Source organism: Streptomyces sp. NPDC031049 (assembly GCF_055571015.1).
In genome coordinates, this window is record NZ_JBVIGC010000022.1 from 1 (window position 1) to 56,000 (window position 56,000).

Consider the following 56,000-nt stretch of genomic DNA (forward strand, 5'->3'; position numbering starts at 1 on the left):
AGCCCCAGCCCCTCGATGCCATAGCGCTCGATCGACTCCACATCACCGAGCCGCTCGATGACCGCGCCCTGCACGTCCGCCTCGAAGGAGGGCGGGTTCTCCGCCAGGCAGACCCACACGTAGCCCAGCCATTCGCGCACGTGCACGTTGACCAGGCCGTACTCGGTGCGTCCGATGTCCGGCATCTTGGTGAGGTTGGGCGCGGCGACGAGCTTGCCGTTCAGGTCGTACGTCCAGGCGTGGTACGGGCACTGGAAGGCCCGCTTCACCTCGCCGGACTCCTCGGTGCACAGCTTGGCCCCCCGGTGCCGGCAGACGTTGAAGTAGGCACGGACGCTGTGGTCGCGGGCCCGGGTGACGAGGATGCTCTCGCGGCCCACGTCCACGGTGCGGAAGGAACCGGGGGTCGCCAGGTCGGCGGCGCGCACCGCGCAGAACCACATGGTCTCGAAGATGTGCTCCTGCTCCTGGGCGAAGACGCCCGGGTCGGTGTAGGAGGACCCGGGAAGGGTGGCGATCAGGCTGTCGGGCAGGCTGGTCGAGGTCACGGTGCACTCCTCGGAAGAACGTGTCAGGACACGGGCGATGTCAGGAGGCGGTGGCGGCGAGGTGCTTGCGCCAGCGCATGAAGAGTCTCGGCTGGTTCATCCCGAGCACGGCGACCGGGTCTCCGGCCCGCCGGTAGACGGCGAGGACGTCTCGGTCGTCCGCGGAGCCCGCCTCGATGGTCACGCTGTCGGCCGCCGACGCGTGACCGGCGAACTGGATCTTCACGCCGTACTGGTCGGACCAGAAGTACGGCGGCCGGGGCACACTCGGCTCCACCGCACCGCGTGCCAGCAGCGTGGCGACCGCGGCGTCGGGGCGCTCACGCGCGCCGGTCCAGTGCTCGACCCGGTGATGCCGGCCGGTGCGCGGGTCGTACCAGTTGGCGCAGTCGCCGACCGCGACCACGTCGGCCAGGCTGGTGCGGCCGTCGGCGCCGCACGTGACGCCGTCGTCGAGAGCCAGGCCGGAGCCTTCCAGCCACTCGACGTTCGGGCGGGCGCCCACGCCGACCACCACGATGTCGGCGGGGATGCTGCGCCCGTCCTCCAGCAGCACGGCGTCGACCCGGCTCTCTCCACTCAGCCCCTTGACGCCCACGCCGCACTCCAGTCGTACGCCGTGGTCGGCGTGAAGGGCGGAGACGATGGCGCCCATGGGCCGGCCGAGCGGGCCGGCGAGCGGGGTGGGCGCCGCCTCCACGACGGTCGCCTCGAGCCCGAGGGCGTAGGCGGTGGCGGCGACCTCGGCTCCGATGAAGCCGCCGCCGATCACCACCAGCCGTCCGCCGAGGGCCAGTTCGTCGCGCAGGGCCCGGGCGTCGTCCAGGGTGCGCAGGGTGTGCACGCCGGCCAGCCCCGCGGAGCCGGGCAGCGTCCGTGCCGCGGCGCCCGTCGCGATGACGACGCCGTCGGCCTGCACCTCCCGCCCGTCGCCGAGCCGTACGGCACGCCGTGCGTGGTCGAGTCCGGTGGCGCGGACGCCGAGCAGCCACTCCGCCCCCAGGTCCTCGTCGTCGGTCTCGAGGGCGAGGTCCTGCTCGCCGAGGGTGCCGGCGAGGAACTCCTTCGAGAGCGGGGGCCGGTCGTAGGGGCGGTGGAGTTCGTCGCCGACGACGATCAGCCGGCCGTCGTAGCCCTGCCCCCGAAGTGAGCGCGCCGCCGACAGTCCGGCCAACGACGCGCCGACGACGGCGACCGTCCTCACGCGGGACCTCCGGCGAGCCGGGCCGCGATGCAGGGCGGCAGGTTGGGCGCCTCGGTGGACAGGCGGACGTAGATCATGCCGTCCTCGACGACGACCTCGTGGGTCCGGACCGGGAGCTTGGCCGGCGGGGCGTCGACCGCTCCCGTACGAAGGTCGAACTTCGAGGCGTGCAGCGGGCATTCGACCTCGCGGCCCTCCAGCCAGCCGTCGGCGAGCGACGCGTCCTGGTGGGTGCAGGTGTCGTCGATGGCGAAGAGTTCGCCATCGTCGGTGTGGAACACCGAGACCGGCGGGTCGACGTCGAGCCGGTGGGCCTCACCTCGCGGGAGATCCACGAGACGGCACGCGGGAATCATCATGACACCTCGGTGCGTATAGCGAAACGGATTGCGGTAAGCGCAACATCAGTCTGGGGTTGCCCAGAACCCTTGTCAAGGCGTTCAAAGGCCGCTTCAGACCGCATTTTCGTTGCGCTCTCCACAACGCGAAGAGTCATCCAAAACAACAACGCCCGTCGTACCGGCTCACGATGATCGCGAGCCGGTACGACGGGCGCAGGGGCCCCTACGGGCGTCAGAAGCCTCGGTCGATCCACTCCCGAAGGTGTGGCGCCTCGGCGCCGATGGTCGTCGTGTCCCCGTGCCCGGTGTGCACGACGGTCTCCGCGGGCAGCGTCAGCAGCCGGTCGCGGATCGAGTCGATGATGGTCGGGAAGTGGCTGTACGACCGTCCGGTGGCCCCCGGCCCCCCGGCGAACAGCGTGTCGCCGCTGAAGAGCGCCGTGAGGGCCGGTGCGTAGAGGCAGACCGCCCCGGGGGCGTGGCCGGGCGTGTGCAGCACGGTCAGCTCGACACCGGCCACCGAGAGGCTCTGGCCGTCGGTCAGTTCGGCGTCCGGCGCCCGGTCGGGATGGGTCTGCTTCCACAGCGGCAGATCGTCCGGATGGAGGAGGACCGGGGCGCCCGTGCGCGCCGCGAGCTCGGGTGCGGCGTCGATGTGGTCGTTGTGGGCGTGCGTGCACACGATCGCCGTCAGGCGCCGGTCGCCGATCGCCCGGGCGATGGCGTCGGCGTCATGGGCGGCGTCGACGACGATCGCCTCGGTGTCGTCGCCGACGATCCACACGTTGTTGTCGACGTCCCAGGTCCCGCCGTCCAGCGAGAACGTCCCCGAGGTGACCAGGTGTTCGATGCGGGCGGCCGTCACAGGACCACCACCGAGCGCAGGACGTCACCGTGGTGCATCCGCTCGAAGGCCTTCTCGACCTCGTCCAGCGCGATGGTCTCCGTCACGAACGCGTCCAGGTCCAGCCGGCCCTGGAGGTAGAGGTCGATGAGCATCGGGAAGTCGCGGCTCGGCAGGCAGTCGCCGTACCACGAGGACTTCAGCGCCCCGCCGCGGCCGAAGACGTCCAGCAGGGGCAGTTCGAGCCGCATCTCCGGAGTGGGAACACCGACCAGGACCACGGTGCCGGCCAGGTCGCGGGCGTAGAAGGCCTGCTGGTACGTCTCCGGCCGCCCGACCGCGTCGATGACGACGTCGGCGCCGAAACCGCCGGTCAGCTCCCTGATCGCCGCGACCGCGTCGGACTCCTTGGAGTTGACCGTGTGGGTCGCGCCCAGCTTCGAGGCCGTCGCCAGTTTGCGGTCGTCGATGTCGACCGCGATGACCTTGGCGGCACCGGCCAGGTTCGCCCCGGCGATCGCCGCGGCGCCGACGCCGCCGCACCCGATGACGGCGACCGAGTCGCCCCGGCCGACGTTCCCGGTGTTGATGGCCGCGCCGATGCCCGCCATCACGCCGCATCCCAGCAGCCCGGCGGCGGGCGCCGATGCGGCGCGGTCGACCTTGGTGCACTGCCCGGCCGCGACGAGCGTCTTCTCCGCGAAGGCGCCGATGCCCAGCGCCGGCGACAGCTCGGTGCCGTCCAGCAGGGTCATCTTCTGCTCGGCGTTGTGGGTGGCGAAGCAGTACCACGCGTCCCCCCGCCGGCAGGCACGGCAGGTGCCGCACACCGCACGCCAGTTGAGGATCACGAAGTCGCCGGGTGCCACATCGGTGACCCCCTCCCCCACGGACTCCACGACGCCCGCGGCCTCGTGGCCCAGCAGGAAGGGGAAGTCGTCGTTGATGCCGCCCTCGCGGTAGTGCAGATCGGTGTGGCAGACGCCGCAGGCCTCGACCTTCACCAGCGCCTCACCCGGACCCGGGTCGGGCACGATGATCGTCTCCAGGCTGACGGGGGCGCCCTTGCCCCGCGCGACGACAGCACGGACCTGGTGCGTCATGGCCACTCCTCGGCTGGTCGAGATGTGAGTTTTCGTTTCTCATTACGGCACGCATCGCGTGTTCCGCAACACAGCATGATTGAGTGCGGACCGGGGGTCAAGGACACGGCATCCGCCGAGCGAGGCGACCGGGGCACCCGGCGCCGACGGCCGGCGCGGGAGGTCTTGACGGTGAGACGCAAGGCGTGTTCCCTGTTGCGCCAACAGCGAACTATTTCTCATAACGCAACAACAGTCGGTCCTGTGCCTTCGCAGCACACGGCAGTCCCACACCGACCGAGCCCGAGCCCGACGAACAGAAGGAAACAGAGCATGGCTGCTCCCCAGACGGTGAAACCGCCAGGTGACACCCCGGGTCGAAAGAAATCCCGGACCCGCTCCCCCTCGGCCTCGATCGCACCGCGTGTCTTCTGGCCGTCCGCGATCGTCATCGTCGCGTTCGTGCTCTACGCCACGGTCTTCAAGAACTCCGCACAGAGCGTCATCAGCACGGTGCAGGAGGAGATCGTCAGTGGCCTCGGCTGGTACTACACCGCGCTGGTGTCACTCTTTGTGATCTTTGCCCTCTGGGTCGGCATCGGCCGCTTCGGAGACATCAGGCTCGGCAAGGACGACGAGCAGCCCGAGTTCAGCATGGCGTCCTGGCTGGCGATGCTGTTCGCCGCGGGCATGGGCATCGGCCTCGTCTTCTGGGGCGTCGCCGAACCGCTGAACCACTTCGCCTCCCCCCGGCCGGGCGTCGGCGAGGCCGAGGCCACGCGGAGCGAGTTCGCCATGGTCCAGACGTTCCTGCACTGGGGAATCCATCCCTGGGCCGTCTACGTCGTGGTCGGTCTCGCCGTTGCCTACGCCGTGCACCGCAAGAGCCGTCCCATCTCGATCCGCTGGGCCCTGGAGCCGCTCTTCGGCGACCGGATCAAGGGCGCCTGGGGCGACGCCATCGACACCGTCGCCATCGTCGGCACCGTCTTCGGCGTGGCCACCTCGCTCGGCTTCGGCGTCCTTCAGATCTCGTCGGGGCTCGGCTTCCAGGGCTGGGTGACCGACCCCGGCACACCGCTGCGGATCGTCCTCATCGTCGGCATCACCCTGCTCGCCACCGTCTCCGTGGTCACGGGCGTCGGCAAGGGCATCAAGTGGCTGTCCAACATCAACATGGGCCTGGCCGGCGCCCTGATGCTGTTCGTGCTCGTCGCGGGCCCGACGCTGTTCATCCTCAACGGCTTCGTGGAGAACATCGGCGCGTATCTGCAGAACCTCCTCGCGATGAGCTTCGACACCGGCGCCAGCCAGGGCACCGACGGCACCGCTTGGGTCAGCGGCTGGACGGTCTTCTACTGGGGCTGGTGGATCTCCTGGGCCCCGTTCGTCGGCGTCTTCATCGCCCGTATCTCCCGCGGCCGGACCGTTCGTGAGTTCGTCACCGGCGTGCTGCTGGTGCCCACCCTGCTGACCTTCCTCTGGTTCGCCATCTTCGGCGGCTCGGCCATCCACCGCGAGACGGCCGGCAGCGGCGGACTGGTGGGCGAGGACGGCGCGGTCGGCACGGACAGCGCGCTCTTCCAGCTGCTCGACACCCTGCCGGGCGGCGCGTTCGTCGCCGGGGCGGCGCTCCTGCTGATCGTGCTGTTCTTCGTCACGTCCTCCGACTCGGGCAGCTACGTCGTCGACGTGCTGGCCTCCGGCGGCAACCCCGATCCGCCGGCCTGGAGCCGTGTGTTCTGGTGCGCCGCCGAGGGGGCCGTGGCCATCGCCCTGCTGATCGCCAGCGGCACGGGCACGTCGTCGCTGTCCGCACTTCAGACGGCGGCGATCATCACGGCCCTGCCGTTCAGCCTGGTGATGATCGGGATGTGCATCTCCACGGCGAAGTCCTTCCGCCGGGAACACCACGCCTGTCTGGTGGCCCAGCGGAAGAAGCAGGAGGAACGGCTCATCGGCCAGGCGGTCACGGCGTTCGAGGAGGGCCTGGAGAACGGCAGCTCGCCGAACGGGTCCGGCAAGAGCCCGGTGGACGCGAGCACCCCCTAGCCGGTCGACCGACTCGGTGGGCCTCCCGGAGCGGTGCTCCCGGAGGCTCACCGCCGAGAGGGGGAACGGTGCCGGGTCCCTCGTTCCCGAGAGGGCATGCGCATGTCCCGTTCCCCCGTTTCCGAAAGGGGAAGCGCGTGTCCGTTCCCCCGTTTCCGAAAGGGGAAGCGCGTGTCCGTTCCCCCGTTTCCGAAAGGGGAAGCGCGTGTCCGGTTCCCGCTCCGCCCGGCACGCAGCCGCCCACCCCGGCGTGCCTGCGGCGCGTGACCTCCCCCGCTCGCCCGCTTCGGCGAACTCCTCGCCACCGACCCGCGGGAGGTCACCCGCGACCCCGCGGCGCTGGACTCCGCCGGGTTCTGGGCGGTCGTCGCGGACTTCGAGGGGCGGCTGGTCTGCGCCCGTTTCGGCACCGTGCGGCGCGCCCGTCCCCGCCCCGCGACCCGGCGCCTGGCACGGCCCCGCCGCCGTGGACGCACTGACCGCGCTGCCGGCCCGCGGCAACCCGGCCCCGTACGCGGGTACGGTCCGGCTGCCGGCCCACGGCGTGGAGGTGGCCACCGCCTCCCCCGAGCTGTTCCTGCGTCGCACCGGCCGGGTCGTGGAATCCGGGCCGATCAAGGGAACCGGGCGGACGGCCGCGGATCTGCTGGAGAAGGACCGGGCCGAGAACGTGATGATCGTGGACCTGGTCCGCAACGACCTGAGCCGTACCTGCGCCGGCGGCTCGGTGACCGTCCCCGCGCTGTGCGCGGTCGAACGACACCCCGGCCTGGTGCACCTGGTCTCCACCGTGCGCGGGGAACTCGCCGAGGGCACGGGCTGGCCGGAGCTGCTCGCGGCGGCCTTCCCGCCCGGCTCCGTCACCGGCGCGCCCAAGTCCAGCGCGCTGCGGATCATCGAGTCGCTGGAAACCGTGCCCCGCGGCCCGTACCGCGGCGCCATCGGCTGGGTCGACGCCGACCGTGGCACCGGTGAACTGGCCGTCGGCATCCGCACCTTCTGGATCGACCGGACGACGGCCGGCCGCCCCGTCTGCGCTTCGGCACCGGCGCGGGCATCACCTGGGGCTCGGACCCCGAGCGCGAGTGGGACGAGACCGAGCTGAAGGCGTCCCGGCTGCTGACGGTGGCGTACGGCGCCGGCGCGGCCGGCCGGTGAACTCTTCACCGACGGTGGCGGCCCAGGGCGTTCGGGGGGACGACCACGGGAGCCCGGGGTGAGCGGCGTTCGCCTGCCGACCACCCCGGCCCCTGTCTTTCACCCCCCCCGCCGCTCTTTCACATCCCGGCCGCCGGCTCCAGCCGGACCACGATGGACTTGGACGTGGGGGTGTTGCTGGTCGCCGCCGTCGAGTCCAGCGGCACCAGGACGTTGGTCTCCGGGAAGTACGCCGCGCAGCAGCCCCGGGGGGTCGAGAAGGCGACGGTGCGAAAGCGCGGAGCCCTGCGCTCCACGCCGTCCTCGTACTCACCGACGATGTCGACGAGGTCGCCGTCGGCCAGACCGTGGACGGCGAGGTCGTCCCGGTGGACGAACAGCACCCGGCGTCCCTGGTGGATGCCTCGGTAGCGGTCGTCCAGGCCGTAGATGGTCGTGTTGTACTGGTCGTGCGAACGCAGCGTCTGGAGCAGCAGGCGGCCTTCCGGAATGCGCGGGAACTCCACCGGATTCACGGTGAAGTTGGCGCGGCCGGTGTCGGTCGTGAACCGGCGCTCGTCGCGCGGCGGATGGGGCAGGGCGAATCCGCCCGGCTGCCGCACCCGGGCGTTGAAGTCCTCGAAACCGGGGATCACGCGCTCGATGCGGTCACGGATCCGGTCGTAGTCCGCCTCGAACTCCTCCCATGGCGCCTGCGGACCGGCTTCCCCGAGGACGGCGCGTGCCATCCGGCAGATGATGGCGACCTCGCTCAGCAGGTGCTCGGACGCGGGCGCCAGCCGCCCCCGCGAGAGGTGCACCATGCCCATGGAGTCCTCCACCGTGACGAGCTGGGGCCCGCTCGGCCGCAGGTCGGCCTCGGTCCGGCCGAGGCACGGAAGGATGAGGGCCTGCTCGCCGGCGACGACATGCGAGCGGTTCAGCTTGGTGGAGATCTGGACGGTGAGACGGCACCTGGCCAGGGCCTGCCCGGTGAGGTCGGTGTCGGGGGCCGCCGCGACGAAGTTGCCGCCGAGGGCGACGAACACCTTCACGTCCCCGTCGCGCATGGCGCGGATGGTGTCGACCGCGTCGTGGCCGTGGCGGCGCGGGGGTGTGAAGGCGAACTCGGTGCCGAGCCGCTCCAGGAAGGCCTCGTCCGGCTTCTCGTAGATGCCCATGGTCCGGTCGCCCTGCACGTTGGAGTGGCCACGCACCGGGCACAGGCCGGCGCCCGGACGGCCGATGTTGCCGCGCAGCAGCAGGAAGTTGACGACGTCCCGGATGGTGGCCACGGAGTGCTTGTGCTGGGTGAGCCCCATCGCCCAGCAGACGACGATCTTCCGGGCGCCCAGCACCTGGTCGAAGGCGGTCCGGATCTCCTCCTCGGGCAGACCGGTGGCCTGGAGGATCTCGTCCCACGACACCTTGCGGGCGTGCTCGGCGAACTCCTCGAAGCCATGGGTGTGCCGCTCGATGAAGGCGGTGTCCAGGCAGCTGCCGGGCGCCTCGTCCTCGGCCTCCAGCAGCATGCGGTTGAAGGCCTGGAAGAGGGCCTGGTCGCCGCCCAGCCTGATCTGGAGGAACTGGTCCGCCAGCTTGGTGCCGTCCCCGATGACGCCCGAGGGCTTCTGGGGGTTCTTGAACCGGAGCAGCCCGGCCTCGGGCAGGGGGTTGACCGCGATCACGCGAGCGCCCCGCCGCTTGGCCTCCTCCAGTGCGGAGAGCATCCGGGGGTGGTTGGTGCCGGGGTTCTGGCCGACCACGAGAAGGAGGTCGGCCTCGTAGAGGTCCTCCAGGCTGACGCTGCCCTTCCCGATGCCGATGGTCTCCACCAGGGCCGAACCGCTGGACTCGTGACACATGTTGGAGCAGTCCGGCAGGTTGTTGGTGCCCAGGCCCCGGACGAAGAGCTGATAGAGGAACGCCGCCTCGTTGCTCGCCCGCCCGGAGGTGTAGAAGGCGGCCTGACCGGGGTGGTCGAGAGCGGTGAGCTCCCGGGCGATCACGGCGAACGCGTCGTCCCAGGAGATCGGCCGGTAGCGGTCGGCGCCCGCCGGGCGGTACATCGGATGGGTGAGGCGTCCTTGCTGACCGAGCCAGTAGTCGCTGCGCGGCAGCAGGTCCTTCAGGGTGTGCTCGGCGAAGAAGTCCGGTGTGACCCGGCGTACGGTGGCCTCCTCCGCCACGGCCTTGGCCCCGTTCTCGCAGAACTCCGCCTTGTGCCGGTCCTCCGGTTCCGGCCAGGCGCAGCCGGGACAGTCGAAGCCCTCCTTCTGATTGACGCGCAGAAGGGTGAGCAGACTGCGGCGGGCTCCCATCTGCGCCCCGGCATGCCGCAGCGAGGAAGTGACGGCGGGGATGCCGGCGGCGTACTCCTTCGGAGGACCGACCCGCAGGCGGGCGTCGCCGGGGTCCTCGGCTGGTGGCTTGCGAGTCATCGGTAGCGCTACTCCGCTGTGTAGGGGAATCCGAGCCATACTATGACCGACAGTTGCGCATCACACAACGGTATCGCGCTGCGCAACATGTAGAGGGAAGCTCCACAGCAGCCTCCTGTCAAGACCGCGCCACCCCCTACTGCGTATCACCCCGCATCGGCTCCCTGGTACGACGCCCGCTCCGGCGCCGACCCCGCACTCTCCATCCGTCAGCACGAGGAGATCGCGAGAGGGCGGAAGATGAGGTTCCACGGCCACAAGAGGGCAGGGCGGACCGCCGGGAGACGGCCGGCGGCGGGCCGGACGCCCCCGGCGTGGCGGCCGGCCCTGCGACCGACCCTGTCACCGGTGCTTCCGGATGCGCCGTCGAGCTGCGCGGTGTGCGGCGGCGGTACGGCCGCGGCAGCGGCGCCGTGCATGCTCTGGCGGGCGTCGACCTCGCCCTTCCGCGCGGGACGTTCACCGCGGTCATGGGGCCCTCCGGCTCCGGGAAGTCCACGTTCCTCCAGTGCGCCGCCGGGGTACTGCGGATGCTGGGCCGGGAGAGCCTTGATGGTGTCGCTCTCCGGGGTGCTGCTCGGCACGGCGATCGAGGTGGCCACGCTGATTCCGATGATGCGGGGTACGACCGGCGAGGCGCCGTACGCACCCCCGCTGGTGTACGGGTCCTTCGCGGCGGCCGCCTGCGGGCTGACGCTGCTCGCTTCTCGTGCTGCCGGCACGGGGAGCACTTCGCCGCTGGCCGTAGCGCACCGGTGCGGCTCGAGCGCCTCGCAGTCCTCCCGGGCGGCGACGGCAGCCCGCCCTTCCTCGGGGGCCCTGTCAGGGCCGGTGGACCACGGCGGCGGTGAAACGTGCCGCGAGTGCCACGACCGCGGCACGCAGCTCTTCCCCGCCTTCGACGCGGAAGGCGAACGGCAGCCTCGCCAGCCATTCCTGCGCGTACATGGCCGGGTTGCGGGTGCTGCCGACCAGCAGGCAGCCGTCCCCCGAAGGTTCGAGCCGTCCCATGGGCGGCCGGACCCAGGGGGCCACCTCGGTGAGGGGGAGATCGAACACCACCCGGGTGGAGAACTCCCATCCGAGGCCCAGGTTCTCCTCCAGGACCGACACCGGATCGAGGCCTTCGGGTGGCTCGAACCCGTGTCCGGTCTGCCGGACCGCGCGGACCCGGTCGACCCGGTAGGTGCGGATCGCGTCCGCGCGATGGGAGTGGCACAGCAGGTACCAGCGCCCGTAGCGGACGACGAGGGACCAGGGGTCCACGGCCGCCTCCCACTCGTCGCCGGCCTCGCCGCGGTACGTCACCGACACGCGACGCCGGGCCGCGACGGCGCCGATGAGCTCGCTGGTGACGGCCGGGTCGGGGCGGGCCGAGTACGGGTCCGGCGCGGCGGACGCGTACTCCCGCAGCAGCGCCGCATGACGGCCGACGCTCTCCGGCAAAGCCTTGACGACCTTGCCCAGGGCGGTGCCGACCGGGTCGTCGGCGTCGGCCGCGCTCGGCTGGCCGCTGAGTACGGCCATCACCAGGCCGAGGGCCTCGTCCTGCGTGAAATGCACCGGGGGCAGCCTCGTCCCGCGCCCCAGCCGGTAACCGCCGTGCGGGCCCCGGGCCGACTCCACGGGGATGCCCGCCTCTCGGAGGATCCCGACGTACCGGCGCGCGGCTCGCTCCGTGACGCCCAGCCGCGCGGCGAGTTCACCGGCGGTCGTACCGGGACGGGCCTGGAGGATCTCCAGGGCGCGCAGTGCCCGCGCGGTGGGGCTGAGATCGTTCGGCATGCGAGCAGGCTAATCCGGCAGTGGATCGTCCGGATCTCCTTCTACGGTGACGCCCGTGAAGCAGAGGAAAGGGGAATCGGTCATGAACATCCTGCTCATCGGCGGCCTGTGGCTGGACGCGTCCGTGTGGGGCCGGGTCGCCTCGGCGCTGGAGGCGCTCGGCCATCGCCCTGTGCCGCTCGCCCTCCCGGGCCAGGGGGACGGCTCCGCGTCCGCCACACTCGACGACCAACTGGAGGCAGTGCTCGCGGCTGTCGACGCGGCGCCCGGCAAGGTCATGGTGGTGGGGCACTCCGCCGCCTGCTCGCTGGCCTGGCTGGCCGCAGACCGGCGGCCGGAGCGGCTGGCCAAGGTCGCCCTCGTCGGCGGTTTCCCGACCCCCCACGGTCAGCCCTACGCCGACTTCTTCGAGATCAGGGACGGTGTCATGCCCTTCCCGGGCTGGAGCCCGTTCGAAGGGCCGGACGCCGCCGACCTCGACGACCGGGCCCGGCGAGAGTTCGCGGCTGCCGCGATCCCCGTGCCCCAGGGCGTGGCCAGGGGCCTGGTGCGGCTGGCGGACGAGCGGCGGTTCGACGTCCCGGTCGTGGTCGTGTGCCCGGAGTTCACGCCCGCGCAGGCGCGGGAGTGGATCGGCGCCGGGGACGTCCCGGAACTCGCCCGGGCCGGGCACATCGACTTCGCCGACCTCGACTCCGGCCATTGGCCCATGGTCAGCAAGCCTGCCGAGCTGGCTCGGATCCTGGCTGCGGCCGCCAACTGACCTGCGGGCGACGAACGGTGCCGGAACGGCCGTCCGTCGTCCGGCACGCACGACGCTCAGCTGGGGAAGGGGACCGCGTCGGAGGCCGACGTGTGCCAGTTGGTGACGATCGGCCGGTCGACGGTGATCGTGCCGACCTCCAGGCTGACCGGGTCGGGGTCCTCGTTGCCGACGGAGACGATGATGCTGGTCAGCTCCTTGCCGGCGTTGCCGTCGGTCGTCTTGGGGTTCACGCCCGCGTAGGCGGTGACACCGGACTTCAGCGTGATGGCCGGGCCCGTCGACTGCTCGGCGGGCCCGGCCTGCGTACCGTCCGAACCGAAGGAGACGGTGGGCAGAGCAGCGGGCAGCACACAGGTGATGCCGGTCTTGGGCGTTGCGGCGATGAGGAGGTAACCGCCCGCCTGGGTCTGGGACGTGGCACGCCAGTCGATGTCGTTGGCACCGCAGACCTGTCCGTAGCCGCTCTTGCCGCCGTCCGCACCATCGGTCCTGGCACCACCGGCCGCGGAGCCGCCCTTCCCGGTCTCCGGGCCGGAACCGGTGGCGGGCGTCTCTTTCACGGATACGGACGGCGATCCGGAAGCGGAAGACGCGGACGCGGAGGACGCAGGCTTTGCGTCGTCCGAGGCCGTGCCGGTCTGGCAAGCGGTCGTCAGCCCCGTAGCGACGGCGGTGGCGGCGGCCAGAGCGAGGCGCGAGCGACGGTTCATCATCGTGGTCCCTTCGAAGGTCGACGGCGAAGCCGGGCCGGTCGGCCACGACCAACCTGGATGAGGGCCGTTCCTTGGTGCGGGTTCTGCTCGGTCACACACCCATGACGTCCGTCGATCCCCTGTGACAGTTCTGACAGACCCACCCCTGTGACAGTTCTGACAGACCCACCACCAGGCGTCGCCGGTGAGCGCGCCCGGCTCCTGCGCCCGTGCGTCGGTTCCGCCCCCGCCATGTCGCGCCGCCGACTCGCCGAAGCACGTCGTCGACCTGCGGAAACCTTCAGCGGACTGCGACGTGAAATCGCGGAGGGCGGGCATGAGGAAATTCCGCGACCAGGAGGATGCCATGACCATGATGGACCAGTCGGCCACGCACACGCCGCAGCCGGACTGCCCCCCCCCCGTGCGGCGAGGCGGTGCACCTGCGAGGTGATGAGCCGCAGGAGTCCGCACGAGAACGCGTCAACCGCAGGTGGAACGAGATCCTGCAAGAGACACGCGTGGCACAGACCGGGGTCCAGATCCTCTTCGGCTTCCTGCTCAGCGTCGCTTTCACGCCCTACTTCCACAAGCTGGAGACCTTCGACCACGTCGTCTACGTGATCACCGTGATACTCGGGGCCTCCGGCACCGGAGCTCTGATCGCGCCGGTGTCCATCCACCGGTTTCTCTCCGGTCAGCGCATGAAGGACCACATCGTCGATGTCGCAGGCCGGCTGATGGTGTGCGGCATGGTGCTGCTCGCCCTGACGATCGGCGGCACCCTGCTCCTGCTGCTGCACGTCGTCGTACCCGGCCTCCTCGCCGAGTTGCTGGTCGGCGGGGTCATGCTGTGGTTCGGCCTGTGCTGGTACGCACTGCCCGTCTGGCTCCGGCGGCGCTCGGCCCGCCGGGACGGGGCATAGGACCGCCCTCACGGCTCGACACCGAGGCGTTCACCGGCCGGGACCGGACGCGGCATCACACCTTAGGGGCCCGGGTCGCGGCCGGCGGCCCGGCCGGGCCCGCACCTACAGGAAGCGGCGGACGGGCTGGACCGCGACCTCGCGAGCCCACCGCAACACCGAGCGCCTCTTCCAACGGCCGGCCCGTATCAGCCGGCTCGCCGCGACATCGGCGTCGAAATGGGCGTCGAGAGTGGCGGTGAACTCCTCGTCCAGCACGGCGAGCATGACCTCCTCGTCATGGTCGAGGGAGCGACGGTTGACGTTGGTCGACCCCACGAGGGCCGCCGTGCGGTCCACGGTGACGACCTTGGCGTGCATCATCGTCGGCTGGTACTGGTGGATTCTCACGCCGCAGGCCAGCAGTTCCTCGTAGTGGTGCTGACCGGCCAGCTGGCACACCCGCTTGTCGGTGTGCGGCCCGGGCAGCAGGATCTCCACCGTCACGCCGCGCCGTGCCGCAGCACACAGCAGTTCGACGAAGAAGGCGTCGGGTGCGAAGTAGGCGGTGGCCAGCCGGAAGCGCTCCTCCGCGGATTCGATCATCACCCTGAGCAGGGTCTGCATGTCCTGCCAGCCGAAGCCGGCCGAGCCGCGCACCACCTGCGCCACCGCATCGCCGTGCGGGCGGTGGCCGGTGAACCGGTCCCGCTCGTCGAAGAGTTCGTCACGGCACTCGGCCCAGTTCTGCGCGAACGCCGCCGCGATGCCGTCGACGGCAGGCCCGCGCACCTGCACGTGCGTGTCACGCCATTCCTGCGGGTTGCGGGCGTCGCCGCAACCCGCACGGTTTCCTGCCGCGCGCTGCCGGCGCCGTGTCATTCCATCGGCGTACCGACGCGGAGCCGGTTGCCGTCGGGGTCGCGCAGCTCGATCTCGCGCGCCCAGGGAACGTCCTGCACCTGCACCCCGAACTCGGAGGCGATGGCCTCGACGTCACGGACGCGGAGGTAGACCAACGTGTCGGGGCGGGCGTCTCCCTCGTGCTCCGACAGGAACAACCGCACCTCGCCCCGAGCGACCTCGACGAACGCGGGAAGTCCCGGTTCGAAGCGGTGTTCCCACTGCTTGGCGAAGCCCAGTCGCTCGTACCAGGCGATCGACGCCGCAGCGTCCTCGACGCGGAGAATGGGAATGGCTTCCTCGTCCATGGCGCCATCGTCGCAGACCGCCCGGGACGGACGTCGCCCGATGCGGTACTGAACGGTGTGACCGGGGTGGTCGTCGCGGCTGCCGCCGGGCGATCGCGGCCGGCATGACGGTCACCCGGTGCAGCGGGCGCGCAGTCGGCACCGGCGCTCGGCTGGTACGGGCGCTCAGTCGGTGCGGGACCGCAGAATCCCCTCGACGCCCCGCAGGAAGGTCTCGCAGACCAGCTCCGGGTCGAAGAGGCAGCCGGCGGCCATGGCCCCGTCGCGGAGCATCACCAGGTGGCGGCCGTCCTCCTCGGCGGGCGCCTCACCGACCTCGGCCAGCAGCTCCGTGACGGTCTCGAGGAACCACTGACGGTGTGCCAGCACGGCCCGGTGGACCGGGTGGGCGGGATCGGGGTATTCGGCCACCGCGTTGAGGAAGGCGCACCCGCGGAATCCCGGGGACCGGATGCCCTCGGCGATGGACCGGCTGACGGCGCGGACCCGGTCGGGGGCCGATTCCTCGCTCGCCCGAGCGGCTTCGACCTGGGCCCGGATTCCCCGGTCCGCCTGGTCCAGGTAGGCGAGGACGAGCTCTTCCTTGCCGGTGAAGTGCCGGTACAGCGTGGCGCGGGTGACCTGCGCCTCCGCGATGATCCGGTCGACGCCGACCGAGTGGATCCCCTCCGCGTAGAAGATCTTGGTCGCCGTGCCCAGCAGTCTGGCCCGCGCTTCGGAGGTCTTGCCCTCTCGTGTGCCTCGCCCCATGCGATCAGCGTAGCAAAGCCGTGAGGGAGAACGTTCGGTCTTGACAACGGCCGCCGTTCACCGTTGGATCCACACAGCGAGACCGAACGTTCTCCCTCACTGAGAGGCACTCACGTGGACACCCTCATCGACACCACCCGCACCGCCGCTCCCCTGACCCTGCGCAAGCTGTACTTCGCCCGTTCCGCCTTCGCCGCCGCGTGGGCGGCCCTGCTGTTCGCGACCCCCGGCACACTGGGACCGCTGAGCGTGACGCTGCTGGTGGTCTACCCCCTGTTCGACGTGGCGTGTGCCGTCGTCGACGTCCGCTCGACCCGGGCCGGCGGCGGCCCGGTCCGGGGTCTGTACGCGAACATCGCGCTCAGCACCCTCACCGCCGTCGGCCTGGCGGTCGCCGCCGCCTCCGGCATCCCGGCCGTCCTGCGCGTCTGGGGTGCCTGGGCCGTCACGGCGGGCCTCGCCCAGCTCGTCGTCGGCGCCGCGCGGCTTCGGCTGGGCGGCCAGTGGGCGATGATCGCCAGCGGCGCCCTCTCGACCGTCGCCGGCGCGTCGTTCTTCGTCCAGGCGGGCAAGGACGACGCGTCCCTGGCCGGTCTCGCCGGCTACGCCTTCCTCGGCGGTGTCTTCTTCCTCGCCTCCGCCCTCCGGCTCGGGCGCGCCGACGAGCAGGTGTGATCCGACCTCTGCCTGCACCGGCGACGATCGGGGCCCGGCGCGGCTGCCCCACCGCCAGGGCAGCCGCCGTCACCGCCCGCGCTCGGGGGGGCGTGGCGCGGGCCGGGATGAGCCCGGGTCCGCGCACCTCCAGCGGTGAGCCGCCGGCCCGCGGCCCGTGTCAGATCCATGGTGAAACCGCACACCGCTCGCGAAGATCGCGGTCCGCTTTCGTGTACCTGATCACGACACCGCTGCAAAGCAGCGAAGTCGAGCTGCGGCGATATGACCCCTCCATGTATTGATTTGTCATCCCCGCACACTTCGGGAGAGGGATGGCATGCCCCTGGCAGGTGGCAAGTCGGCCACACAGAGAAGGTCGTATGATCTTCAACGAACTGCCGGCTCTGCCCCGCTCCCGCGCCAGAGACGATCATTGGCGACCGCGAAGACAGGCGGCTGGGCGGGCCAAGCGGCAGCGACGCGCACGACGTACACGACGCCCGTGAGGAAAGGTGAAGTCCATGGCCCTCGGCCTGCTCCGACGCCGGCGCTCCCGCAGCGCCTCCGGTGCCGGACCGAGCATCTCGGTCCCCCTGCCGCCCGACGCCGGGGCGTTCGGACTCGAGGTCGTCGACCCCTTGGGGCAGCCCATGGGCGGAGCCGAGGTCACCGTCACGGCCCTGCACAGCCACCGGGTCGCGATGCGGGGCACCACGGACCCCAACGGCTATTTCATCGCGACGCTGCCGCCGGGTTCCTACAGCGTGATCACCGTGGCCGAGGGCCTGTCCCCCGCCCGTGAGAACCTCGACATCGCCGCCGGGGTGGCTCGCCCCCCGCTGCGCGTCGCGCTCGAGCCCGCCCGTCAGCTGGAACTCCCGACGGCCGGCACCTGGCTGTTCGACCCCCCGCACACGGCGATCCGGTTCATCGCCAAGCACGTCGGCATGGCGCATGTGCACGGCCGCTTCACCCGCTTCGAGGGCGGCATCCGCGTCGCGCCGAACATGGCCGACTCGCACGTCTCGGTGCGCATCGACGCCTCCAGCATCTCCACGGGCAACAAGACCCGTGACAACCACCTGCGCTCCGCCGATTTCCTGGATGTCGACACCTACCCGTACATCGACTTCGCCAGTACGCGTTTCACCTACCGCGGCGGCACCAAGTGGACCCTGCACGGCACGCTCACCATGCACGGCGTCAGCCGATCCGTCGGTCTCGACACCACGTATCTGGGGACGGTCAACGGCGGTTACGGGCAGGAACTGCGCTGCGCCGCCCTCGCCAAGACGGAGCTGCACCGCGAGGACTTCACGCTCAACTGGCGCTCGATGCTGGCCCGCGGCATCGCGGTCGTCGGTCCGACGGTCCAGCTGGAGCTGGACGTCCAGGCGATGTACCGCACCCACGACACACCCACGCCGCCCGAATAGGGCGTCGCGGGTGTCGAGGCCGCGGGCGACGAGGTCGCGGGCGTCGAGTGGGACGGCCGACGCCCGGACGCGTCATGTTGATCTTGTGTAGCTTTGCAGCCGACCACATGGAACCCGGACGAGACCGCCCATCTCGCCGGGCCGCGCCCGGCGGGGCCGTGATAGCACGGAGCGACCAGAGGGGAAAGGGCTCACGATCATGGGTATCTTCAGCCGCCGCCAGGGCGCCGTCATGGAGCCGCACCCGGCCTCCGGCACCTCCGCGGACGCCGCGCCCCAGGGCGTCGCGCTCGACCCGGCACTCCGGGCACTGACCGGGCCGTGGACCATCGACGGCCCGCACAGCCGCATCGGGTTCTCCGTGCGGCACGCCATGGTCACGACCGTGCGGGGAGCCTTCACCGACTACGACAGCAGGCTCTACTTCGACGGGGCCCGGCCCTCCCGGTCGCGGGCCGAACTCGTCATCCGCGTGGCCAGCGTCGACACGGGCGTGGAGCAACGTGACGCCCACCTCGTGGGCCGCGACTTCTTCGATGCGCGCCGCTACCCGGAGATGACCTTCCGCAGCACCTCCACCGTCCACGAGGGCGGCGAGAGGTTCCGGATGACCGGCGACCTGACCATCCGCGACGTCACCCGCCCCGTCGACCTGCAACTCGAGTACCTCGGGTCGGTGCTGGATCCGTTCGGGTACGAGCGGGCCGGCTTCGACGGCACCACCACGATCGACCGCACCGAGTGGGGCCTGGTCTACAACCAGCGCCTCAAGGCCGGCGGCACCATGGTGAGCGAGCGGGTCCGGCTCCAGTTCGACATCTCCGCGATCCGCTCGGCGCCGTAGGGCCGGCCTGGCAGGATCGGGGCATGGCGGACTCACCGATGCAGATCAACGCCCTCATCGTCGATGCCACGGACCCCGACCGGCTCGCCGCGTTCTGGTCCGAGCTGCTCGGCAGGCCGGTCGTGGGCCGCACGGGCCCCTATGTCTGGCTGCGACGGGAAGGCGGCCTGGGCCTGGGCTTCCAGCGGACCGCCGAGCCGAAGTCGGGCAAGAACCGGATGCACGTCGACATCACCTCCGCCGATCCCGCGTCCGAGCAGCGACGGGTCGAGCGGCTCGGCGGGCGCAGACTGGAGCAGTACGCCGACGGCGGCTTCCTGGTGATGGCGGACCCCGAGGGCAACGAGTTCTGCATCATCCCCGAGGGTTCCTTCGACCTGGACGACGAAGGCCGCGCGCACTACCTCGGCTGAGCGGCGGCAGCGGCCGCACAGCGCCGTCGTCCTGCGCGCCCCGGGCATGCCGAAGGGGCCGGCACGAGAAGTGCCGGCCCCTTCGTGTCACGTCAGCGGCTGTGCGCGCGTGCCCGGTGTGCGGACACCGTCACAGAGCGCGAACCCGGGAGGCCTGCGGGCCCTTCGGACCCTGCACGACCTCGAACTCCACACGCTGGTTCTCCTCCAGGCTGCGGAAGCCGGAGGCGTCGATCTCCGAGTAGTGCACGAAGACGTCCGCGCCGCCGTCGGCCTGGGCGATGAAGCCGAAACCCTTCTCGGCGTTGAACCACTTGACGGTTCCCTGAGTCATTGCTGCTCCTCACAGGGGGGCTGGGTGAGGGCCCCGCACCGTGCGGGGCTCCTGGCCGGTTCACGACGCGGCTGCTCCAGCGACCTGGAAGGCAAGCTTCGCGCCCGCAACATCGTTCTCCGCGAGCATGCGACTGGGCACAAACACACAAACAAAACTGCGACCGCCCTGTACAACCGAGGGCCTCTCCGATTCATTCCCCGCCACGGCCTCACCTCCGGTCGGCGTTTGCGCGCGGGCCGACGCGGAAGCGTCCGGCGGGCTCAGCGGGTCCGGTAGCGGGCGTAGATCACGCCGCAGCCGAAAGCACGCTCCTCCACCAGCTGGAGATCGAGACGTACGCCGTCGGGGAAGAACCGCTTGCCGCCACCGACCACGCTCGTCGTGACGAAGAGGCGGTACTCGTCCACCAGGCCGGCCGCGATGGCCTGGGACGCGAGGTTCGGGCCGTCGACGGTGAGGTCGTGATCCGCCTCGGCCTTGAGCTTGCGCACCGCGTCCGGGTCGAAGGTCCGCTCGATCCTGGTCCTCGCGCTGGACACCGACTCCAGCGTCGTGGAGTACACGATCTTCTCCGCGGCCCGCCAGTCGCGGGCGTAGTCGAGGATGTGCGGCGGCTGGTCGGGCTCGGTGTGCGCGGTCTGCCAGTAGACCATCGTCTCGTACATCCGCCGGCCGTAGAGGTACGTGCCGACGGGGCGGAAGAGGTCGCCGATGAAAGTGTGCAGCTCCTCGTCCTCGGCGCCGGTGCCGAGGTCGCCCTCGGCTGCCTCGGCGTAGCCGTCGAGCGAGGTGATCATGGAGTAGATGAGCTGTCCCACGTGTCTCCCTGGGGTACGGGCGCGTCGGCCCTGCCGGTGGTCCTGGAGGCTATGACCTCCGCACGGCCCGCAACTCATCGGTTGCCGAGGTATCACCGGAGGCACTGATCACCGGAGCCCTCACGCATCCGTTCGACGCGTCGACCGTTCTGTTGACTCAAAACGACCTCTCCGGGCCGGTCATCGTGGTCGATCCGCCGCGTCTCGGCGGTCCGACGACCGCCCGACACGTCAACTCCGGGCGTCAACGCCGCAGTTGCCATGCACTCTCGCGAGCCGAATACCACACGACGACGCCGGGGTGGTCGTTTCCCGACGAAGTGAAATGGCTGCACAGGTGCGCCCTTTGCCGCGCACCTGACGCCATGCGCGTGACTAGCATGAGTCCCGCGCTCGCACCGGAAGGTGGCCTACCGCCTCCTGGGTTGACGGTGCTGCGCCCATCGTGACGTACCGAAGCTCTTACGGACCGAGGACCGCTGAATGTCAGTGCCTGCTCGCCCCCGCCAGCGCCGATCCGCGCCGGGAGAGCGCTCGTCACCGGCCGTGGTCCCCGCCCTCGTGGCCGGTACGGCAGCGGGGGCCGCGGCCGTCGTCGTCATCGCCCCCGACGGCGCCCGCTCGTGGGTCGCCGGCACGGCGATCGTGGCCTGGCTGTGCGTCACGGCCGTCACCGTCACCTTCTCCGGCCGGCTGCGCCAGGCCCGTCGCGCGGCCGACTCGCGCGGCAGCGAACTGGAGACGACCAAGGCCCACTGGATGCGACACGGCGCCGAGACGGACCAGTTGGTCAGCACGACCCTGCCGGCGATCGCACGGCAGCTGAAGGCCGGCGTGAGCCCCGACGACGCCCTGGCCGCGTCGCCGGCGCCCTCCGATCCGTATCTGCGGCGGCTGCTCCACGCGTTCACCACCGAGGTCTCCGCGTCGGTGCTGGAGACCACCAAGGCCCGCTCGGAACTGGACGAGGCCCGAGGCCGACGCGACCGCTGGACCACGGAACTCGAACACCTCACCCGCGACACCCTGCCCGCGGCGGTCGCACTGCTGCGCGAGGGCGGTTCCGCCGAGACCGTCCTCGCCAAGCTGGAATGGCCGGCCGACCCCCTGCTGCGCACGCCCGCGGAGCTGTTCGTCCGGGAACTCGCCTACAGCGAGCGCCGCTCGGCCGCCGCCCAGGCCGCCTCCGCCAAGGCGCTCAGCCGGGTGCAGGCCAAGACCGTCGCCATGCTCGCCGACCTCCGTGACATGCAGGACCGGCACGGCCCCGAGGTCTTCGGCGACCTGCTGCGCCTGGACCACAGCACCTCGCAGCTCGGCCTGATGACCGACCGGCTGGCGCTGCTGATGGGTGGACGCTCCAGCCGGGTCTGGAACAAGCCGATCGTCATGGAGAGCATCCTGCGCGGTGCGGTCGGCCGGATCGCCGCCTACCGGCGGGTGCGGCTGCACAACTCCAGCAAGGCCGCCATCGCCGGTTTCGCGGCCGAGGGCGTGATGCACCTGCTGGCCGAACTCATGGACAACGCTGCCAACTTCTCGCCGCCCATCGACGAGGTCCACGTGTACGTGGAGGAGCGCAGCGCCGGCATCGTCGTCACCGTCGAGGACAGCGGACTGAAGATGTCCGACGCCGCCATGCGCCGCGCCGAGGAGTCGGTGTCGGGGCGGGTCACCGACCTCGCCTCCCTCCAGGGCACCCGCCTCGGCCTGGGTGTCGTAGGACGCCTGGCGACCAAGTACGGCATCAGTGTCAACTACCGGCCGTCCTCGCGCGGCGGCACCGGTGTCGTCGTCCTGCTGCCGCCCCAGCTGGTGGCGCAGCAACGCGAGCCGGTCACCGGTGGGCGCCCGCGCACGGCGGCACAGTCCCCGGCCGCCGTACCGGCCCAGGCGTCGCAGGCCACCGCCGAGGCGGCACCCGCCGCCCGGCCCGACGTGGTCGCGCCCGCCGACGTGGCCCCGCGGACCGACGCTCCGCGGGCCGACACCGCGCGGGCCGAGACCCCGCCCCGCGAGCGCGGCTCCGCCACCCCCAACGGGCTGCCGGTCCGCACCCCCGGACGGACCATGGCCGCCGCGGAGCGGGGACGGGCGCAGCAGGCGGCCGCACCCGCCGACTCCGAGGCCGGGCCGGCCCGCGACGCGGGCAGCCGGTTCGGTGCCTTCCACCGCGGACGTCAGGCGGGCGGCGCCGCCGGCCCGGCAGCGGACGCCGCGGGGTCCGGGACGGCCTCCGGGACCGACGCCTAGCCCGCCCGGTCTGCCGCGCCGCCGGCGCCGCAGCCGCCACTGCCCGCATCGATTCGCCGCACCACCTTGGATTGGAGGAACGGGCCGGGTGACCGCCGAGCGGTCGCATCCCGCCCCGACCGTCATGGAGACCACTGACAACAGCCTCACCTGGCTCTTGATGAACCTCTTGGAGCGCACCCCGGGGACCCGTCACGCCCTCGTCCTGTCCCGGGACGGCCTGAAGCTGTGCTGGACGGACCACCTCACCCTGGACCAGGCCGACCAGCTGGCGGCCATCTGCTCCGGCATCCAGGCCCTCGCGCAGGGGGCCTCCGTGGAGTTCGGCGACGGCTCGGGCGGTGTCCGGCACTCCATGACCGAGTTCCACGGCGGGCTGCTGTTCATCGTGGAGGCCGGCCAGGGAGCGCACCTCGCCGTGGTCGCCCAGGAGAGCGCCGACCCGGGCGTGGTGGGGCACCAGATGACGGAACTCGTCGAGCAGATCGGCGAGCACCTGCGGGCCGAGCCTCGCGCGTCCGTCGGTCCGGGTGCCTCCGCGTGATGGACAAACCGGTGGACGTCGGTGACCCGGACCGGCTCTACACGGTCACGGGCGGGCGCAGCGAGGCCGACGACTCGTTCGACCTGGTGACGCTGATCGTCAGCGAGAGCGAGCCCACCGCGGGGATGCAGTCCGAGCACGTGCGGATCCTCGAACTGTGCCGGCATCCCACGGCGTTGGTGGAGGTCTCGGCCGAGCTGAAGCTGCCCATCACGGTCGTCCGGATCCTGCTGGGCGACCTGCACGCCATGGGCCGCATCAGCGCCCGCCACCCCCGCGCCGCACGATCCGTCGCGGCCCTCCCCGAAACCGCCCTGCTCCAGGAGGTGCTCCATGGGCTCCGCAACCTCTGAGGTGCCCTCCCAGCGCACGCCGCTGACCGATGCCGCCGAGACCGGCCTGAAGATCGTGGTCGTGGGCGGCTTCGGCGTGGGCAAGACGACGCTGGTCCGCTCGGTGAGCGAGATACGGCCGCTGAACACCGAAGAGGTGATGACACAGGCCGGTCAGGGCGTCGACGAGACCACGGGCGTGGAGCGCAAGACGACGACGACCGTCGCCTTCGACTTCGGGCGCATCAGCCTCAACCAGCGCATGGTGCTGTACCTGTTCGGCGCGCCGGGCCAGGAGCGTTTCTGGTTCCTGTGGGACCGGCTGTTCTCCGGCACCCTCGGGGCGGTGGTGCTCGTGGACACGCGGCGCATGGAGGACTCCTGGTACGCCATCGACCGGCTCGAACACCACAAGACGCCGTTCGTGGTGGCCGTCAACCGGTTCGACGACGACGAGAGCCGTTTCTCGCTCGACGAGATCCGTCAGGCACTGGCGCTCGCCGACCACGTGCCCATGGTCGACTGCGACGCACGGGTCAGGGCCTCCGGCAAGCACGTCCTGATCACCCTCGTGGACCACCTCTACGCACTGGCACTCTCCCGGGAAGGGGCAACGTGAGCGACCACAGCGGCGTCCCGTCGCCGGGCACGCCCCCGGCGGGCTGCCCCGCGCACGCATCGGCCGTCCGTCTGGGCGGCCTGGAATACCAGCAGTCGCCGTCCCAGCTGTACCGCACCCTGCGGCGCGAGCACGGAGCGGTCGCACCGGTGCTGCTCGACGACGACATCCCCGCCTGGCTGGTGCTCGGCTACTCCGAGGTCTGCTATGTGACCAGTCACGACGAGCTGTTCGCGCGGGACTCCCGGCGCTGGAACCAGTGGCCGAACATCCCCGCCGACTGGCCGCTGCTGCCGTTCGTCGGCTACCAGCCCTCCGTGCTGTTCACCGAGGGCGCGGAGCACCAGCGCCGGGCCGGTGTCATCACCCAGGCACTGGAGGGTGTCGACCAGTTCGAACTGGCGCGGGAGTGCCAGGCGATCGCCGAGCAGCTGATCATGTCCTTCGCCGGCCGCGGCGAGACCGAGCTGATGAGCACCTACGCCCATGCCCTGCCGGCCCGCGCGGTGCTGTGGATGTGCGGCATGCCCCAGGGCAGCGAGGACACCGAGAGGCTCGTCGACGACCTGCGCATCTCGCTGGACGCCGGTGAGGGCGACGATCCGGTGGCGGCCTACATGCGCGTCGGGGCGCGCCTGACGCAGCTGGTGAAGGAGAAGCGGGAGCGCCCCGGCCCCGACGTCACCTCGCGGATGCTGCTCGATCCGGCGGGACTCGGGGACGAGGAGATCGTCCAGGACCTGATCTCCGTCATCGCGGCGGCCCAGCAGCCGACGGCCAACTGGATCTGCAACACGCTGCGCCTGCTGCTCACCGACGAACGCTTCGCGGTCAATGTCTCCGGCGGCCGGGTCAGCGTGGGTGAGGCCCTCAACGAGGTGCTCTGGCTGGACACGCCGACGCAGAACTTCATCGGCCGCTGGGCGGTGCGGGACACGCAGCTCGGCGGCCGGCACATCCGCGAAGGGGACTGCCTGGTCCTCGGTCTCGCCGCGGCCAACACCGATCCGCAGCTCTGGCCGGAGTCGCACGTCGGCGCCGAGAACTCCGCGCATCTGTCCTTCAGCAACGGCGAACACCGCTGCCCGTACCCGGCCCCGCTGCTGGCCGACGTGATGGCGCGTACGGCGGTGGAGACACTGACGGAACACCTGCCGGACCTGGTGCTGGCGGTGCCGCCGGCCGAGCTGAGGTGGCGTCCGTCGATCTGGATGCGCGGACTGACCTCGCTGCCGGTGCGGTTCACCCCCTTGGTGCGCTGAACCGTCCTCCGTGTGCCGGGACCGGGGAGCGGTCCCGGCACACGTGTGCTCGCGGCCCGGCCGCGGGGTTCAGCCGGCGACGGGAGTGAAGCGCACGGGGAGCGACTGGGGTCCGCGGGTGAACACACCCTGCTCCACGAGGTCGAAGCCGTCGGCGATGCGGAGGTCGGGCATGGCGTCGAGCAACTGACCGATGCCGATCTCGACCTCCGCCTTGGCCAGCAGCGCCCCCACGCAGAAGTGGCGGCCGAGTGCGAAGGCGAGGTGGTCGGCTGCGGCCGAGAACGCCGACGCCGTGGTGAGGTCGTCACGGAAGATGTCGAACCGGTCGGGGTCGCGGTAGCGGCGCTCGTCGCGGTTGGCGGCTCCGATGAGGCAGGTCACGGTGGCGCCCTCGGGGATGACGCCGCCGGCGACCTCGACGTCGGTGGCCGCCTGCCGCATGATCATGTGAACCGGCGGGGTGTAGCGCAGGGTCTCCGCGAAGGCGGCGGGGATCAGGCTCCGGTCCTCGCGGACCGCCGCCAGTTGTTCGGGGTGTCGCAGCAGATTGGCCATGATGCCGGCGATGGCCTTGTCGGTGGTCTCACCGCCCGCGGCCAGCAGCAGGCTGCAGAACGCCTTGATGTCCTCGTCGCTCATGCGGACGCCGTCGACCTCGGCGGCGCAGAGCGTGGACAGCAGGTCGTCCCCGAGGTTCTCGCGCCGGTCGCGGATGATCGGGATCATGTACTCGGCGAACTCCACCCGGGTCCGCTCGCCGGCGGCGGTCACCTCCGGGTCGCCGGACAGGTTGCCGAGGAACGCGATGACCGCCGTGTACCAGCGGTGGAAGCGGTCGTGATCGGCCTTGTCCAGGCCCAGCATGTCCGCGATGACGTTGACCGGGAAACGGGTCGCGTAGTCGCTGACGATGTCCGCCGAGCCGGTGTGCCGGAAGCGGTCGATGAGTTCGCGCGAGTTGCGTTCGATGACCGGCAGGAACTTCTCCTGGAGGTCGCTGCCCCGGAACGCGGGGGCGACCAGGGCCCGGCGCACCGCGTGTTCCCGGCCACTGAGCTGGAGGATCGTCTTGCCGTGGACCGGCTCCACCTGCCAGTCGTAGTTGTCCGTGGTGAACTCGGACTTCTTGTCCTTGAAGACGCGTTCGACGTCCTCGTAGCGGGAGATGACGTAACTCTTGGTGGCCTCGTGCCAGATCAGCGGCTCCTTCTCCCGCATCACCGCGTACGCGGAGTAGGGGTCCGCCGCGAACTCGGGCGAGAGGATGTCGGGCACCTGCGGGGCAGTGGACACACGGAACTCCTCGAACTAGACGCGTGCCGTCGACAGCAGGCTATTGATCTTCCGGTGGCTCAAACAGCCCACTCCTGGCCGAAGTTGAGGATGAAAACATGTACTCGGGCGGCGTCCGCGCTGCGCTGGACGCGCGAACGCGGAGTTCGGGGAGGAGGGACACCTGGCGCCGGGGGCGGTCCGGGGCGGTGAGTCGGGCGGTGAGGAGTTCGACCGCGGAGACGCCCACCTCGTGTTTCGAGGGGGCGACCGCGCTGAGGGGCAGGTCGGCGAGGCCGGCGACCTCGTCGTCGTAGGACACGAGGGCCACGTCGCCGGGGACGGTGAGCGAGCGGGCGCCGAGCCGTTGGAGGAGGACGAGCGCGTCGCCGTCGGGGTGGACGACGGCCGCGTCGACGTGACCGGCCGCCACGGCGTCCAGGAAGCGTTCCATCGTGCCGTCGTACCGCGGGGTGCCGGGATGGTCCGTGCCGAGGTCCAGGTGGCCGGCGTCCTCGGGTGCTCGCAGGCCCGCCAGGCGCAGGCCCGTGCGGAAGCCCTCCTCCAGCAGCGGGGCGGTGGGGGTGCCCCGGCGGGTCAGGAGCGCGATGCGGCGGCGGCCCTGGGCGGCGAGGTGGTGGACGGCGAGGCGGGCGCCGTAGGCGTGGTCGGTCACGACGTGCTCGACGGCCGGGCCGACCGGGCGGGGGCGCCGCTCCACCAGGACGAGCGGGATGCCGAGGTCCTCGTACCAGGCCGGTTCGGTGTGGTGCGTCGTGGCGGTGGTGGGCGCCAGCAGCAGGCCGTCCACGCCCGCCTCGACCATCGACCGGGCCTGTGCGCGCTCCCCGTCGACGTCGTACTCGGAGATGCGCAGCAGGAGGCGGGCGCCCCGGGCCGCCGCGGCCTCCCGCACGGCCTTGATGACCTCGGGGTAGTAGTAGGTGGCGGACGGCACGACCATGCCGAACGTCAGGTCGCCCCGGGCCTGCGGGGGTACGGCGCCGGTGCCCGCGGTGGTGGGCGTCGCCCAGTCCTCGGGGAGGCGGGCGCCGCCGTGGACCCGGACCACGAGGCCGCGTTCCGCGAGGGCTTCGACGTCCTTGCGGACGGTGACGGGTGAGACGCGCAGTTCCGCCGCGACCTCGGTGACCCGCACCGATCCGTGCCGGCGCACCTTGCCCAGGATCGTCTGAAGCCTGTCCTCGGCGTGCATGTGGACTCCCCCCTCGTCGTGGTTCCCCGTCGCCGTGCGGCCGGATGGTCCCGCCGTCCGGTTCGCCGTGCCGTCCGGCCGCCGTGCTGTCCCGTCCTGCGGCGTGCCGCACCCTACTCGCGCAACTGTCGTTTGCGCACGCTCACTTTCGAAAAGCGAAGAAGTGAGCGTTTGAACGATGAAAGCGTTGCTGATCGATGAAAGCGCGTGCTACAAACCGCGCACCGCACCACTCCCCACTGCCGGAAACACCGTCGCGCCGTACCTCCGGAGGTTCCCCCGTGCCATCGCCCTGGTCCCGCCGCGCCTTCGTCCGGACCGCCGCTGCCGCTCCCCTCGCCGCCGCCGTCGGCGGTCTCACCGCACCCGCCGGTCACGCGGCTGAAGCCGCCGGCGGTGAAGCCGACGCCGGTGCAGCGGAGTTCGCGGCCCTGCGCGCCAAGTGGCGCGAGCTGATCCTGGGGACCGCGTTCAACCCCGCGGCCGAGCCCTTCCGCACCCTGCTCGCCCGCCTCGGCACCGACGCGAGGGCCCATCTCGGCACCCTGGCCCCCGCGTCCGGTTCGCTCTGGCCCGACCTGGTCTGGGCCGACCCCGATCCCGACACGGACGCCGAGTCCTACGCCCACTCGGCGCGGATCGTCACCAGCTGCAACCGCCTGAACACCATGGCCCAGGCCTACTGCCAGCCGGGCACGGGCCTGACCGGCAGCGCCGAGCTGCGCGAGGCCGTCCTCGCCGGCCTCGACCACCTCCACTCCGAGGTGTACAACGACGGCACCGCGCCGTACGGCAACTGGTGGAGCTGGCAGATCGGCGCCGCGCAGTCGCTCATGGACACCTGTGTGCTGCTCCACGGCCACCTGACCGAGGCCCGGATCGACGCCTTCTGCCGGGCGGTGGACCACTTCGTGCCGGACCGGGTCTTCGACAGCTACACCGGCACCAGCACCGGCGCCAACCGCGTCGACCTGTGCCGCGGCGTCGTGCTCCGCGGCATCGTCGGGGAGCACCCGGACAAGGTCGCCCTCGCCTCGCGCGCCCTGGCCCCCGTGTTCCCGTACGTCACCTCGGGCGACGGGTTCTACGCCGACGGCTCGTTCATCCAGCACCGCAACGTGCCCTACATCGGCGGCTACGGGGCGGTGCTGCACGACGGCGTCGGCCGCCTCATGGCGCTGCTGCGGGGGTCGTCCTGGGAGATCGGCGGCCCGGACGCCCAGCTGTTCCTCGACACCGTCGACCGTGCCGTCGCCCCGTTCATCTACAACGGCCTGATGATGGACAACGTCTCCTCCCGCGGCATCAGCCGGGCGGGCACCTCCGACCACACCCGCGCCCACCCGCTGATGGCCGGCATCCTCCTGGTCGGTCAGGGCGCGACGGCCGAGGAGAACGCCCGGTGGCGGGCCATGGTCAAGGGATGGCTGCGCCGGGACTACCACCAGCCGGCCCTGAGCAACCCCGGCCTCTCCCTCACCCGGGCCTCCCTGTTGCAGGCGCTTCAGGACGACGACTCCGTCAAGGCCGCCCCCGAGCCGGTCGAGCACCGCCTCTTCCACCACATGGCCAGGGTCACGCACCGCCGACCCGGCTGGGCCGCGTCCCTGTCCATGGCCGCCAGGCACATCGCCCACTACGAGTACGGCAACGGTGAGCACGCCCGCGGCTACCACACCGGCGCCGGCTGGCTGTCCTGGTGGGGGGACGACTTCGGGCTGGAGCACTACTCGGACGAGTTCTGGCCGACCGTCGACCCCTACCGGCTCCCCGGCATCACCGCTTCCCGCAAACCGCTCCCGGACGGTGCGGGCGGCAACTGGGGCCAGCCCTGCCCGGACGCCACCTGGGTCGGCGGCACCACCGACGGACGGTTCGGGGCGACCGGGCAGCACCTCAAGGGGCTCCTGAGCACGATGAGCGCCCACAAGTCCTGGTTCTGGCTGGACGACTGCGTCGTCTGCCTCGGCGCCGGCATCACCTCACGCGACGGGTTCGCCGTCGAGACGACCGTCGACAACCGGAACCTGGGGGCGAAGGGCACTGCCGCCCTGACCGTCGACGGCACCGTCCAGCCGTCCGACCAGGGCTGGACGGCCGGCTTCGCGGGCGCACGGTGGGCCCACGTCGCCGGACAGGCGGGGTACGTCTTCCCCGAGGGGACCGACCTCACCGCCGTGCGCGAGGAACGGACCGGTGCCTGGCGGGACATCAACGTCAACGGTCCCGGCACCCCGGTCACCCGCCGCTACCTGACGCTGTTCACCGACCACGGCACCGACCCCTCCGACGCCTCGTACGCCTACGTCCTGCTGCCGGGCGCGAGCGCCGCCGCCACCGCCCGGCGGGCGGCCGGGAAGGGGTGGCTGAAGATCCTGGCCAACAGCCGCGAGCAGCAGGGCGTCCGGGTCCCGGCGCTCGGCTTCACGGCCGTCAACTTCTGGGCGCCGGGGCGCGTCGGCGCGGTCACCGCCGACGCCCCCGCCTCCGTGCTGATCCAGGAGAACCGGAACGGCACCGCCACCGTCGTCGTCTCGGACCCCGCGCGCCGGGCCGGCGGCCTCGAGGTCGTCTGGAACCGCTCCGTGTCCGCCGTGCTGTCCAAGCCGCCCACGGTGAAGTCGGCCCGTACCGGTTCCGCGCTGCGGCTCACCTTCGGCGACCTCACCGGCCAGGCGGGCGCGCCGCAGAAGGTGACGGTCCGCCTGACCTGACCGTCCGACCCCTCCCCCGGGCCGCGACCCCGCCCGCGCACCGACCGACCGGCCGCCCGCCCGGCACCGGCACCGGCACCGGCACCGGCACCACCGAACGGAGAGAAGATGCCCTTCACCCGCACGCACACCCTCCGCCGGTCCCGCGCCGGCCTGGGCCTGGCCGCCGGGAGCGCCGCGATGGCACTCGTCATGGCGACGGACGCGCACGCCGCCGTCCTCTGGGACGGCGACGCCTCCCGGGGGACGGGGGTGTTCGAGACCGTCCTGTGCCCCTCCCCGGGCGGTGCCACCGTCAAGAACTGGGACGACGCGCACGGCGACTTCTTCGAGTTCCTCAAGCCCGCCGGCTCCGAGCGCTGCGAGGGCCACGGCATCGACAGACCCGAGCTGCTGCGGAACGGGACGACCCTGTGGTTCGGCTGGGACTCCATGACGAAGACCGGCAACGCCCAGACCGTCTTCCAGTGGAAGTCCAACGGCACCAATGACCAGAACCAGCAGAACTATCCCGTGATCATGAAGGCCGAGGACAGCCGGCTCAAGGTCTGGTACGTCGCGCCGGGTGAGCGGTGGACGTCCCTGGGCAGCGCCCCCTGGGCCCCGGAGGCCTGGCACTCCGTCCAGCTCCGCGTCACCACCGCTTCCGGCACCGGCGGCTCGGCCGAGGTCTGGCTGGACGGCACCCGCATCGCGCTCGGCACGGGGATCCGGACCTGGGACGACCTGGGCAACAAGCCCCGCTGGGGCACCTACGGATCGACCATCTCCGACGTGTCCTCCACCAACTGGGTCGACGACCCGGTGATGGGCGACACCCGCGGGGACGTCGACTGAGGCGGCTTTCCGCGAGGCGCCCCCGGTGAGTTCCCCGCCTCCGGCCCTCGCTCGGGTGACCGCGGTCCGCGACCCGCACGATCGTTTGATTGTTCGCACAGAAACGTTCACAACCGATCGTGCGGCCGCTACACTGCGGATCACAGACCACGGACGACAAGGGGACCGGACACGTGCACGCCGAGGAACGGCATCAGGAGATCTTGCGGCGGCTGCGTGAGCGCGGTTCGGTCCGGGTCACGGAAGTGGCCGCGGAGCTGGGCGTCTCCCCCATCACCGTGCGCCGCGACGTGGAACTGCTCGCCGAACGCGGGCTCGTCGAGCGGGTGCACGGCGGCGCGATCCTGCCCGAGGCAGCCGTTCCCGCGGCCACGGAGCCGACCGCCCGGGGCGGGAGCGAGCAGGTGTTCGGCCTGATCGTTCCGGCCGCCGACTACTACTACCCCGAGGTGATCAAGGGAGCGCGGGACGCCGCCGCCGAGCGGGGCGTCCGCCTGGTGCTCGGCATCTCGCAGTACAGCCCCGACGAGGAGCGGGCCCAGGCCCGGCAGATGCTCGCCGACGGCATCGACGGCCTGCTCATCACCCCGTGCGGCCCGGCACGGGCGCGCGGCTGGCCCGCCGAACTGGACGTGCCGTACGTGCTGGTGGAGCGGCGCCCCGAGGACGACGCCACGGGCGCCGAACGGGTGGTGACCGATCACGTCCACGGCGCCCGGATCGCCGTACGGCATCTCGTCGAGGCGGACCGGGAGCTGATCGGGCTGCTGCTGCGCGACGACAGCCCGCACGGCGCGCTCGTGCTGGAGGGCTACCGCGGCGGCCTCACCGCGGCCGGGCTGCGGCCCACCGACGAGGCGCTGTTCCGGCTGCCGCCGCCGGGGAGCGACACCGCCGAGCGGGAGCGGGTGCTCGCCGCGTTCACCGACGCGGTGGCCGAGGGCCGGCTCGACGCGGCGGTCGTGCACAACGACCACGACGCCATCGTCGTCCTGCAACGGCTGCGGGCCCGCGGCGTGGAGGTCCCCGACGACGTCGCGATCGTCGCCTACGACGACGAGGTCGCCGCCCTCGCCGACATCCCGCTGACCGCGATCGCCCCGCCGAAACAGGCGGTGGGCGCCGCCGCCGTCGACCTGCTCGCCCAGCGGATCGCCGATCCCTCCCGGCCCCGGCACCGCATCGCCATCCTGCCGGAACTGCACGTGCGCTCCTCGAGCGCGTAGCCCGACCCCGCACATCTGGAGAGCCCCTCATGTTCGCGATCACACCCGAGGGGTTCTCCCTCGACGGCCGCCCGCTGCGCCTGCTCTCGGGCGCGCTGCACTACTTCCGGGTCCTGCCCGAGCAGTGGCCGCACCGGCTGCGGATGCTGCGCGCCATGGGCCTGAACACGGTCGAGACGTACGTGCCGTGGAACCTGCACGAGCCGCGCCCCGGCGAGTACGACTTCGCCGGCATCGCCGACCTGGACCGCTTTCTCCACGCCACGCGGGAGGCGGGGCTGCACGCGATCGTGCGCCCGTCGCCGTACATCTGCGCCGAGTGGGACAACGGCGGGCTGCCCTGGTGGCTCCTGGCCGATCCCCGGGTGCGGGCGCTGCGCTGCCGGGACGCGGGGTACCTGGCGCACGTGGAGCGCTGGTACGACCGGCTCGTGCCCGTGCTCGCCCCGCACCAGGTCACCCGCGGCGGCAACGTGCTGATGGTGCAGGTGGAGAACGAGTACGGTTCGTTCGGCACCGACACCGGCCACCTGGAGCGTCTGGCTGCTGCGCTGCGCTCGCGCGGGATCGACGTGCCGCTGTTCACCTCGGACGGTCCCGACGACTTCTTCCTCACCGGCGGGACGCTGCCGGGGACCCTGGCGACCGTGAACTTCGGCAGCCGCGCCGACGAGGCGTTCGCCTCGCTCGCCCGGCTGCGGCCCGGTGATCCCCCGATGTGCATGGAGTTCTGGTGCGGCTGGTTCGACCACTGGGGCACCGAGCACGTCGTCCGCGATCCCGGGGACGCGGCGGACGCGCTGGCCGGGGTGCTGGAGGCGGGCGCGTCCGTCAACGTCTACATGGCGCACGGCGGCACCAACTTCTCCACGTGGGCGGGGGCCAACACCGCCGACCCGGCGACCGGCGAGGGATATCTGCCGACGGTCACCTCCTACGGCTACGACGCACCGATCGACGAACGCGGCGGCGCCACCGAGAAGTTCCGCGCCTTCCGCGCGGTGCTGGAACGGTACGCGGACGGCCCGCTGCCGGAACCGGAGCCGCCCGCGCCGCTGCTGCCGGCCGCACGGGCCGAACTGACGGAGACCCTGCGGCTGTTCGACGCGCTGGACGACGTGGCGGGCCCCGAGGCCGAGGCGCCGCTGCCGCCGTCCTTCGAGGACCTGGGCATCGGGCACGGGCTGGTGCTGTACACCGGGCGCGTCCCGGGCCCGCGGCAGCCGTACCCGCTGTCGGTGCAGGGCCTCGCCGACCGGGCCCACGTCTACCTGGACGGGGCGCCGGCCGGCGTCCTGGAACGGGAGGCGACGGAGGTGGTCCCGGACGTCGCCGTGCCCGCGGCGGGGGCGCGGGTGGAGCTGCTCGTGGAGTCCATGGGGCGGATCAACTACGGGGCCGGGCTCGGCGAGCGCAAGGGCGTCCGGCGGGTCCTGCACACACAGCAGCTACTGCACGGCTGGCGGGCGCGGGCGGTGGAGCTGGGCCACGGAACACCCGGGAAGCTGCGCTGGGGCGCCGGCGGCTCCGGCCGGGGCCCGCTGTTCCTGCGCGGGTACCTCGAGGCGGCCGAGCCCGCTGACGCCTATCTGGCGCTGCCCGGCGGCGGCAAGGGGTACGTCTGGGTCAACGGCTTCTGCCTGGGCCGCTACTGGGTCTCCCGCGGCCCGCAGCGCACGCTCCACCTGCCGTGGCCGCTGCTGCGCGCGGGCCGCAACGAGGTCGTGGTGCTGGAGCTGGACGCGGACGCGGGAACCGTCCCCGCGGCCGTGGAGACCCGGGACACGCCCGAGCTGAGCTGACGCTTGATCGTTCGCTGGCACGCAACCCACAAACGAACATCTTCAGGATCGAAATTCGCTCATCAATGATTCGTTGTTCGTTTCCTATTGACTCTGATCGGCTGTGGCCGAAAGATGTGCGTCACCACACCGAGCTCCCTGCTCCCCTGGAGTCAGCAATGAAGCCGTCCTCCCCTGTTCTCGCCGCCGCCGCGGTCTGCCTCGCCCTCCTCGCCACCGCCTGCGGCGGCCAGGAGAAGAGCGAGGCGGGCACCGCCGACGAGCCCGTCGAGATCACCTACTGGTCCTGGATGCCGGGCACCAAGGAGATGACCGCCGAGTTCAACCGCACCCACGAGAACATCAAGGTCAACTTCTCCGAGATACCCGCGGGCCTCAACGGCGGCTACGACAAGGTCGCCAAGGCGGTCAAGGCCGGCAACGCGCCGGACGTCGTCAACGTCGAGTACCAGGCCCTGCCCGACCTGGTCACCCAGGGCCTGCTGCGCGACTCCTCGGCGGAGCTGGCGGACACCGTCGAGGACTACGCCCCCGAGTCCGTGCGCTCCCTGGTCACCCTCGGCGGCAGGACCTGGGCCGCGCCCTACGACGTCGGCCCGCAGACCCTGTACTACCGCAAGGACCTGTTCGCCGAGTACGGCGTGGACGTCCCCAGGACCTGGGACGAGTTCGAGGCCGCAGCGAAGAAGGTGAAGACCGCCTCCCAGGGCAAGGCCCGCATCCTGGACTTCTGGGGTGACGACGTCGCCACCTGGGCCGGACTCGCCCAGCAGGCCGGAGCCCGGTGGTACGGCTCCTCCGGGGACGCCTGGACGGTGACCATGGACGACGGCGCCACCAAGAAGGTCGCCGACTACTGGAAGAACCTGGTCCAGGACGACCTGGTGCTCAACCACAAGGCGTGGAGCCCGGAGGCCACCAAGGCCGTCACCGACTCCCGGGCCATCGCCCTGATCGGCGCGTCCTGGAGCGCCGGCAGCATCAAGACCACCTACCCCGGGCAGGCCGGCACGTGGGCCGAGGCCCCGCTGCCCACCTGGGGCACGCCCGCCACCGGCGCCGTCGGCGGCTCGGCGTTCGCCCTGACCAAGGACACGGACAAGGCGAAGGCCGCCGCCGAGTTCGCCCTCTGGGCGACCACCGACGAGGCCGCCGTCAAGTCCCGGCTCGCCGCGGGCACCTCCAGCGGCCTGCCCGCCGCCGAGGACCTGCGCGCCACCGCCAAGGAGTCCTTCGACGCCTCCTTCTTCGGCGGCCAGGACATCTACGAGGTCGCCGGCTCCCAGGTGCCGCTGATCACCTCCGACTGGGTGTGGAGCCCGGTGCACAACTCGACGTCGCTGACTCTTCAGAACGAACTCGGCAAGGCCCAGGAGAGCGGCGAGTTCTGGCCGGCGTTCCAGGCGGGACAGCGAGCGGCCGAGAAGGCGATCACCGACCGCGGGCTCAAGCTCGCCCCGTGACCTGCCGCCCCGTGAGCCCGGCTCCCCCGCGGAGCCGGGCCCGGCCCCCAAGGAGCTCCACCCATGGCATCGACCCGGCTCGGCCGAGGACGGCACGCCGCGCCCGCCCTCTTCCTCGCCCCGTTCCTCCTGCTGTTCACCGCCACCCTGCTCGCCCCGATCGGCTACGCGGTCTGGATGAGCCTGTACCGCGAGCAGGCGGCCTCCGGACTCGGCTTCGGCGGCACCGAGACCCTGTTCGTCGGCATCGACAACTACCTGCGGGCACTCGGCGACGCCGGGTTCCGCCGCGGCTTCGTGCACATCGCCCTGTACTGCCTGGTCTACATCCCGGTGATGGTGGGCGGCGCCCTGGCCCTGGCCCTGCTGGTGGACTCCACGCTGGCCCGCGCCAAGCGGTTCTTCCAGCTGGCCTACTTCCTCCCGCACGCGGTGCCGGGGCTGATCGCCGCGATCGTGTGGGGCTTCCTCTACACCCCCGGGCTCAGCCCCGTGCTCGACTTCCTGTCCGTCTTCGGCGCGGACTGGGACCTGCTCGGGTCCGACGCCGTCGTGTTCTCCATGGCCAACGCCGCCACCTGGCAGTGGATCGGCTACAACATGGTGATCTTCTATGCGGCGCTCCAGGCCGTGCCCCGCGAAACGCTCGAGGCCGCCGTGGTCGACGGAGCGGGCGAGCTGCGCACCGCCTGGTCGGTGAAGCTGCCGATGATCCGCTCCTCGGTCGTCCTGACCACCCTGTTCACCGCCGTCGGCGCGATCCAGCTGTTCAACGAGCCCGAGGTGCTGCGCAGCAGGTCGTCCGCGATCTCCCCCGAGTGGAGCCCGGTGATGTTCATCTACCAGGCCGCCTTCGCCAAGCACGACTACGGTCTGGCCGCCGCGGCCTCGCTGCTGCTCGCCGTCCTCGGCGCCGTGCTCTCCTTCGTCATCACCAAGTTCGGCAACCGCTGGAAGGAGGCGTGAGCATGGCCGTCGACACGCTCCCCGCGACGCCGCCCGCCCCCGCGTCCTCCCCGGACGCGGCACCCCGGCCCCGGCCCGTGAGCAGGTCGTCCTGGTCGTCCCGGGCCGTGGTCAACACCGTGCTGGCGATCGTCGCCGTGTACACCCTGATGCCGCTCAGCTGGCTCCTGGTCAACGCCACCAAGGACAACGGCGATCTGTTCGGCAGCCCCGGCTTCCGGCTCGGCGACTTCAACCTGTTCACCAACATCGCCGGCCTCTTCGCCCACCAGGACGGCGTCTTCGGCCGCTGGCTCCTCAACAGCCTGCTGTACTCGGTGGCCGGCTCCCTCGCCGCCACCCTGATCTCCCTGCTGGCCGGATTCGCCTTCGCGACGTACGTCTTCCCCGGCCGGGAGAAGGTGTACGGCCTGGTCCTGCTCGGCATCCTGGTGCCGCCCACCGTCGTCTCCCTGCCGATGTACCTGCTCGCCTCCGAGGCCGGCCTCGTCAACACCTACTGGGCGGTGCTGATCCCGGGCCTGGTCAACCCCTTCGGCGTGTACCTGGCCAGGGTGTTCGCGGAGGCGTACGTACCGCACGAGACGCTGGAGGCCGCCCGCATGGACGGCGCCGGGGAGTTCCGCGCGTTCCGGTCGGTGGCCCTGCCGATGCTGACCCCGGCCTTCGTGACCATCTTCCTGTTCACCTTCACCGCCAGCTGGAACAACTTCTTCCTGCCCCTGGTGATGCTCAACGACTCGTCCCTCTACCCGGTGGGGCTCGGCCTGTTCAGCTGGAACGCCGTCCTGCCGCAGGAACCCCAGCTGTACGCGCTCGTCGTGACGGGCTCGCTGCTGTCCGTCGTTCCGCTCGCCGTCGCCTTCCTCACGCTGCAACGCCACTGGCGTTCCGGCCTGACCGCGGGAGCCGTCAAGTGACCCCCACGCCCCTCCGCCGCCCCCGCACCGTCCTGGCGATGGACCCGCCCGTCCACGCCGCCCTCTTCGACCGGGCGGCACTCGACCGGCTCACGGCACTCGCCGACACCGATCCCTCGCTCGTCGTCCGCGACTTCGCCGACCCGGCGGTCGCCGGCGCTCTCGCGGAGGCCGAGGCCCTGCTGACCGGCTGGGGCTGTCCGCGCCTGACCGCCGAGGTCCTGGCCCGGATGCCCCGGCTGCGCACCGTCGTCCACGCGGCGGGCTCGGTCAAGCACCATGTCACGGACGCCTGCTGGGAGCGCGGCCTCACCGTCGCCTCGGCGGCCGGGGCCAACGCCGTGCCGGTGGCCGAGTACACGGTCGCCGCGATTCTCTTCTCCGGCAAACGGGTCCTGCACGCCGCGCACGCCTACCGTGAGAAGCGGACCTGGGTGAACGCCCTCGACGTCATCGGCGGCGGCGGCAACCACCGGCACACGGTCGGCGTCGTCGGCGCCTCCCGCATCGGCCGCCGGGTCGTCGAACTGCTGCGCCCGTACGACATGCGCGTCCTGCTCCACGACCCGTACGTCGACGAGGACCGGGTGCGGGAGCTGGGCGCGCGTCCGGTCCCGCTGGACGTGCTCGCGGCGCGCAGCGACACCGTGACGATCCACGCCCCCGAACTGCCGGAGACACGGCGCCTGTTCGACCGGCGCCGGCTGGCCCTTCTGCGGGACGGCGCGACGCTGATCAACACCGCCCGCGGCTCGCTCGTCGACACCGCCGCGCTCACGGAGGAACTGGTCTGCGGGCGGCTCAACGCCGTGCTGGACGTCACCGACCCCGAGATCCTCCCGCCCGACTCCCCCCTGTACGACCTGCCGAACGTGCTGCTCACCCCGCACATCGCGGGCTCCCTCGGCAACGAGCTCGGCCGCATGGCCCATGCCGCGCTGGACGAGCTGGAGCGCTACGTCAGCGGGGTGCCGTACGCGGATCCGGTCCACCCGGAGCAGCTCACGCGCTCGGCGTGACCCCGAACAGGGGCGGGGGGACGGCGTCATAGTGGCCGAGTGGGCGCGTGACGTCCACGGCCTGTGACCGGCCATCCGATCCCCTCCCCCTGTACAGGAGAGCGAAGACAGTATGAGTACGAGCCAGCCGACCGTCACCGCGTTCGCCGTCTACCCCGTGGCGGGCCGCGACTGCATGGAGCTGAACCTCTCCGGCGCCCATGGCCCCTACTTCACCCGCAACGTCGTCGTCCTGACGGACTCCGAGGGGCGCACGGGCCTCGGCGAGGTGCCCGGCGGGGAGAAGATCACGCAGACCCTGCGGGACGCCGAGCCGCTGGTGGTCGGCGCGACGGTGGGGGACCACAAGCGTGTGCTGCGCGCGATCGCGGACCGCTTCGCCGACCGCGACGCGGGCGGACGCGGTGCGCAGACCTTCGATCTGCGCACCACCGTCCACGCGGTCACCGCCGTCGAGTCGGCCCTGCTGGACCTGCTGGGCCAGCACCTGGACGTGCCGGTCGCGGCGCTCCTCGGGGACGGTCAGCAGCGCGACTCGGTACGGGTGCTGGGCTACCTCTTCTACGTCGGCGACCCCGACCGCACCGACCTGGAGTACGTCCGCGAACCGGACGCGGACACCGACTGGTACCGGATCCGGCACGAGGAGGCCCTCACACCCGAGGCGATCGTCCGTCAGGCCGAGGCCACCCACGAGCTGTACGGGTTCCGCGACTTCAAACTGAAGGGCGGCGTCCTGGACGGGGCGGAGGAGGTCGAGGCCGTGCGCGCGCTGAAGGGCCGCTTCCCCGAGGCGCGGGTCACCCTCGATCCGAACGGCGCCTGGTCGCTGCGCGAGGCCGTCGAGCTGTGCGAGCCGCTGGTCGGCACGCTGGCCTACGCCGAGGACCCCTGCGGGGCCGAGGGCGGCTACTCCGGGCGGGAGGTCCTCGCCGAGTTCCGCCGCGCGACCGGTCTGCCGACGGCGACCAACATGGTGGCCACCGACTGGCGGCAGCTGACCCACGCGCTCGCCCTTCAGTCGGTCTCCATCCCGCTGGCCGACCCGCACTTCTGGACGATGCAGGGCTCGGTGCGCGTGGCGCAGCTGTGCAACGCGACGGGACTGACCTGGGGCTGCCACTCCAACAACCACTTCGACATCTCGCTGGCCATGGTCACGCACTGCGGGGCCGCGGCGCCCGGCGCGTACAACGCGCTGGACACCCACTGGATATGGCAGGAGGGTCTGGAGCGGCTCACCCTCGCGCCGCCCCGCATCGCCGACGGTGAGATCGCCGTCCCCGACGCCCCCGGCCTCGGCGTACGCCTCGACAGGGACCGCCTCCTCGCCGCCCACGAGCTGTACCTGGCCAAGGCCCTGGGGGCCCGGGACGACGCGGCCGGCATGCAGTATCTGATCCCCGGCTGGCGGTTCGACGCGAAGCGGCCCTGCCTGGTGCGGTAGCGCGGAAACTCGACGGGCGGGCGCTGCGTGGCTGAGCGTGCGGTGCCGCGCAGCCGAGCGGGCTCGGCGTCACGGTGTCGTGCGCCGGTGGCCGGGACGGGGCGGCCGTGCCCGGCGACGCCGGGCGAGGTCCCCGGCCGCCTCCGGCCAGGTCGGGTGGGTGAAGGCGAAGCCCGCGTCGAGCAGCCGGCCGGGGACGACTCGTCGGCTCTTGAGCAGCAGTTCCGTGTCCGATCGCAGCGCGAGGGCGCCCACCTCGGCCATCCAGCGGGTCGCGGGCAGCCCCACCGGTACGCGCCAGGCCGAGCGCAGGGCGCGCATGAACGCGCGCTGCGGGAGCGGCTCGGGGGCGGCGAGGTTCACCGGGCCGGTGAGATCGTCCCGGTCGATCAGGAACTCCACCGCGCGGACGAAGTCGTGGTCGTGGATCCATGACACGAACTGCGCTCCGCCCGCGACCGGGCCGCCGAGCCCGAGGCGGGCCAGCCACGACAGGACGTCGAAGACACCGCCCCGGTCGGGACTCATCACCATGGCGGAGCGCAGGGCGACCTTGCGGGTGTACGGCGTGAGGGCCTGCTCCTGCTCGCGCTCCCAGGCCGTGGCGATGTCCACGCTGCGGGACCAGTAGCCCGGCACGTCGGGCTCCGCTCCGCCGATCACGCCGGTGCGCTCGTCGTGGGGCGCGTCGAAGCGGTGGGCGTAGACGGTGGCGGTGCTCATCTGGAGCCAGACCTTCGGAGGGCGGGCCGCCGCGCCGATCGCCTCCCCCACCGCCCGGGTGGAGAGCACCCGCGAGTCCATCATCTCCCGGAGGTTCTCCGCGGTGTAGCGGCAGCTGACGCTGCGGCCGGCCAGGTTGACGACGACGTCGCTGCCGTCGATCGCCTGCGTCCACGGCCCCGGGTTCCTGCCGTCCCACCGCATCTGCCCCGGCCCGGCCGGCCGCCGCGTCAGCACCACGACCTCGTGCCCGGCCGCGGTCAGCGCGCGGTTCAGCACGGCCCCCACCTGCCCGGTGCCGCCCGGTATCACGATCTTCATGTGCCCCTCCCCCTCTGTTCGGGGCACACCCTACAGGAAATTGAACATGTTCAAACGCGGGGACGGCCCCGGCGCGCCCGGGCGGCTTGACCTTGACACCGTGGCAACCTCTTCACTGGGGCCTCGGAGGTGGTCCCCGATGGTCCCCGTGAACACATCGAACGAGGGCGCGCACACGGTGCCCGTCCAGCGGCTCGCGCACGGCAGCGCGTCCGTGCGGCTGCGGGCGGCGCTGGCGGTCGGCACGGCGCCGGATCCCCGGTTCGTCGAGGCACTCGTCGGTCGGTGCGCGGTGGAGCCGGACTTCCAGGTGCGCGAGATGCTGACGTGGGCGCTCGTCCGCCACCCGTCGTCGGTCACGGTCCCGAGACTCGTCGACGAACTCGGCGTGCCCGGCGCACAGGCGCGGAGCCAGGCCCTGCACACGCTGTCCAAGATCGGTGACCGGCGGGCATGGCCGGCGATCACCCGGGAGTTGCTGACCGACGCCGACGACGAGGTGGCACGCAGCGCGTGGCGGGCCGCGACCGCCCTCGTGCCCGAGGACGAGAAGGCACGGCTGGCCGGCGTCCTGGCGACGCAGTTCGGCCGCGGCGGGCGGGAGACGCAGCTCAGTCTCAGCCGGGCGCTGATCGCGCTCGGCGAGCGGGCGACCGGGCCGGTCCTGCGGGCCGCGGCGACGGATCCGCTGCCTGGCGTGCGCCGGCACGCGCTCGCGACGGAACACCTGCTGCGCGACCCGGACGCCGGGTTCGAGTTCGCCGTCGAGGAGGCGAAGCGCATCGTGGCCCTAGGCTGAGCGGCCGGAAGGGGTGACACGGGGTGTTGATCGGTGAGGTGGCACGGCGGTCCGGGGTCAGCGCCCGCATGCTCCGGCACTACGAGACGCTCGGCCTGCTGCGGCCGACGGGTCGCACCGGGACCGGCTACCGGGAGTACTCCGAGGCCGACGTCCAGCGGATCTTCCACATCGAGAGCCTGCGGTCGCTGGGCCTGTCGCTGCGTGACGTCGGACGCGCCCTGGACGATCCCGCCTTCACGCCGTCGCAACTCGTCGGCGACCTCATCCGCCGCACGCGTGAACGCATCGCGGCGCAGACGGAACTGCTCACGCGGCTGCGCCGGATCGGTGCCGCGGAACCCGCCGACTGGGCGGACGTCCTGCACACCGTCGCCCTCCTCCAGGCCCTCGGTTCGGACAGCGCCGGGAGGCGGCAGCGTGCGGCGCTGACCGCGGCGGAGGAGGTGCCGGTGGAGGCTTGGTGGAGGCGGCGCTGAGGGAGACGGACCCGAACGTCGCGGGCGCGCTGCGGTGGGCACTGGCGCAGTCGGGGGATGCCGCGCTGCCGCTGCTCGCGGACGGGCTGGGGTCGGCGCGTGCGGCGGTGCGCGAGCGTGCCGTGCGGGCCGTCGCGGAGTCGCCGCACGCGCGGGCGACCGCCCTGCTGCGGGACGCCCTCTCGAGCCCCGACGCCGTCGTGCGCAGATGGGCGGCCCTGGCGCTCGGGGCGCGCGGGGTGGAGGACGCGATCCCGACGCTCATCGACATGGTCGCCGAGGCGGCCAACGACGTCGACGCGGCCGATGCGCTCAGCGCGCTGGCGGCCGATCCGCCCCGGGCCGACCGGATCGCCGCCGGTCTCGTCGACCGCTTGGCCCGCGACGGCTCGGACGCCACCGTGCGCGGACGGCTCGCCCAGGCGCTGGCGGGTGTTCCCGGCCCGGTGGCGTCCCGTGCGCTCACGGACCTGGCCGACGACGAGGACCGGGCCGTCGCCCTGACCGCGACGTACGTCCTCACACTGCGGGACGAACGGTGACCGGCGCCCCGGACGCCGTGACGACCGCGTTCGCCTGAGCGGCCCGCGGGTCTCCGGCCGGACTCGTCAGACGGCGTCCCGGACCTGGGTGCGCCGGTCGCCCGGCGCCTTGGCGCGGTCCGCCTCGTCGCGCACGAGCCAGGACAGCAACGAGGCCACGGTCAGCCCGGCCTCGGCGGGATGGCGCAGCACCTTGCCGGGGTCGATCCGGTAGGTGTTGGTGCGTCCCTCACGGGTGTGCGACAGGTAGCCGTCCCGCTCCAGGTCCGCGATGATCTTCTGGACGGCGCGTTCGGTGAGCCGGCAGTGCGCGGCGATCTCCCGGATGCGAACGCTGTGATTGTCGGCGATAGCTGCCAGCACCCGGGCGTGGTTGGTCAGGAACGTCCATCCGGTGTGTGGCTCGGGCACTCCATCCATGGTCCAACTCTACCGACCCGCCATTCATGCATCCAAAAACACGTACTACATTTCATGTATCGGTTGACGTGTGTAGTGCGGGGAGGCGAGTCTGGGATGGAGTCGGACCGTCGGGCGAAGGAGATCACGGCCATGCCGCAGCCGACGCACTCTGCGCGGCCGCACAGTGGGGTGGCCCCCGGATGCGCGGAGGGTGGCGGTGAGCCGTCGGACGTGCCGCCCTGCCTGGTGAGCTTCGACGCCGCACCGCACGGCGACCGAGTGCTCTTGACGCTGCGGGGCGAACTCGACCTCGGGGTCCAGCGGATCGCGGACGAGCTGCACGAGGCGCTGCGGAGTTCGGGCAGCGGACTCGACCTGGACCTCGCCGCGGTCGGGTTCTGCGACTGCTCCGGCCTGAACCTCCTGCTCGATCTCCGCCGGCAGGCCCTGCGGCAGGGCAAGACCGTCGCCCTGCGCGCCTGCGGCTCCGCCGTCGAGCGTCTGCTGCACCTGACCGGCGCCCAGGACCTGTTCGCGCGCCCCGCTTCGGAGGCTTCCGGCGACGACCACGAACCGGGGCCGCCCGGCGACGACGGCCCCGACCTGCGCAGCGAAGTCGCCCAGCTGCGGCAGGCGATGCGCTCGCGTCCGACCATCGACCTGGCCCGCGGCATCCTGATGGCGTCGTTCAACCTCAGCCCCGAGGCGGCCTGGAGCGTGCTCGTGACGACCTCCCAGAACACCAACACCAAGCTGCACCGGCTGGCGGACATCCTGGTGGGCACGGTTCAGGGCACCACCGTGCCGCAGACGGTCCAGCGGCAACTGCGGGCCGCCGTCGCCCGTACGGACACGGCTCGGCCGTCCCCGGAGGCCGGCCGACCGGAACCGCCGGCCGCTTGCTCACCACTCCCGACGGCGGCCGGCGCACCCGAGCACGTACTCGCCGGCCTGCGCTGACCGGCTCGTCACCGACAGGCTCGGCGCGGCGCCCTCCGGACCCGGACCCCGGAGCGCCGAGGGCGGCGGTCAGTACTCCGGTTTGATCTTCGAGGACAGGAAGAACAGCCCTGCCGTCGCCGCGATGAGGACTCCGGCCAGTTCCTCGTAGCCCTGGAAGTAGGCGACGGGGACGGCGACGGCGCAGGCCGTGCCGATCAGGTCGACGACACGCCCGAGGAGCCGCCGGAGCGTGCCCGGCGGCTCCGGGTCGTGGGGGCCGGCCGGATTCACCCAGTAGGGGAACGGGCCCGGCCGGGGTTTCCATCCCTCCTCCCTGAGCCGCAGGAACTCCGGGTGCCGGCGGGCGTGGCTCGAGCGGCGGGGTGCCAGACGGCTCCAGGGCAGCCGGCCGGATCCGATGGCGAGCCAGGCGACGGCCGGCAGGCAGGCGACGGCCGCCCAGACGGCCGCGGCCGTGCGCTCCCCGGCGGAGGCCGGCAGGATACCGAGCAGCCGGTCCAGGAGACCGCTCGCGGCGTAGGCGATCAGCGCGGCCACGGCGAGCACCGCACCGGTCCGCTCGATCCGGTGTCCGGTGTGGCAGCGGGCGCAGCGGGGCACATGGACGACTTCCTCGCGCCATGTGGTGCGCAGGACGACGATCCAGGGGGTCATGGACGTCTCGGCGTCGCGGTGCAGCCCGAGAACGCGGTCGTGCCACGACGCCGGGGCCGCCTCCCCGCAGAACCAGCACTCCCGCACCACGAGTCCTCCTCCACCACGGCCGGTTCGCTCGGCATGTCCGGCGGGCCGCACGGCGGGCCGTTGGGTTCCCGTCCGCGTCGGCCCCGCCCTGGGATGGTGCCCGGTTTCCGGGCGGCAGCCTAGCGGCTGGAGCCGTCCTGCTCGCCCGGGACCACCAGGCCCGATTCGTAGGCGAAGACGACCGCCTGGGCGCGGTCGCGCAGGTCGAGCTTGGTCAGGACGCGGCTCACATGCGTCTTCACCGTCTGCTCGGCCAGCACCAGGGTCCCGGCGATCTCCGCGTTGGACCGGCCGCGGGCCACCAGGGTGAGGACCTCCGTCTCGCGTTCGGTCAGGGCCTTCAGCCGCAGCGCGGGCTTGCCGCGGACGGGACGCTGCCGGGCGAAGTCCGCGATGAGGCGGCGCGTCACGGAGGGTGCGAGCAGCGCGTCGCCCGAGGCCACGACGCGTACCGCGGCGATGAGGTCGGCCGGCGGCGCGTCCTTCAGCAGGAACCCGCTGGCGCCCGCCCGCAGCGCTTCGTAGACGTAGTCGTCGACGTCGAAGGTGGTGAGCATCAGCACCCGCGGCAGATGGGTCACGCCCGGCGGGGGCGCGAGGAGGCGGCGTGCGGCCTCCAGCCCGTCCATCTCGGGCATGCGGACGTCCATCAGCACCACGTCGGGGCGGGTGCGCCGGCTCAGCTCGACGCCCTGCGCGCCGTCGGGGGCCTCCCCCACCACGTCGATGTCGCTCTGGGCGGCCAGCAGCGCGGCGAAGCCCGCCCGCACCATGGCCTGGTCGTCGACGATGATGACGCGCGTCGTCACGTGAAGTCCCTTTCGGTCAGGGGGAGTCGGGCGGCAACCCGGTAGCCGCCGTCCGGCAGCGGTCCCGCGTCGAGGGTGCCGCCGGCGAGCCGCACCCGCTCGCGCATGCCGACCAGGCCGTGTCCGGTGCCGTCCGGTTCGAGCGGTGCGACGGGCGGCTCGGGCGGCGCGCCGTTGACGACGAGGACGGTGAGCCATTCGCCGGCCGGCTCGCCCTCCCGCGCGGCGGACTTCGCGACCGAGACCTGTGCCGGAGCGCCCGGCGCGTGCCGTACGACGTTCGCGAGGGCCTCCTGGACGATGCGGTACGCCGACAGGCCCACCGCCTCGGGCACCTCGGCGTCGCAGGGGGCGAACTCCACCGGCACGCCCGCCCTGGCCGTCGCGTCGACCAGCTGCCCGATCCGCGTCAGGCCGGGCTGGGGGGCGAGTTCGCCGTGCGGTGCCTCCTCGTTGCGCAGCACGCCGAGCAGGCGGCGCATCTCGCCGAGCGACTCGCGGGCGGTCGCCGCGATGGACGTGAACTCGGCCTGCGCGTCCGGCGGCAGCCCGTCGAGGCGGTACACCGCGGTGTCGGCCTGCACCGTGATGACGGACATGTGGTGCGCCACCACGTCGTGCAGTTCGCGTGCGATGCGGGCGCGTTCCTCCAGCAGGGTCCGCCGTCCGCGTTCGGCCTCGCTGATCGTCTCCTGTTCGGCCAGCCTGCGCTGGACCTCGTACCGCTCGCGGAGCGCACCGCCGAGGAGGAGGACGACGCCGCCGAGAATGGTGAGCAGCGCGCTGGTGCCGCCCGTGCCGTCCGGCGCGACGAACGCCAGGCCGACCTCGGCCGCCGCCGTCGCCAGCCACACCAGCAGCAGCGTCCGGCGCGACTCGCGCAGGCCGAGGGCGAGGCAGAGGCCGGTGTACCCGACGATCTCCATGGGCGGGAACGGCCAGGTGCGGCCCGCCTCGAGGTCGACGGTGAGCAGGGCGAGCGCCCCGGCCACGTCCGCCGCGAAGATCACGTACCAGGCCTGCAACGGGCGGACGACGGCGAGCAGGAGCGGTGCCGTCTGCGCGACGGCCAGGGCGCTCGCGACGCCGCCGCCGAGGCCGTAGTCGGTGCTGAGCACGTGGAGGGTGGTGGGCAGCAGGGCGACGCACAGCACGAACGCCACGCACCACGGCAGCAGCCGCACCCACCGGCGGGACGCCCCCGCGAGCAGGGCGCGCGGGGGCGGCTCGTCCAGTGACGTCATGGGCTCCAGCTTAGGTGTGACCGAGACCGGGTCAGGGGACGTGCGACCGCGGGGCGGCCCACAGCGTCCGTGGTGCCGGGGCCGGGGGCCCGGTTCGCTCATGTCGCCAGCGCGAACCAGGCGAAGCCCGCCGCCAGTACGCCGGCCGCCACGCGCCGGGCCGTGCCGGTGCGGTTCCACGGGGTCTCCAGGGGCCGGGCGGCCTTCGCGAGCGCCAGGAGCAGTCCCGCGAGCAGCGGCATCCAGGCCATGCGCGCCAGGATCCATCCGGCTGTGTCCGGCGCCGTGGTCAGTCCCGGGATCTCGCCGAGGTGGGCGGCGGGTACGGCGGCGGCGAGCATCGCCGTCTGGTGCCAGCACAGGATCGTCATCGCCGACAGGTTGACGGCCACCACCGGCGCCCACAGGGCGGGGCGGCCGAGCAGCCGGGCCAGCCGGTCGCGCAGCAGGATCGCCGCACCGGACTGGGCCGCCGCGAGCGCCAGGACCAGCAGGGACGGCGGGTGCGAGTTGGTACGGGACGCGCCGGGCACGCCCACGATCGACACCGGGTAGTGGAAGGCGAGCAGCAGGGTGGCGAACAGGGCCGCGCCGCCCGACAGCAGCAGCCACGCCTCGCGGCGGCCCAGCCGCCCGTCCGCCCAGGACACCCCCAGTTGGTAGGCGAACATCCAGCCCGGGAGCAGATTGAGCACACTCACCCAGGGCGGCACCGCGTCCGCGTACGGCCCGTAGCGCAGGAAGTCGACCACCGCCACCGACCCGAGCAGCGGGGCCGCGGCCCAGCGGCCGAGGCGCCGCGAGGCGCGGACGCAGTACGGCGTGAGGGCGGTGATCACGGCGTAGACGCCGACGAACCACAGGGGCTGGACGACCAGGGTCGAGGCGGTGTGCAGGGTGGCGGTCGGGACGCCGAGGCCGTGGTGGAGGGCGGGCAGCAGCGCCCATACGGCGCTGACGCCGACGACCGGGCGGCCGAGGCGGGCGAGCCGGCCGGCGGTCCACGCGCGGGCCGAGCCCGTGCGGCGCCGGTAGGAGAGGTACGAGGAGTAGCCGCCGACCAGGAAGAAGATGCCCAGCATCTGGAGGATCCAGCCGGCCGGGGCGAGTGCGCCGAAGGTGGCCAGCGGGCTGGCGTTGTGCAGGCCGCCACCGGCGTCGAGGGTGAAGCCGCCGAGCAGCCAGTGGCCGGTGGGAACGGACAGCAGCGCAAGCGCGCGCAAGCCGTCGACGGCGCGGTCGCGGTGGGCGGGGGTGCGGGCGTCGATCTCGGCGGTGCGTTGCCTCAGCTTCCTGAACTTCGTGGACTTCATGGGCTTCGTGGAGGTCATGGACTTCACGGACTTCGTGGAGTCCGTGAAGTCCGTGGAGTTCGTGGAGTTCGTGGAGTTCGCGAGCTGAGGAAGCTTCCTCCGTGTCGGCGTCGTGGGGGCGCTCATCGGTGCCCTCCCCCGGCGATCGCCGCGAACGCGGTCAGGGTGGAGGTGCCCGGGGTGAAGTACGCGCCGTGGGACGGGACGTCGGCGGCGGGCAGGACCGTCGCGCCGAAGCCGGGCGAGGTGGGGTCCGCGCCGTGGCCCAGGCCCAGGAACTCGACGTGCGGGACGCGGTCGACCCAGTCGTCCGGGGACTTGGCGGCCCAGACGCGGGCGTCGGTGCCGAGTGCGGTGACGTCGTCGGCGCGCATGCCGGGCGAACCCAGGGCGACGATGTCGCTCGCGTCGGTGTCCGAGGCGGCGAGGCCGCAGACCACCGAGCCGTAGCTGTGGCAGAAGAGCGCGGGGGCGGGGAGGCCGGCCGCGTCCAGTCCGTCGGTGAACCGGGTGAGACGCTCGGCGCCGGCTTCGGCGAGCCCGCCGGTCGCCGCGTCGAGGCCGATGCCGGAGGGGGTGGTGTAGCCGGCCCAGGCGATGACGGCCGTGTCGTCGCCCGCCTCCGCCTGGAGGTCGGCGGCCCACTGTGCCGTACGGTCGGACGTCGCGAGGTCGATGTCCGAGCCGGGGACGATCACCGAGACGTGCCGGGCGTTCTCCAGGTCGCCCACGACCCGGGCGATCAGGCCGCGGCCGCGCGGGTCGTACGCCAGGACCTGGTGGCCCGCGGAGGCGTTGGCCGCGTAGCGCAGGCGCACGGGGGCGCCGTCGAGGTTGCCGACCACGGTGGGGTGGTCCTCGGCCAGTCGCTGCCGCTGGGTCTCGGTCAGGCCGGCGAAGAAGGCGGCCACCTCGGACGGGGTGGCCGTGGCGGGGTCCGGCGGCCGCCGGCCCGGGGAGTCGTCCGCCAGCCAGGCGGCGGTGCCGGGAAGCGGACCGCGCGGCGTGACCCCGGCTCCCGCCGAGGTCCAGCCCGCCGTGCTGCCCGCCAGCAGTGTGGCCAGTACGGCGGCGGCCAGCGTCTTCCTGAAGCGGCGCATCCGTGCGCCTCCCTCCGTCGCGTCCGTGATGACGGCGAGGAAGGTAGGAAGGCGCTGGACGTCGGGGCGTCACACCGGGGAGCCAAGTCGGAATTGATACCCCGGTAGGGGGTGGCTCAGGGGCCACCCCCCTGGGGCGCGGAGGGTTTTCCGCCGGTCCGGTGCGCGCGGCCCGCGGCCGGGTCAGGGCGTGGCGGGGACTCCGGCGTGCCGGGCGACCAGTTCGTAGGACCGCAGCCGCTCTTCGAGGGCGTACACGGGGGTGACGAGCATCAGTTCCTGCGCGCCCGTGGTCGCGACGAGGTCCGAGAGCCGCCGCACGACCGTCTCGGGAGTGCCGTGGGCCTGCTGGGCGCGGAAGTGGGCCAGGCCCTGGCGTTCCTCGTCGGTGAAGGAGTGCCCGGCCGCCTGCTCGGGTGAGGGGAACGGGATGTCTCCTCGTCCCTTCAGGAGTCCGGCCTTGACGACGTTCATCGGGCCGGCCAGCCAGGACGCCTCGTCGTCGGTGGGCGCGCACACCGTCTCCACGCAGAGCAAGACGCGTGGGCCGGCGCACCAGCGGGAGGCGGTGAAGCGGGCGCGGTAGTGGTCGATCACGGCGGCGGTGTTGTCGGGGCGGATGTGGTGGGCGACGGCGACCGGCAGACCGAGCCGCGCCGCGAGGCCGGCGCCCGCCGTGCTCGAGGCCAGCAGCCAGGGCTCGGGCAGCGCGCCGAGGCCCGTCACGTCCTCGTGCAGGAACCGCAGGGTCGCCGCCACGTCCTGCCCGTACTCCTCGTCCGTGGTCGGTGCCGCGCCACGGCGCAGCGCCCGTGCCGTCGGCTCGTCGAGTGTGCCCGGGCCGCGGCCGATTCCGAGGTCGACGCGGTCGGGATGCAGTGCCGCGAGGGTGGCGAACTGTTCGGCCAGCATGATCGGTGAGTGGTTGGGGGCGAGCACGCCCCCGGAACCCAGCCGGATGCGGGAGGTGGACGCGGCGGCGTGGGCGATCAGCACGACGGGAGGGAAGGCGCCGATGGCGGGTGAGCGGTGGTGCTCGGCGTACCAGAGTCTGCGGTAGCCCAGCCCCTCGACTCGGCGGGCGAACTCGGTCGTGTCGCGCAGGGTGTCGGCGGCGTGGGTGCCGGACTGAACCATCGCGACTTCCAGCACGGAGAGCGGCACGGCGATCATGTGACCAGTATGGCCGGACAGGCGCGCGGGGAACGGCCGCGGCCGGGCCCGTCCGCGCTCACCGGCCGGAAACCGACCGTCATCGACCCGATCACCGCCTCCGCGACGGGGTTCACGCGCTGGAGCCGGTTCCGGGCCGGTCGGTTCGCGGCGGTGATCGCCCGAAGGCGACCAAGATCGATTGTCAGTGGTGGGTGAGAGGCTGTGAGCAACGAATCGGAAAGAGGGGGAGCCGTCTTGTCCCGGAGCCAGAACTACATCAACCACGTCGCCCTCGTGCTGGACGCCAGTTCGTCCATGTCCCACCTGAGCGGCAAGGTCGTCGATGTCGCCGACCAGCAGATCGAGTATCTCGCCCGTCGCTCCCGGGAGTTGGACCAGGAGACCCGCGTCACGGTGTACGTCTTCGCCAACGAGGTGGAGTGCGTCATCTACGACAAGGACGTGCTGCGGATGCCGTCGCTGAAGCAGCTGTACCGGACCGGCGGGATGACGGCCCTGCTGGCGGCCGCGCTGAAGTCCCAGCATGAACTGGCGCAGACCGCCCAGCTCTACGGCGACCACAGCTTCCTCACCTTCATCCTGACCGACGGTCAGGAGAACGCCAGTCACCGCAGCCGCAGCAAGGACGCCCCCACCCGCAATCAGCGTCAGCTGGTCGACGCCGTGGCCGAGATGATCGAGACCCAGCAGGACAACTGGACGCTGGCCGTCCTCGTGCCGGACCAGATGGGCAAGCGCGAGGCGATGCAGTGCGGTTTCCCGAAGGACAACATCGCCATCTGGGACGCCACCAGCACGCAGGGCCTGCACGAGGCCGGGCAGGTCATCCAGCAGGCCACCGAGAAGTTCATGATCGGCCGCACCAAGGGCATCCGGGGATCGCGGGCGGTGTTCTCCACGGGCGCGGACGCCGTCAACAGCAGCACCATCAAGGCGGCCGGCCTGACTCCTTTGGACCCGTCGGCGTATCAGCTGATCCCGGTGGCCCGTGACGCGGGGATCCGGGAGTGGGTCGTCGAGAGTGGTCACACCTACCGCACGGGCGCGGCGTACTACCAGCTGAGCAAGTCGGAGAAGATCCAGGCCCACAAGCAGATCGCGGTGCTGGAGAAGAAGTCGGACCAGGTGTACACGGGTCCCGAGGCCCGGGCCCTGCTCGGCCTGCCCGACGTGGAGGTCCGCGTCAAGCCCGACCACAACGACGACTTCACGATCTTCGTGCAGAGCACCAGCGTGAACCGGAAGCTCATACCGAACACGCGTCTGCTGCTCATGAGCTGACGCCCCGGCCCCGCCGGCCGCCGACCGGGGCTCCGCCGGTGCCGGCTCCGCGTTACGGTGCGGAGCGACGGTCCCCGCGCCGCACCGGCGCTCGGGGCCGTCGCGCCCCGAGGCCGCCCGCAACGAGGAGACCGACCGTTGGACACCGCCGCGCCGCAGACCACCGGAGACGCCACGTTCTGGCAGGAGCGCCGGACGTGCTTCTTGACCACGCTCCGTCCCGACGGCAGCCCGCACCTCACCCCGGTCGGTGTCACGTACGACCCCGAGACCCGCATCGCCCGCGTCATCACCGACGGTGCCAGCAGGAAGGTGCGCAACATCCGCGCCGCCCTGGCGGCGGGAGCCGAAGCCCGGGTGGCCGTGGCGCAGGTGGACGGCCGGCGCTGGTGCACTCTCGAGGGCCGTGCCGTCATCAGGGACGACGCCGCCTCCGTGGCCGACGCCGAGCGCCGCTACCGCGAGCGGTACCGGACACCGCGGGTGAATCCCCGCCGGGTGGTCATCGAGATCACCGTGACGCGCGCCCTGGGCACGGCGAAGCCGCCGGGCTGGTAGCCGCTGCTTGGTGGTCCCCGAGGAGGAGGTCCCTGAGGGGGTGGTCCCTGAAGTGGTGCTCCCTCGGCGGGGAGGAGTGACGCGGGGGGTGCCGGGAAAACCGAGGTGCCTCCTCGGGTGGCGGTCGGGTAGCGTGCGGAGCATGTCGAGTCCTGAGTCGGACAGGGTGGGGGCTTTCGGTCACGCCGTCAGCCCCCTGAACTCTGCACTTCTGAGCATCTGCGCTCAGAGCGTCTCGGCTCTGAGCGTCTGAACTCCGAGCCCTGAGCTTCCGGCCCTTTCGTCGCACCCCGCTGCGTGGTGCGGAGAGTGCGCCCCGGGGCTGGCCGCGGTGACGAGATGTCCCTCTCGTGCTTCTCCTCGCCTCGGAGTCTTCGATGCCTCTCCCGCTGTACCTGCTTGCCCTGGCCATCTTCGCCATGGGCACCTCGGAGTTCATGCTCGCCGGCCTGTTGCCGGACATCGCCGCGGAGCTCGACGTCACCGTCGGGACCGCGGGCGTGCTCACCTCGGCCTTCGCGGTCGGCATGGTGGCCGGCGCCCCGCTGGTGGCCGCGTTCGCCCGCAACTGGCCCAGGCGCTCCAGCCTTCTGGGCTTCGTCCTCGTCTTCGCGGCGGCACACGTCGTGGGCGCCACCACCACCAGCTTCCCGGTCCTGTGCGCCACCCGGGTCGTCGCCGCGCTCGCGAACGCCGGCTTCCTGGCCGTCGCGCTGACGGCTGCCGCCGCCGTGGTCCCGTCCGACAAGAAGGGACGCGCGCTGGGCGTGCTGCTGTCGGGCTCGACGATGGCCACCGTCGTCGGCGTGCCCGGAGGATCGGTGCTCGGCACGTCCTTCGGCTGGCGGGCCACCTTCTGGGCGGTCGCCGCTGTCTGCCTGCCCGCGGCCCTCGGCATCCTGAAGGGCGACTTCGCCGAACGCGCGGGGAAAGATCAGGCGGCCGGCGGGCCGGCGTTGCGAGCGGAGCTCTCCCAGCTCACCAGGGTGCGGCTGGTCCTGGTCATGCTGCTGGGGGCGCTGGTGAACGCGGCGACGTTCGCGAGCTTCACCTTCCTCGCCCCCGTGGTGACCGACACCGCCGGGCTGGACGAATGGTGGGTCTCCGTCGTGCTGGTGCTCTTCGGTGCCGGTTCCTTCGTCGGCGTCACCGTCGCCGGACGGCTGGCCGACCACCGCCCGGGTGCGGTCCTCGCCGTCGGTGGTCCGCTCCTGCTCCTCGGCTGGCCGGCCCTGGCCGTGCTGGCCGACCAGCCGGTCGCCTTGTTCGGCCTCGCGTTCGTCCAGGGCGCGCTGTCGTTCGCGCTGGGCGGCACGCTGATCACACGGGTCCTCTACGAGGCCGCGGGAGCCCCCACCATGGCCGGCTCGTACGCGACCGCCGCCCTCAACGTCGGCGCCGCCACCGGCCCCCTGATCGCCGCCACCACCCTCGGCACCGCGGCCGGGAACCTCGGACCGTTGTGGGCGAGCGGACTCCTGGTCGCCGTCGCGCTGCTCGTGGCGTTCCCCCTCCGCGCGAACGTCGCCGACGTCGTGGCACGCGGCGCCTAGCGGCTCTCGGGTCGCATGGCGGCGTCGTACACGGTGCGGTAGTCCGGGACGACGACGCGCGAGGACGGTGACGCCTTCTTCACCTCGGTGAGGAAGGCGTCCAGGTCCATCGACGGGTCGCGCACCGGCGAACCGCTCAGCGGGCGCTCGAAGTGGTCCCAGTGGACGGGGACGACCACGCGGGGGGAGCCGAGGGCGCCGAGCAGTCGGGGCACGTAGCGGTAGGTGGCGGTGCTGGAGGGCACGGCCACCATCGCCAGGTCGGGGCGCAGGCCCCGTACCGCCCGCTCGGAGAAGTCGCTGGCGCCCATCAGGAACGCCGACGGGCCGCCGTGCCCGGCCGTCACCTGGAAGGCGAGCGTGTCGCCCTCCGGCAGGTCCGCGATGGTGGCCGGGACGCTCGCGGGCGGCGCGTTGAGCGTGCCCGGGGCGAAGTAGGAGCACTTCCGGTTGCGGCTGTGCAGGCTCGGGACGGCCTCGACGACGATCCCGTCGAAGTCCAGCACCTCGCCGCCCTTCACCACGGAGATCTGCCCGGCGTCGACGCCCAGCGCGACCAGCAGGTGGTAGGTGGTCTCGGTGCCCACGACCCGGGCGCCGGTGGACCTGGCGATGTGCGGCACGTCGGCGAGGTGGTCCCAGTGGGAGTGGCTGACCAGGACGAGTCCGGGGCGGCCGATGTGCGCGTCCACGGCCTCCGGGCTGGACCGCAGCCGGGTGTCCGGGTCGAAGGCGCCGTCGAACAGGCCGGTGGGGAAGCGGGTGAGGTACGGGTCGAAGAGCACGGTCCGGTCACCGACGTCGATGCGCCATCCCGCGGTGCCGAGCCAGCGCAGCGACGCCGTGCCCGAGGCCGGTCCGCCGTCTCGCCGGCGGTCACCGGCCGAGGCGGCCTGAGCGGTCGTGGCCGCGGCCGGGATCAGCGGGGTGGCGGCGCCGAGCGCGGCGCCGCGCAGCACCGTACGGCGGTCGGGACCGTGGTGGGAGGCATCGGCCGCTGGGGTCTTGACATGGGGTTTCCGGGTCATGGGCGTCAGCAGATCAGGACGCGGACCGCCCTGTCCAAGACCTTGATCCGGTCCTGGTGATACGTGAGCGCATATGTGATCTGGTCACCGGCCGTCCCCGTGAGGGGCGTCCCGGAGAAAGTCGACGGCGATGCGCGCCGCCCTGCCGATGGCGGCGTCGACGGTGGCGCGCGAGGCGGTCAGGTCGTGGGTGCGGGCGAACACGGCGATCGCGTAGCACCGGCCGTCGGGGTAGCGGGCGACGCCCGCCTCCATGTGCAGCCCGGGCAGGGTGCCCGTCTTGGCCGCGACCGCCACGTCGTCCGGGAAACCCGACACCAGCCGGTGCCGGAACACCTGGCGGGCCATCAGGTCGCGTACCAGCGCGCAGGCTTCCGGCGGGCCCGCGGCGTCGCTCCAGACGAGCCCGAGCAGCCGGGTGATCTCACGAGGGGTGGCGGCCGTGGTGTGCCGGGGGTCGAGGACGGTCAGGCGTCGCTTGCGGTCGTCGGGCAGTGCCGGGTAGCGGACGGCGAACTCCCGTTCGTCGCGTGCCCCGACCTCGGCGAGCATCGACTCCAGCAGTTCGCGCGGTCCGCCCACGATGCGGGTCCGGTCCAGGCCGAGTTCCTTCGCGAGCAGCCGTACGGTGTCCAGGCCGACGCGGGCCAGCAGCAGGTCGGCCGCCGTGTTGTCGCTGACCGACATCGTGAAGTGGGCGAGGTCGCGCAGGGACAGCTCGACGTCGTCCAGGCAGCCGGCGGTCCCCCAGCCGCCGAGCCGGTCGGCCGCGGTCACGCGTACGCGCTCCGTCGGATCGAGCTGCCC

General features: G+C 72.2%; 50 protein-coding genes and 4 pseudogenes (1 of these 54 running past the window's edge). 29 read left to right on the forward strand and 25 right to left on the reverse strand.

The genetic code is table 11. From position 1 onward, the window contains the following. The 5 genes from ACZ45Q_RS29315 to ACZ45Q_RS29335 form a co-directional block, all read right to left on the reverse strand. Positions 1-548: aromatic ring-hydroxylating oxygenase subunit alpha (locus tag ACZ45Q_RS29315; protein WP_468266798.1), on the reverse strand; the 548-nt coding region annotated here is incomplete at its 3' end. A 40-nt stretch (positions 549-588) separates the two neighbouring features. Further along, on the reverse strand, positions 589-1,752 hold the full coding sequence (locus tag ACZ45Q_RS29320; protein WP_468266800.1) for an NAD(P)/FAD-dependent oxidoreductase: 1,164 nt from the start codon (positions 1,750-1,752) through the stop codon (positions 589-591). After that, positions 1,749-2,111 carry a bifunctional 3-phenylpropionate/cinnamic acid dioxygenase ferredoxin subunit gene (locus ACZ45Q_RS29325; RefSeq protein WP_468266802.1) on the reverse strand — a complete coding sequence of 121 codons (363 nt, stop codon included), beginning with the start codon at positions 2,109-2,111 and terminating at the stop codon, positions 1,749-1,751. The genes ACZ45Q_RS29320 and ACZ45Q_RS29325 overlap by 4 nt, the downstream gene beginning before the upstream one ends. 214 nt (positions 2,112-2,325) lie before the next feature. Next, on the reverse strand, positions 2,326-2,958 hold the full coding sequence (locus ACZ45Q_RS29330; protein WP_468266804.1) for an MBL fold metallo-hydrolase: 633 nt from the start codon (positions 2,956-2,958) through the stop codon (positions 2,326-2,328). Then, positions 2,955-4,040, reverse strand: a complete 1,086-nt coding sequence (locus tag ACZ45Q_RS29335) for an S-(hydroxymethyl)mycothiol dehydrogenase (protein WP_468266806.1) — start codon at positions 4,038-4,040, stop codon at positions 2,955-2,957. Before ACZ45Q_RS29335 ends, ACZ45Q_RS29330 begins: the two co-directional genes overlap by 4 nt. Positions 4,041-4,352: 312 nt before the next feature. Between ACZ45Q_RS29335 and ACZ45Q_RS29340 the strand changes: the two genes are divergently transcribed. Together ACZ45Q_RS29340 and ACZ45Q_RS29345 are read left to right on the forward strand one after the other, a co-directional pair. Further along, positions 4,353-6,071, forward strand: coding sequence for a BCCT family transporter (locus tag ACZ45Q_RS29340; protein WP_468266807.1), 1,719 nt, complete (start codon positions 4,353-4,355; stop codon positions 6,069-6,071). 270 nt (positions 6,072-6,341) lie between these two features. Further along, positions 6,342-7,229, forward strand: a pseudogene (locus ACZ45Q_RS29345) (chorismate-binding protein); the annotation flags it as partial. Positions 7,230-7,348: 119 nt separating this feature from the next. On the opposite strand, the gene ACZ45Q_RS29350 reads toward ACZ45Q_RS29345, so the two are convergent. Further along, the gene (locus ACZ45Q_RS29350; RefSeq protein WP_468266809.1) at positions 7,349-9,649 is read right to left on the reverse strand and encodes an FdhF/YdeP family oxidoreductase; all 2,301 of its coding nucleotides are present in this window, start codon (positions 9,647-9,649) and stop codon (positions 7,349-7,351) included. Positions 9,650-9,963: 314 nt separating this feature from the next. Here ACZ45Q_RS29350 and ACZ45Q_RS29355 point away from each other — a divergent pair. Beyond that, positions 9,964-10,221, forward strand: a pseudogene (locus ACZ45Q_RS29355) (ATP-binding cassette domain-containing protein); the annotation flags it as partial. Between the two features lie 250 nt (positions 10,222-10,471). On the opposite strand, the gene ACZ45Q_RS29360 reads toward ACZ45Q_RS29355, so the two are convergent. After that, the gene (locus ACZ45Q_RS29360) at positions 10,472-11,434 is read right to left on the reverse strand and encodes a helix-turn-helix transcriptional regulator (protein ID WP_468266811.1); all 963 of its coding nucleotides are present in this window, start codon (positions 11,432-11,434) and stop codon (positions 10,472-10,474) included. Positions 11,435-11,516: 82 nt separating this feature from the next. Between ACZ45Q_RS29360 and ACZ45Q_RS29365 the strand changes: the two genes are divergently transcribed. Further along, positions 11,517-12,197, forward strand: coding sequence for an alpha/beta fold hydrolase (locus ACZ45Q_RS29365; RefSeq protein ID WP_468266999.1), 681 nt, complete (start codon positions 11,517-11,519; stop codon positions 12,195-12,197). 56 nt (positions 12,198-12,253) lie between these two features. Here ACZ45Q_RS29365 and ACZ45Q_RS29370 read toward each other — a convergent pair whose 3' ends face one another. Next, entirely contained in the window at positions 12,254-12,760 is a 507-nt protein-coding gene (locus ACZ45Q_RS29370; RefSeq protein ID WP_468266813.1) for a DUF4232 domain-containing protein, read from the reverse strand. A 569-nt stretch (positions 12,761-13,329) separates the two neighbouring features. Between ACZ45Q_RS29370 and ACZ45Q_RS29375 the strand changes: the two genes are divergently transcribed. Continuing rightward, a complete protein-coding gene (locus tag ACZ45Q_RS29375; RefSeq protein ID WP_468266815.1) occupies positions 13,330-13,818 on the forward strand; it encodes a DUF6328 family protein in 489 nt (162 codons plus the stop codon). Positions 13,819-13,923: 105 nt separating this feature from the next. Here the strand turns inward: ACZ45Q_RS29375 and ACZ45Q_RS29380 are convergent. From ACZ45Q_RS29380 to ACZ45Q_RS29390, 3 genes and pseudogenes are all read right to left on the reverse strand, one after another. Next, positions 13,924-14,637 (reverse strand): annotated as a pseudogene (locus tag ACZ45Q_RS29380) (phospholipase D-like domain-containing protein); the annotation flags it as partial. A 38-nt stretch (positions 14,638-14,675) separates the two neighbouring features. Then, positions 14,676-15,008: a glyoxalase superfamily protein gene (locus ACZ45Q_RS29385; RefSeq protein ID WP_468266817.1), complete on the reverse strand. Its 333-nt coding sequence runs from the start codon at positions 15,006-15,008 to the stop codon at positions 14,676-14,678. 165 nt (positions 15,009-15,173) lie between these two features. Then, on the reverse strand, positions 15,174-15,758 hold the full coding sequence (locus ACZ45Q_RS29390; protein WP_468266819.1) for a TetR/AcrR family transcriptional regulator: 585 nt from the start codon (positions 15,756-15,758) through the stop codon (positions 15,174-15,176). Positions 15,759-15,872: 114 nt separating this feature from the next. Between ACZ45Q_RS29390 and ACZ45Q_RS29395 the strand changes: the two genes are divergently transcribed. The 4 genes from ACZ45Q_RS29395 (at position 15,873) to ACZ45Q_RS29410 (ending at position 19,108) form a co-directional block, all read left to right on the forward strand. Next, positions 15,873-16,433 (forward strand): hypothetical protein, encoded by a 561-nt coding sequence (locus ACZ45Q_RS29395; RefSeq protein WP_468266821.1) that lies wholly within the window; start codon positions 15,873-15,875, stop codon positions 16,431-16,433. 503 nt (positions 16,434-16,936) lie between these two features. Next, positions 16,937-17,851 carry a YceI family protein gene (locus tag ACZ45Q_RS29400; RefSeq protein ID WP_468267001.1) on the forward strand — a complete coding sequence of 305 codons (915 nt, stop codon included), beginning with the start codon at positions 16,937-16,939 and terminating at the stop codon, positions 17,849-17,851. 199 nt (positions 17,852-18,050) lie between these two features. Further along, positions 18,051-18,695: a YceI family protein gene (locus ACZ45Q_RS29405; protein WP_468266823.1), complete on the forward strand. Its 645-nt coding sequence runs from the start codon at positions 18,051-18,053 to the stop codon at positions 18,693-18,695. 23 nt (positions 18,696-18,718) lie between these two features. Then, positions 18,719-19,108, forward strand: coding sequence for a VOC family protein (locus ACZ45Q_RS29410; RefSeq protein ID WP_468266825.1), 390 nt, complete (start codon positions 18,719-18,721; stop codon positions 19,106-19,108). Positions 19,109-19,238: 130 nt separating this feature from the next. Here the strand turns inward: ACZ45Q_RS29410 and ACZ45Q_RS29415 are convergent, their stop codons facing one another. Then, the gene (locus ACZ45Q_RS29415; RefSeq protein ID WP_468266827.1) at positions 19,239-19,442 is read right to left on the reverse strand and encodes a cold-shock protein; all 204 of its coding nucleotides are present in this window, start codon (positions 19,440-19,442) and stop codon (positions 19,239-19,241) included. A gap of 263 nt (positions 19,443-19,705) precedes the next feature. After that, positions 19,706-20,263, reverse strand: a complete 558-nt coding sequence (locus ACZ45Q_RS29420; protein ID WP_468266829.1) for a dihydrofolate reductase family protein — start codon at positions 20,261-20,263, stop codon at positions 19,706-19,708. A gap of 483 nt (positions 20,264-20,746) precedes the next feature. Between ACZ45Q_RS29420 and ACZ45Q_RS29425 the strand changes: the two genes are divergently transcribed. From ACZ45Q_RS29425 to ACZ45Q_RS29445, 5 genes are all read left to right on the forward strand, one after another. Next, positions 20,747-22,516 (forward strand): sensor histidine kinase, encoded by a 1,770-nt coding sequence (locus tag ACZ45Q_RS29425; RefSeq protein WP_468266831.1) that lies wholly within the window; start codon positions 20,747-20,749, stop codon positions 22,514-22,516. 124 nt (positions 22,517-22,640) lie between these two features. After that, the gene (locus tag ACZ45Q_RS29430; protein WP_468267003.1) at positions 22,641-23,060 is read left to right on the forward strand and encodes a roadblock/LC7 domain-containing protein; all 420 of its coding nucleotides are present in this window, start codon (positions 22,641-22,643) and stop codon (positions 23,058-23,060) included. After that, positions 23,057-23,413, forward strand: a complete 357-nt coding sequence (locus ACZ45Q_RS29435) for a DUF742 domain-containing protein (RefSeq protein ID WP_468266833.1) — start codon at positions 23,057-23,059, stop codon at positions 23,411-23,413. The genes ACZ45Q_RS29430 and ACZ45Q_RS29435 overlap by 4 nt, the downstream gene beginning before the upstream one ends. Next, complete coding sequence (locus tag ACZ45Q_RS29440; protein WP_468266835.1) at positions 23,394-24,011, forward strand: GTP-binding protein; 618 nt, start codon at positions 23,394-23,396, stop codon at positions 24,009-24,011. The genes ACZ45Q_RS29435 and ACZ45Q_RS29440 overlap by 20 nt, the downstream gene beginning before the upstream one ends. After that, positions 24,008-25,273 (forward strand): cytochrome P450, encoded by a 1,266-nt coding sequence (locus tag ACZ45Q_RS29445; RefSeq protein ID WP_468266837.1) that lies wholly within the window; start codon positions 24,008-24,010, stop codon positions 25,271-25,273. The genes ACZ45Q_RS29440 and ACZ45Q_RS29445 overlap by 4 nt, the downstream gene beginning before the upstream one ends. Before the next feature lie 69 nt (positions 25,274-25,342). On the opposite strand, the gene ACZ45Q_RS29450 is transcribed toward ACZ45Q_RS29445, so the two are convergent. Beyond that, positions 25,343-26,569, reverse strand: a complete 1,227-nt coding sequence (locus tag ACZ45Q_RS29450; RefSeq protein WP_468266839.1) for a cytochrome P450 — start codon at positions 26,567-26,569, stop codon at positions 25,343-25,345. Between the two features lie 40 nt (positions 26,570-26,609). Then, the gene (locus tag ACZ45Q_RS29455) at positions 26,610-27,764 is read right to left on the reverse strand and encodes a LacI family DNA-binding transcriptional regulator (protein ID WP_468266841.1); all 1,155 of its coding nucleotides are present in this window, start codon (positions 27,762-27,764) and stop codon (positions 26,610-26,612) included. A 281-nt stretch (positions 27,765-28,045) separates the two neighbouring features. Between ACZ45Q_RS29455 and ACZ45Q_RS29460 the strand changes: the two genes are divergently transcribed. The 9 genes from ACZ45Q_RS29460 (at position 28,046) to ACZ45Q_RS29500 (ending at position 40,158) form a co-directional block, all read left to right on the forward strand. Then, positions 28,046-30,478, forward strand: coding sequence for a polysaccharide lyase 8 family protein (locus tag ACZ45Q_RS29460; protein ID WP_468266843.1), 2,433 nt, complete (start codon positions 28,046-28,048; stop codon positions 30,476-30,478). Between the two features lie 108 nt (positions 30,479-30,586). Further along, positions 30,587-31,315, forward strand: coding sequence for a heparin lyase I family protein (locus ACZ45Q_RS29465; protein ID WP_468266845.1), 729 nt, complete (start codon positions 30,587-30,589; stop codon positions 31,313-31,315). Positions 31,316-31,488: 173 nt separating this feature from the next. Next, on the forward strand, positions 31,489-32,541 hold the full coding sequence (locus tag ACZ45Q_RS29470) for a LacI family DNA-binding transcriptional regulator (protein ID WP_468266847.1): 1,053 nt from the start codon (positions 31,489-31,491) through the stop codon (positions 32,539-32,541). A 29-nt stretch (positions 32,542-32,570) separates the two neighbouring features. Beyond that, positions 32,571-34,343, forward strand: a complete 1,773-nt coding sequence (locus ACZ45Q_RS29475) for a beta-galactosidase (RefSeq protein ID WP_468266849.1) — start codon at positions 32,571-32,573, stop codon at positions 34,341-34,343. A 158-nt stretch (positions 34,344-34,501) separates the two neighbouring features. Continuing rightward, complete coding sequence (locus tag ACZ45Q_RS29480) at positions 34,502-35,806, forward strand: ABC transporter substrate-binding protein (RefSeq protein WP_468266851.1); 1,305 nt, start codon at positions 34,502-34,504, stop codon at positions 35,804-35,806. 63 nt (positions 35,807-35,869) lie between these two features. Then, on the forward strand, positions 35,870-36,772 hold the full coding sequence (locus tag ACZ45Q_RS29485) for a carbohydrate ABC transporter permease (RefSeq protein WP_468266853.1): 903 nt from the start codon (positions 35,870-35,872) through the stop codon (positions 36,770-36,772). A gap of 2 nt (positions 36,773-36,774) precedes the next feature. Further along, the gene (locus ACZ45Q_RS29490; RefSeq protein ID WP_468266855.1) at positions 36,775-37,692 is read left to right on the forward strand and encodes a carbohydrate ABC transporter permease; all 918 of its coding nucleotides are present in this window, start codon (positions 36,775-36,777) and stop codon (positions 37,690-37,692) included. A gap of 38 nt (positions 37,693-37,730) precedes the next feature. Then, the gene (locus ACZ45Q_RS29495) at positions 37,731-38,711 is read left to right on the forward strand and encodes a hydroxyacid dehydrogenase (protein ID WP_468267005.1); all 981 of its coding nucleotides are present in this window, start codon (positions 37,731-37,733) and stop codon (positions 38,709-38,711) included. 112 nt (positions 38,712-38,823) lie between these two features. Next, positions 38,824-40,158: an enolase C-terminal domain-like protein gene (locus ACZ45Q_RS29500; protein ID WP_468266857.1), complete on the forward strand. Its 1,335-nt coding sequence runs from the start codon at positions 38,824-38,826 to the stop codon at positions 40,156-40,158. A 69-nt stretch (positions 40,159-40,227) separates the two neighbouring features. Here the strand turns inward: ACZ45Q_RS29500 and ACZ45Q_RS29505 are convergent, their stop codons facing one another. After that, complete coding sequence (locus tag ACZ45Q_RS29505) at positions 40,228-41,202, reverse strand: epimerase (RefSeq protein ID WP_468266859.1); 975 nt, start codon at positions 41,200-41,202, stop codon at positions 40,228-40,230. A gap of 139 nt (positions 41,203-41,341) precedes the next feature. On the opposite strand from ACZ45Q_RS29505, the gene ACZ45Q_RS29510 reads away from it, so the two are divergent. After that, on the forward strand, positions 41,342-42,001 hold the full coding sequence (locus tag ACZ45Q_RS29510) for a HEAT repeat domain-containing protein (RefSeq protein WP_468266861.1): 660 nt from the start codon (positions 41,342-41,344) through the stop codon (positions 41,999-42,001). Positions 42,002-42,024: 23 nt separating this feature from the next. Continuing rightward, positions 42,025-43,022, forward strand: a pseudogene (locus ACZ45Q_RS29515) (HEAT repeat domain-containing protein). A gap of 66 nt (positions 43,023-43,088) precedes the next feature. Here the strand turns inward: ACZ45Q_RS29515 and ACZ45Q_RS29520 are convergent. After that, a complete protein-coding gene (locus ACZ45Q_RS29520) occupies positions 43,089-43,442 on the reverse strand; it encodes a helix-turn-helix transcriptional regulator (protein ID WP_468266863.1) in 354 nt (117 codons plus the stop codon). Positions 43,443-43,574: 132 nt separating this feature from the next. Between ACZ45Q_RS29520 and ACZ45Q_RS29525 the strand changes: the two genes are divergently transcribed. After that, a complete protein-coding gene (locus ACZ45Q_RS29525) occupies positions 43,575-44,384 on the forward strand; it encodes an ANTAR domain-containing protein (protein ID WP_468266865.1) in 810 nt (269 codons plus the stop codon). Positions 44,385-44,453: 69 nt separating this feature from the next. Here ACZ45Q_RS29525 and ACZ45Q_RS29530 read toward each other — a convergent pair whose 3' ends face one another. The 6 genes from ACZ45Q_RS29530 to ACZ45Q_RS29555 form a co-directional block, all read right to left on the reverse strand. Continuing rightward, positions 44,454-45,131 carry a hypothetical protein gene (locus ACZ45Q_RS29530; RefSeq protein ID WP_468266867.1) on the reverse strand — a complete coding sequence of 226 codons (678 nt, stop codon included), beginning with the start codon at positions 45,129-45,131 and terminating at the stop codon, positions 44,454-44,456. A 119-nt stretch (positions 45,132-45,250) separates the two neighbouring features. Next, positions 45,251-45,940, reverse strand: a complete 690-nt coding sequence (locus ACZ45Q_RS29535) for a response regulator (protein WP_468266869.1) — start codon at positions 45,938-45,940, stop codon at positions 45,251-45,253. Then, the gene (locus ACZ45Q_RS29540) at positions 45,937-47,184 is read right to left on the reverse strand and encodes a sensor histidine kinase (RefSeq protein WP_468266871.1); all 1,248 of its coding nucleotides are present in this window, start codon (positions 47,182-47,184) and stop codon (positions 45,937-45,939) included. The genes ACZ45Q_RS29535 and ACZ45Q_RS29540 overlap by 4 nt, the downstream gene beginning before the upstream one ends. Positions 47,185-47,282: 98 nt before the next feature. Continuing rightward, on the reverse strand, positions 47,283-48,497 hold the full coding sequence (locus ACZ45Q_RS29545; RefSeq protein ID WP_468266873.1) for an acyltransferase family protein: 1,215 nt from the start codon (positions 48,495-48,497) through the stop codon (positions 47,283-47,285). A 122-nt stretch (positions 48,498-48,619) separates the two neighbouring features. Beyond that, complete coding sequence (locus tag ACZ45Q_RS29550; RefSeq protein ID WP_468266875.1) at positions 48,620-49,597, reverse strand: alpha/beta hydrolase; 978 nt, start codon at positions 49,595-49,597, stop codon at positions 48,620-48,622. Between the two features lie 183 nt (positions 49,598-49,780). Further along, positions 49,781-50,770 carry an LLM class flavin-dependent oxidoreductase gene (locus tag ACZ45Q_RS29555; RefSeq protein WP_468266877.1) on the reverse strand — a complete coding sequence of 330 codons (990 nt, stop codon included), beginning with the start codon at positions 50,768-50,770 and terminating at the stop codon, positions 49,781-49,783. A gap of 237 nt (positions 50,771-51,007) precedes the next feature. On the opposite strand from ACZ45Q_RS29555, the gene ACZ45Q_RS29560 reads away from it, so the two are divergent. The 3 genes from ACZ45Q_RS29560 (at position 51,008) to ACZ45Q_RS29570 (ending at position 54,165) form a co-directional block, all read left to right on the forward strand. Continuing rightward, positions 51,008-52,054: a vWA domain-containing protein gene (locus ACZ45Q_RS29560; protein ID WP_468266879.1), complete on the forward strand. Its 1,047-nt coding sequence runs from the start codon at positions 51,008-51,010 to the stop codon at positions 52,052-52,054. A gap of 138 nt (positions 52,055-52,192) precedes the next feature. Next, positions 52,193-52,612 carry a TIGR03618 family F420-dependent PPOX class oxidoreductase gene (locus ACZ45Q_RS29565; protein ID WP_468266881.1) on the forward strand — a complete coding sequence of 140 codons (420 nt, stop codon included), beginning with the start codon at positions 52,193-52,195 and terminating at the stop codon, positions 52,610-52,612. A 377-nt stretch (positions 52,613-52,989) separates the two neighbouring features. Beyond that, entirely contained in the window at positions 52,990-54,165 is a 1,176-nt protein-coding gene (locus tag ACZ45Q_RS29570; RefSeq protein ID WP_468266883.1) for a Cmx/CmrA family chloramphenicol efflux MFS transporter, read from the forward strand. Here ACZ45Q_RS29570 and ACZ45Q_RS29575 read toward each other — a convergent pair. Next, the gene (locus ACZ45Q_RS29575) at positions 54,162-55,193 is read right to left on the reverse strand and encodes an MBL fold metallo-hydrolase (RefSeq protein WP_468266885.1); all 1,032 of its coding nucleotides are present in this window, start codon (positions 55,191-55,193) and stop codon (positions 54,162-54,164) included. The genes ACZ45Q_RS29570 and ACZ45Q_RS29575 overlap by 4 nt on opposite strands. 84 nt (positions 55,194-55,277) lie before the next feature. Further along, positions 55,278-56,000, reverse strand: the 3' portion of a protein-coding gene (locus ACZ45Q_RS29580; protein WP_468267007.1) for a serine hydrolase. Its footprint extends 252 nt past the window's final position; 723 of the gene's 975 nt are visible here — the last part of the coding sequence; its start codon lies off the right edge, out of view; its stop codon occupies positions 55,278-55,280.

What these genes read in the sequence shown, in the direction of transcription:
- ACZ45Q_RS29520 (WP_468266863.1), bottom strand. Translation starts at nt 43,442, where the DNA reads ATGGATGGAGTGCCCGAGCCACACACCGGATGGACGTTCCTGACCAAC.
- ACZ45Q_RS29410 (WP_468266825.1), top strand. Translation starts at nt 18,719, where the DNA reads ATGGCGGACTCACCGATGCAGATCAACGCCCTCATCGTCGATGCCACG.
- ACZ45Q_RS29440 (WP_468266835.1), top strand. Translation starts at nt 23,394, where the DNA reads ATGGGCTCCGCAACCTCTGAGGTGCCCTCCCAGCGCACGCCGCTGACC.
- ACZ45Q_RS29350 (WP_468266809.1), bottom strand. Translation starts at nt 9,649, where the DNA reads ATGACTCGCAAGCCACCAGCCGAGGACCCCGGCGACGCCCGCCTGCGG.
- ACZ45Q_RS29430 (WP_468267003.1), top strand. Translation starts at nt 22,641, where the DNA reads ATGGAGACCACTGACAACAGCCTCACCTGGCTCTTGATGAACCTCTTG.
- ACZ45Q_RS29465 (WP_468266845.1), top strand. Translation starts at nt 30,587, where the DNA reads ATGCCCTTCACCCGCACGCACACCCTCCGCCGGTCCCGCGCCGGCCTG.
- ACZ45Q_RS29480 (WP_468266851.1), top strand. Translation starts at nt 34,502, where the DNA reads ATGAAGCCGTCCTCCCCTGTTCTCGCCGCCGCCGCGGTCTGCCTCGCC.
- ACZ45Q_RS29485 (WP_468266853.1), top strand. Translation starts at nt 35,870, where the DNA reads ATGGCATCGACCCGGCTCGGCCGAGGACGGCACGCCGCGCCCGCCCTC.
- ACZ45Q_RS29405 (WP_468266823.1), top strand. Translation starts at nt 18,051, where the DNA reads ATGGGTATCTTCAGCCGCCGCCAGGGCGCCGTCATGGAGCCGCACCCG.
- ACZ45Q_RS29540 (WP_468266871.1), bottom strand. Translation starts at nt 47,184, where the DNA reads ATGACGTCACTGGACGAGCCGCCCCCGCGCGCCCTGCTCGCGGGGGCG.
- ACZ45Q_RS29575 (WP_468266885.1), bottom strand. Translation starts at nt 55,193, where the DNA reads ATGACCCGGAAACCCCATGTCAAGACCCCAGCGGCCGATGCCTCCCAC.
- ACZ45Q_RS29365 (WP_468266999.1), top strand. Translation starts at nt 11,517, where the DNA reads ATGAACATCCTGCTCATCGGCGGCCTGTGGCTGGACGCGTCCGTGTGG.
- ACZ45Q_RS29415 (WP_468266827.1), bottom strand. Translation starts at nt 19,442, where the DNA reads ATGACTCAGGGAACCGTCAAGTGGTTCAACGCCGAGAAGGGTTTCGGC.
- ACZ45Q_RS29475 (WP_468266849.1), top strand. Translation starts at nt 32,571, where the DNA reads ATGTTCGCGATCACACCCGAGGGGTTCTCCCTCGACGGCCGCCCGCTG.
- ACZ45Q_RS29495 (WP_468267005.1), top strand. Translation starts at nt 37,731, where the DNA reads ATGGACCCGCCCGTCCACGCCGCCCTCTTCGACCGGGCGGCACTCGAC.
- ACZ45Q_RS29455 (WP_468266841.1), bottom strand. Translation starts at nt 27,764, where the DNA reads ATGCACGCCGAGGACAGGCTTCAGACGATCCTGGGCAAGGTGCGCCGG.
- ACZ45Q_RS29550 (WP_468266875.1), bottom strand. Translation starts at nt 49,597, where the DNA reads ATGCGCCGCTTCAGGAAGACGCTGGCCGCCGCCGTACTGGCCACACTG.
- ACZ45Q_RS29505 (WP_468266859.1), bottom strand. Translation starts at nt 41,202, where the DNA reads ATGAAGATCGTGATACCGGGCGGCACCGGGCAGGTGGGGGCCGTGCTG.
- ACZ45Q_RS29425 (WP_468266831.1), top strand. Translation starts at nt 20,747, where the DNA reads ATGTCAGTGCCTGCTCGCCCCCGCCAGCGCCGATCCGCGCCGGGAGAG.
- ACZ45Q_RS29510 (WP_468266861.1), top strand. Translation starts at nt 41,342, where the DNA reads ATGGTCCCCGTGAACACATCGAACGAGGGCGCGCACACGGTGCCCGTC.
- ACZ45Q_RS29555 (WP_468266877.1), bottom strand. Translation starts at nt 50,770, where the DNA reads ATGATCGCCGTGCCGCTCTCCGTGCTGGAAGTCGCGATGGTTCAGTCC.
- ACZ45Q_RS29390 (WP_468266819.1), bottom strand. Translation starts at nt 15,758, where the DNA reads ATGGGGCGAGGCACACGAGAGGGCAAGACCTCCGAAGCGCGGGCCAGA.
- ACZ45Q_RS29335 (WP_468266806.1), bottom strand. Translation starts at nt 4,040, where the DNA reads ATGACGCACCAGGTCCGTGCTGTCGTCGCGCGGGGCAAGGGCGCCCCC.
- ACZ45Q_RS29525 (WP_468266865.1), top strand. Translation starts at nt 43,575, where the DNA reads ATGCCGCAGCCGACGCACTCTGCGCGGCCGCACAGTGGGGTGGCCCCC.
- ACZ45Q_RS29490 (WP_468266855.1), top strand. Translation starts at nt 36,775, where the DNA reads ATGGCCGTCGACACGCTCCCCGCGACGCCGCCCGCCCCCGCGTCCTCC.
- ACZ45Q_RS29360 (WP_468266811.1), bottom strand. Translation starts at nt 11,434, where the DNA reads ATGCCGAACGATCTCAGCCCCACCGCGCGGGCACTGCGCGCCCTGGAG.
- ACZ45Q_RS29340 (WP_468266807.1), top strand. Translation starts at nt 4,353, where the DNA reads ATGGCTGCTCCCCAGACGGTGAAACCGCCAGGTGACACCCCGGGTCGA.
- ACZ45Q_RS29570 (WP_468266883.1), top strand. Translation starts at nt 52,990, where the DNA reads ATGCCTCTCCCGCTGTACCTGCTTGCCCTGGCCATCTTCGCCATGGGC.
- ACZ45Q_RS29385 (WP_468266817.1), bottom strand. Translation starts at nt 15,008, where the DNA reads ATGGACGAGGAAGCCATTCCCATTCTCCGCGTCGAGGACGCTGCGGCG.
- ACZ45Q_RS29400 (WP_468267001.1), top strand. Translation starts at nt 16,937, where the DNA reads ATGGCCCTCGGCCTGCTCCGACGCCGGCGCTCCCGCAGCGCCTCCGGT.
- ACZ45Q_RS29325 (WP_468266802.1), bottom strand. Translation starts at nt 2,111, where the DNA reads ATGATGATTCCCGCGTGCCGTCTCGTGGATCTCCCGCGAGGTGAGGCC.
- ACZ45Q_RS29500 (WP_468266857.1), top strand. Translation starts at nt 38,824, where the DNA reads ATGAGTACGAGCCAGCCGACCGTCACCGCGTTCGCCGTCTACCCCGTG.
- ACZ45Q_RS29545 (WP_468266873.1), bottom strand. Translation starts at nt 48,497, where the DNA reads ATGAAGTCCACGAAGTTCAGGAAGCTGAGGCAACGCACCGCCGAGATC.